The organism is Pseudoalteromonas sp. 19-MNA-CIBAN-0066 (assembly GCF_040308705.1).
Taxonomy (GTDB): Bacteria; Pseudomonadota; Gammaproteobacteria; order Enterobacterales; family Alteromonadaceae; genus Pseudoalteromonas; species Pseudoalteromonas nigrifaciens.
In genome coordinates this window covers 1-41,951 of the sequence record NZ_JBEONZ010000029.1, presented here as the reverse complement: position 1 = coordinate 41,951, position 41,951 = coordinate 1, and the positions used below count along the sequence as shown (strand labels likewise).

Below are 41,951 nucleotides of genomic sequence, written 5' to 3'. Positions count from 1 at the left end.
CCATTACCATCTACATCAAGGGTATCAAAATCACTTGCTGCAAAAGCGGCTGATGACGATGCTAGAGCGATAAGTGCGAGTGCTTTATTTAACTGTTTCATAATTTAATCCTTTACTATGTTATTCAATGCTTTATCAAAAAATTAGATATACTAAGGTTTATACTTTCCTTGTTATTCTTTTTCATAAGCTCCCTTGCTTACTTAGGTTGTCTTTGGCAACACAGAATTTTATCAACCTTGCATTTTGCTTATGCTTTAGAAAATTCTTCTTTTGATAACTCACCGTTTTGGTCAGTATCAAGCTCTGAGAAAATACTCATTAACTCTGCATCAACAGCAGCTTCGCTTTGACTAATTGCGCCATTACCATCTACATCAAGGGTATCAAAATCACTTGCTGCAAAAGCGGCTGATGACGATGCTAGAGCGATAAGTGCTAACGTTTTATTTAATGTTTTCATAATCAATCTTCCTTCAAAGTTTATGTTAACTGCGATTAAGTGCTTCACTTTAAATCACGTTTAATGCAATACAGCTTAACTATTACAACTTCGATGCCAACATTTAAAACATCAATAACTTCAATTAGTTAAAGGTAACATGCACTTAAAGGTGATAATTAACTGTCTATTTTTGTTGCCTTTTTGCAACACACTTTAAGCCCAAACAATAAGTTCGAACAAATTCAATGCCTTACAAAAAGCAAAAAATGCCACAGATTATAAATACACACTGTAAGGAGACTGTTTAGCTGAGGTATTCAACTCGGTTACAGCTGAATAATTTTTGAAATGAAAATAACCAATAATTTTTATTTTTATAAATAATTGGTTATTATCGATTATTTTATTTTTATCAATGCAGGTATGCGTTATTTAAAATTAAATTTAATAAATCGCTATTTTGTTGCAAAATAGCGAAATGTACAGTTACTCGGTTTCTGATTGGAGTATTGAAGGGTCAATAAAGTGATCCCCCATAAAGCTTTTCATTTCTTCTTCGCTGGCTAATAGCTTTATTCCACAGTAAGCACCTTGAACGTGTTCTTTCACGCTACAAATTTCTCCCTGAAAGTCTTTAACTTGCTTATTACTGCTATCGAGGATGATTGAGCATTGCATCCCTTTAATGTTTTCGGCCTGGGCTTTGTCTTTAAGATCAAACTTTACGCCCGTTAGCGAAATATCTTTAATTACCCCGTCGAGTATCCTGTCATCACTAAGTTTTAGCTTGGCCGATAATAAGGTAGGTATACGAGTTTGCGAGCGTAAATCGAATAACTGCACTTGCTTTGGGTAATTAATAAAAAGTAAGCGTGCGGGATGAGATGCAACTGACATTATTTGCTGACGAAAAGCGATAACCTGCCCACCACTTCCCTCTATTAGTGCTCTTACTACCACCATTACCCCATCGTGCAGGTAGTCGCTTGCTGTAGGCAGGCGCTTTGAGCTCGGATAGTTTAAAATAATAAATCGATTTTCGAGCAAACCTATAAACTCTGTTTTTACACGCTTGCTGGCTGTTGGTGTTAAAATTTCAAGATCAACCATGGCACCAGACATTATTTGGTGTAACTTTTCTAGGTTAGTTGTTGGCATATCCTTTTCCCTAATACTCTTTATAAACTAACAATTAAATTATCCGCGCCAAAATGTAGGCGTAAACAGCACTAATAAAGTAAATATTTCTAAACGGCCAAATACCATAGCAATAGTAAGCAACCATTTAGCACCATCACTAATAGACCCATAGTGCGATGCAACATCTCCTAAGCCCGGGCCAAGGTTATTTAAACACGCTGCAGTAGCAGAAAATGCTGTAATGTTATCCATACCGGTTCCCATCAGCGCTAGCATAATAATTATAAACACCAATGCGTACGCTGAGAAAAACCCCCATACAGCTTCTACTACTTTGTCTGGCAACGCTTTGCTGCCTAACTTGATAGAATATATAGCCCGAGGATGCACTAGCCTATTAAGCTCTCGCACGCCTTGTAAGTATAGTAAGAATACGCGCACCACTTTCATACCGCCACCGGTAGAGCCCGCACAGCCACCTATAAAGCTCGAAAATATAAGCAGTATTGGTAAAAATAATGGCCAAGCCGAAAAGTTATCGGTGGCAAATCCTGCCGTACTGCTAATTGAAACAGCATGAAATAGCGCTTGGTCGAGTGTTTCATCGCCATTGGCATACACTTCATGAGACGAAAGCACGGTAAAGCAAATCACCACCAGCGCTAACTGAATACATAAAAACACTTTAAACTCAGGGTCGCGAATATAAACACTGATATTTCTACTTGCTACCGCAGCGTAATGCAGTGAAAAGTTAATGGCTGCAATAATTAAAAAGAACACACAAATAAAGTTAATTACTGGGCTATCAAAATGCCCCATAGAGGCATCATAAGTAGAAAACCCACCAATGGCGACCGTTGAGAACGCATGGCTTATTGCGTCAAACCAATCCATACCTGCAATCCAATATGCCAAGGTACACGCAAGCGTAATTGACACATATATATACCAAAGGTGCTTTGCGGTGTCGGCAATTCGCGGGGTCATTTTAGAGTCTTTTACTGGCCCTGGTATTTCGGCGCGATATAGCTGCATACCACCAACCCCTAGCATAGGTAAAATAGCAACCGCCAATACAATGATCCCCATACCGCCAAACCACTGTAGTTGTTGGCGATAAAATAATACCGATTTAGGCAAGTACTCTATACCGGTTAGTACCGTTGCTCCGGTGGTGGTTAACCCCGAAAACGCTTCAAATACCGCATCAGCCAGTGATAGGTTTGGCTCTTGTAAAAATATCAGCGGTAAGGATGCAAACGCGCCAAGTACCAACCAAAACAACACAACAATTAAAAACCCTTCCCGCGCTTTTAAATCGCCATCTTCGTGGCGGTTAGGGTAATAAGCCATTAAGCCAATAGTGACACTAAAAATAAAAGCCAAAACAAAAGGAACACCACCACCGTCTTTATAAATTAAAGACACGATTGCCGGAGGCACCATGGTAATACTAAACAGTGCAACAAGTTGCCCAAGGATTTTTATAATGGTACGAAATTGCATTTAGCGTATCGCTTTTATTATTAGTAAGTTTAACGAGTAAGATATTGTCTTACTCTTTAATGGTTAACTCAACCGCGCCGTGGCTTAAATCAAAAATATCTTGAATTGCTTGCGTCGCTTGGCGGCTATCAATAGTAATAACCCATTCAATATTAGCAGTAAATTGCTTATCGATGTTAAGCACTTGATACTTCGTTTTTAATAGTTGCTCAATAACGCCTTGCATACTGTATTCACTACTACCAATTAGCTCAATACTTGGCACTTTATTTATCGTTGATAAGTTAGCTAATGCATTATTTAATGTGCCCCCATAAGCACGTACTAAACCGCCTGTACCTAGCTTTATACCACCAAAATAACGCGTAACCACAGCGGTAACTTCACCAAGCCCTGAGCCCATAAGCACATTTAACATGGGTTTACCGGCGGTGCCATTTGGCTCACCATCATCTGAAAACCCATACACATGGCTTCCTCCTGGTTTACCCGCTACGTAAGCCCAGCAATTATGCCGTGCATCGGCATACTTAGTTTCAATACTTTTTATAAACGCTTTAGCTGAACTTAAATCTGGGGTATGTGCAATATGCACAATAAAGGTGCTTTTTTTAATCTCTTCTTGATGAAAAACATCTGCTGCTGGGTATTTATATTCTGACATTCGTTGATGAACCAAGTTATAAACCAAAAAATGGGGCCAACAGGCCCCTCTTTATAATACAGCTAGTCTAACGCGTGATTAATCTAGCGCTAAATTTCGTGTCATATTCTCAAGGCTATCTTCGTGTACTATGATGTTATCTTCAATACGAATACCACCATAAGGCTTAAACGACTCTACCTTTTGCCAATTAATAAACTGTTTATTATCGGTTTGTGCTAAATCGCCTAGCAAAGAGTCGATAAAGTATAGCCCAGGCTCAATAGTAAACACTTGGTTTTTTTCAATTATGCGAGTACAACGCAAAAATGGATGTCCCTCTGGAGCTGCTTGTTGTGCGCCCATTTCATCAGCCATAAAACCACCCATGTCGTGCACTTGTAAACCTAGGTGATGCCCTAAACCATGTGGGAAGAAGGTAGAGGTAATTTTACGTTCAACTATTTCCTCAGCCGGTAGCTTAACAATATCAAAGTCGCTAAGTATTTGTGCAACTCTATTGTGACACTCAACATGTAAATCACCATAAAGCATGCCGGGTTTTAACCCCGTACCTAACTCTATTTGCGCTGCAGTCATTGCTTGCACTAGCTCTGCAAATTCGCCTTGTTTTTTAAAGTCATACGTACGGGTAATATCTGCCGCATAGCCATTAAAATTAGCGCCTGCATCTATTAAAAATGAGTTGTGTTGCTGCGGTGCTTTTGCCTCAAAGTGCGTGTAGTGCAAAATGGCGCAGTTTTCGTTTAGCGCCACAATGTTGCCATAAGGCATTTCGTTTTCACTTTGGCGAGTTGCCATTAAGTAAGCTTGCTGAATATCAAACTCACTGCCACCATTAAAAAAGGTATCGCGGGCAGCTTTGTGGCCATCTACTGCAATACGGTTGGCGTTGCGTAAACATTCAAGCTCATATTGGGTTTTATAAGCGCGGTGGTAATGAAAGTAATTTAGTACCGGCTCAGGATTCATAACACTAAAGCCTAGTGCTTGTGCTACTTCTAAGTATTCGCCCACATAAGCGTAGTTAGCTTTGTCGTAGGGCAATAGCTTTTCAACCTGATCGGGCTGTAATAACAATTCAATGTCAAAATACTCAGCCCAAAAATCGCGCGGCTCATCTGGCACTTTATGCCAAAAATCAACCGGACGATAAAAAATAAGTTTAGGCTTGTCGCTACCATTTACCACAATCCAGCAATGTGGATTGTCTAGTACTGGTAACCAAGCTTTAAAGTGTGGATTAACTTTAAATGGATAATACATATCATCTAAAAACTGACGCTTAGCTTGGCCCGAGTGAATAACTAATCCCTCTAACCCTTCACGTTCACAAATTGTACGAGTACGTTGTTGCAGTGTTGCAATATGTTCGGCGTATAAAACGGCTAATTTATCCATAATAAACCCATCTGTTGTATTTAACTTGCTTTGAGTCTACCACACACACAATCCATACCCAAAGCGCTCAAAATAAGGGGAACATCTAACCTTATTAGCATCCCCCTACCTTTATTAATTATCCGCCCATTTTCATTTCGAGTAGCGGCGCCAGTATATTTCCCTCGCGGTGTAAACGCGTATGATAAACCTGCCTGTAGGCAAATACGTTTTTAACATAATCGCGAGTTTCTCTATACGGGATCAATTCAATCCATAGCTCTGCTGGAATAGCTTCATCTGGTAACCAGCGTTTAATACGATGATACCCTGCGTTATATGAAGCCGTTGCCAATATTTCATTGCCGTGGTTTTTCTTTTTTAAATACTGCAAATAGCGCGTACCTAATCTTATATTTGTTTGTGGTTGATATAAGCGGCGGCTCGACACACTGCCTTTATTTACGTAATCGGCAGTACTGGGCAATAACTGCATTAACCCTCGCGCATTTGCTGATGAACGTGCATCGGGGGCAAATGAGCTTTCACGGCGCGCAATGGCAATACTCCACGCCACGTCTATTTTACTGCGCTTACTGTAGCGCTCAAATACATCTTGAAACGCAAACGGAAAACGCTGCTCTACGTTATCCCACGCTTTTATTTTTGCCAGTGTAAAAATAGTGCTGTCATGCCAACCCAGCTCTGTGGAGAGTATTGAAGCAGCTAACTTTTCTTCGTCACTCGAAGTGTTTGTTAGGTAATTCCATTCGCGACGTGCCGAGGTAAAGCGCTTAAGCTCATAAAAAGCTTTCGCACGCTTGTAGCCCGGGGCATTTTTTACTTTATTAACAAGCGCCTGATCAACAACTAAAGGTTGGTTATTTAAATCAACCGGTAACCCTAATCGTGCCGCGGCTAAAAAACCATAATAATCGCGATTAGCTGCTACTGTTTTCCAAATAGCGTCTGCTTTTTGTTGCTCACCACGTTTTGCGTAGCTGTACGCTAACCAGTATTGCTGGCCAAGACTTAAGTTATCTTTACCAGTAAAAAAGGCTGCAATACCCTCCCAGTCTTGGGTTTTAAGCATATTACCGAGTTGCCACTGAATTAGTTTGCTGTCTTGGCGATCTTTTGGCACTTTGTTTAGCCAAAAGCTTGCTTGTTTATGTCCGCTGGAAGCAAGCGACAGTGCAAAGGTATAATACACATCTGCTTTAGCTGCATCGCTGTAAGTAAATATTTGCTCTAGCTTTTCCCATGCTTTTAAAGCAAGCTCTTTATCGCGCCAAATTAAACGCTTTACACCATAAAGAGCAATTTGCCCTTCTTTAACCGACTTATTTTTGTATCTGTATAATCCGGCTGCAGCACTTGGATCGCGGCGTACTTTTAAGTATAAATCAGCTAAGTAACCTTCATTACTGGGTAGTAATGTTTTTAAATAAGGTAATAGGCTTTGAGTACCGCCTTCTGCCGCCATAGTCACCCGCTGCCAAACAGCCTCTTTACTCATATAGCCTTTTTTACGCCATAACGAAAAAAGCCCATCGCACGCTTTAGGTTGCGACTTGCCTACCGTCCATAAATCAGTTACTTGGTTAAATATCGCTTTTTCTGGCGCACCTAAATCAAGTTGATAATCTAAATATGTACAAGTCAGTTCAGTATCAGAAGTTTTACGGTAATTGCGAATATACGCTGCTTTTTTATTATGCTTTTCTAAATAGCTTAACCATGCTTTACGCACTGGCCACTCTAGCGGCGTATGCTGATAAATAGTGAGGTAATCCTCTATTTCTGCTTGGTGTTTTATATCGGGATGTCGTTGCCAATATACTTTTTCAACATAAGGCTTTAATGGATGATCAAGATTACTTATAGCCATTTTAAAGTCTTGGTAATCACCATAGCGAACTTTTTTTTCAGCGTCTAAAAATGCATCGTTATCGATGTTTGCCTCAACGCAGTGAAGAGGGAAAATAAAAACCGCTGCCATAGCATTTAATAAATATTTTTTCATAATGCCTTCATAATAAAATTAAAATAATAAGCAAAAACTTTTGTTCCACCATAGCACCAAACAAGCTATATTTTAACCAACTGTTTTGTAACCAAGTTAAATTTTTCGTTGCATTTTTAATTCAAAGCAAGCACACTGATTAAATCGCAACTCATCGTACCAGTCTTAGTTCGTCAACTAGGGAGAATAATAATGTTATATAAAAGCGATTCCTTTGAAGTTAGCTTCATAAAGGAAAACATCGCCGAGTTTAAGTTTTGTGCTACAGCTTCTGTAAACACACTATCTCAGCAAACCCTTTCAGATTGCGCAACAGCATTAAAACAATTAGCTGCAAATACTGATATAAAAGGCATGATTTTTACCAGTGATAAAGAACACTTTATTATTGGTGCCGACGTATTCGAATTTTTACCTATATTTACTAGATCTGAAGCAGAACTAGTAACTTGGATAAAAGAAGCCACTGACGTTTTTGACGCTATCGAAGACTTACCATTCCCAACTCTAAGCGCTGTAAATGGCTTAGCACTTGGCGGTGGCTGTGAGTGGGTACTTGCTACCGATTATCGTGTAGCAAGCGAAACTGCACAAATGGGTCTTCCAGAAGTAACCCTTGGCATAATGCCTGGTTTTGGTGGCACAGTACGCTTACCGCGCATTATTGGTGCCGATAACGCCATGATGTGGATTACCTCAGGTTCTACTAACCGCGCAGCAGATGCCCTTAAAGTAGGTGCTTTTGACGCAGTAGTTAGTGCTGACAAACTTATAGAGTCAAGTGTATCAACACTTGAATTAGCAATTGCTGGCAAGCTCGATTGGCAAGCAAAACGCAATGTAAAGCTACAACCACTTAAATTAAACCGTGTTGAGCAAGGCATGAGCTTTGCAATGGCTGAAGGCATGGTAATGGCTAAAACTAAAGGCCACTATCCTGCACCTGTAATGGCTGTAAAAACCATTAAAGCAGCTGCTAACTGTACTCGTGATGAAGCAATGGCAATCGAAAATGCTAACTTTGCTAAATTAGCAGGCACGCCAGAAGTTGCCGCGCAAATTGGTATATTTCTAGCCGACCAGTACATTAAAGGTAAATCACGTAAACTTGCTAAACAAAGCGATGTAGAAATTAAACAAGCTGCAGTATTAGGTGCTGGCATTATGGGCGGCGGTATTGCATACCAGTCTGCTTATAAAGGTACACCTATTATAATGAAAGACATCCAACAGGATGCACTTGACTTAGGTATGGGCGAAGCCTCTAAGTTACTTGGCCAAAAAGTTAAACGTGGCCATATGTCGATGGAAAAAATGCTTGGTACGCTAAGCAAAATTAAACCGACCCTTAATGATTCTGATCTACAAAGTGCCGATATTATTGTTGAAGCCGTAGTAGAGAACCCTAAAGTTAAGCAAGCAGTACTTGCAGAGCTTGAGAAAACCATGCCAGAGGGCACGGTACTTACCTCAAACACTTCAACTATTTGTATTGATTTACTTGCAGAAGCGTTAGATAAACCAGAAAACTTCTGTGGTATGCACTTTTTTAACCCAGTACCGAAAATGCCGTTAGTAGAAATTATCCGTGGTGCAAAAACCTCTGATAAAACCATTAACGCCGTAGTTGATTACGCGCTTAAATTAGGCAAGTCTCCTATTGTTGTTAACGATTGCCCTGGCTTTTTTGTAAACCGTGTTTTATTCCCTTACTTTGCAGGTTTTAGCAAATTAGTAGTTGAAGGTGCTAACTTTGCAAAAGTAGATAAAGTAATGGAAAACGTATTTGGCTGGCCTATGGGTCCGGCTTACTTACTTGATGTTGTAGGTATTGATACCGCTTTTCATTGTACTGGCGTAATGGCCGATGGTTTCCCTGAGCGCATGGCGCGTGCAGATAAAGACCCAGTGACTATTTTTGCTAACGAAAAGCGTTTTGGCCAAAAGAACAAAGCTGGTTTTTATAAGTACGAAACAGATCGTCGCGGTCGTCTTAAAAAATCGCATGACGAAACTGCAATTGAGCTGCTTAAGCCAATTACTGAAGCAGAAAAAGCATTCGATAAACAAGAAATCATTGACCGTTGTATGATCCCAATGCTTAACGAAGTACTACTTTGTTTACAAGAAGGCATTGTTGCATCACCACAAGAAGCTGATATGGCACTTGTTTACGGTGTTGGTTTCCCTCCGTTTAGAGGCGGCGCGTTCCGTTACTTAGATCAAACCGGTTTAGCTAACTTTGTGGCAACTGCCGACAAATATGCTCACTTAGGTGCGATTTATCAAGTATCAGAGCAAACTCGTCAATGGGCCGAAGAAGGTCGTGTTTTCTATAAGGTGGAAGGTTAATATCATGAATAATCCAGTAATTGTAGATTGTATCCGCACACCTATGGGTCGTTCTAAAGGTGGCGTATTCAAAAATAAACGTGCCGAAGACTTAAGCGCACATTTAATGAAAGGCTTACTCGATCGCAACCCAGCAGTTGATCCAGCATCAATTGACGATATTTATTGGGGTTGTGTACAGCAAACATTGGAGCAAGGCTTTAACGTTGCTCGTAACGCTGCATTACTTGCCGGTATTCCACATAGCGTACCAGCAGTAACAGTTAACCGTTTATGTGGCTCGTCAATGCAAGCATTGCATGACGCAGCACGCGCAATAATGACTGGCGCTGGCGACACTTACCTAATTGGTGGTGTTGAGCACATGGGCCACGTACCTATGACTCACGGTAACGACTTTCACCCAGGTTTAGCAACAAGCATTGCGCAAGCTGCTGGCTCTATGGGCTTAACAGCTGAATACCTAGCAACACTGCATGGCATTAGCCGTGAGCAGCAAGATGAATTTGCGTACCGCTCACATCAACGTGCTCAAGCTGCAACTGTTGAGGGACGTTTTCGCCGCGAAATTTTAGCAATGGAAGGTCACGCAGCAGATGGTTCTCTTATCTTAGTTGAAGACGACGAAGTAATTCGTCCAGAAACAACGGTAGAAGGCCTATCAAAGCTGCGCCCAGTGTTTAATCCTGCATCGGGTACGGTAACAGCCGGAACTTCTTCTGCACTTTCTGACGGCGCATCTGCAATGTTAGTAATGAGCGAAGCAAAAGCAAAAGAACTTGGCTTACCAATTCGCGCACGCATTAAAGCAATGGCAGTAGCGGGTTGCGATCCATCAATCATGGGTTACGGCCCAGTACCAGCAAGCAAAAAAGCACTTGCACAAGCAGGTATTACAATTGATGACTTAGGCGTAGTTGAGCTTAACGAAGCCTTTGCAGCACAATCATTACCTGTAATGAAAGATTTAGGGTTAATGGATGTAGTTGACGAAAAAGTGAATTTAAACGGCGGCGCAATCGCACTTGGTCACCCTCTGGGTTGTTCGGGTTCGCGTATTAGCACCTCGCTTATTCACTTAATGGAAGATAAAAATGTACGATACGGTTTAGCAACTATGTGTATTGGTTTAGGCCAAGGCATTGCAACTGTATTTGAACGTGTTCAAGACTAATTAGTTTAAACATGTAAAACCATCTTGGTGATTAAAAAGGCGAACTGATTTTATGCAGTTCGCCTTTTTTTATTGGTTTATTTTTAGTTGTTTTATATGGTTAGATTAAAAAATCTGGAATACTGTGATCGGGTGTATTATTTGTTATTGCCACGCTCTATTGATTAAGTCCTTTAATTAAATAAGATGTGTAACTTAGATATGAGTAAAATAGTTAAATAACGCTTTAAATTGCGCTAAACTCTACAACTTATAAAATGTAAAACCCTAATGTGCAGCAATCGCTTTAACTAAACAGGCAAATTTATTATGAGCTTTAATAACCCCGATCACCAATTAGATGCCATAGGCCTTCGCTGCCCAGAGCCAGTGATGATGGTACGCGCTGCTATTCGTAAAATGAATGATGGTGAAACGTTATTAATAACCGCTGATGACCCATCAACAACTCGCGACATTCCGAGCTTTTGTACGTTTATGGATCACACGCTGGTGGCTAAAGATGCAGAAGCAGCACCGTATAGATATGTAGTTAAGAAAGGGCTTTAAGAATAAGTACTAGGTCTAATCAAAATTATTTGTACCATATTTATTTAATAACCTATAAGTTTCATTTAAATCTGTTTTGACTTCTACATTTTCAGCTAAATTAAACAACAAGGTTTGGTTTAACTTAGCTAGCAGAAGTGAGGTGAAGAAGTAGAGCATTTCTTTACTAGCTTTCTTTCTTATGTCACTACTTTCATCTTCGGCTAACTGCATGTATGAATCAAAGCCAGAATGTGAATAGCCACATAAATATGAATATTGTATTTTAATACATTTAGGCAATGTCGTTTCTTCTAGTCTTCTATTTATGGGTTTAGCCTGCCAGCCTTTTGCTATGACATTCTTTATATAAACTTTATCCTTACCTAACTCTAACCCTTTACATTCTATCATTCTCTTTAGACTTTCAATTTCATCCACTTCTTCTTTGCTAATTTTTTTTCTTAATCTGTCACTAGTAATTTTATCATGATTTAGTTTTTGCCTGCTTTTCAAACCAGAGTATTTATAAACCAAAAACCTAAACTTTAGCTCTCTTAAATCTTCTTTCCCTTCAAACCAAAATAATGACGTTAGAGTTGTGTATATTTCAATTACACTTCTCAGCAGCACCTTTGCTGAGGCATGGTCAATTTGAGTGCTATTCTCTATAGCTTCAAATGATGTTCCATTTAGAATTACTGAAATACTCTGACAATGATTAAGTAACTTTTTTATAGAAAGGTATTGTAGCTTCCCCTCCTCCGAGTCTTGGTAATATGAGTTGAATGTCTCTTGGAATAAGAAAACAGCCTCGTTAAGAACTCTTTGAAACTCACTTCGTGTTGCATACTCAAGTTGCATAATAAACTACCTTCTTGATCCTAGGCTCAATCCTAGAGCCTAAAACCTATTACCTAAAACCTTTATTTTTTAGTTATCGTCACTTGTGGCTTGTCGTAATTACTGTAATCAATACTTACTATGTAGGTGCCTTTTATTGCTGGTGTGTAACTAAAGTAGTTATAAATAGTATTACAGTCGGCAACTGCAGGTTGGCCTAATGTTAGTTTTTGCCCTGCTGGCTGAGTATCGCTGTAGCCACAGTTGTAACCTTCACTAAAGTCGGCATCGGCAATTTTAAATTCGTATACTTTACCAGGCGTTGAAAATTTAACTTCTGCTTGATACAGCGATCGCGCTACTTGGGTAAATTGGTACTGTGGCTCTGCATCCCATAAGGTAAAGTCGCCCCTTAAATACACGGTACGATCTAATTTTTGTTGTGGCAATACATCATCAAGCGTTATTTGCGTAGAACAAGCAGTTAAAAAACTAACAAGTGCTAAGGTTAAAATACGTTTTATTGGGCTTTTCATTCGAGATCCTTACTTTATATATGCAGGTTAATAATACACCAAAATTAAAACTAAAAAGCCAGCAAAACGCTGGCTTTTTACATTATCGAATAATGTTATTTTTGTAGTACAGAAATGTCTGCAATACCTAAAAACAATCCGCTTAACTGACTTAAAAGCGCCAGACGATTTTGCTTAACTGCTTCGTCGTCGGCCATAACCATCACGTTATCAAAAAAGCTATCAACACTTTGACGAATACCAGCCAATTGGCTTAATGCTTCTTGGTAATTACCACTGGCGTAAAGTGGTGCAAGTTCAGTAGCAAATTTTGCTACTTGTGCCGCAAGTACTTTTTCAGCGTCGTCGGTTAGTAAACTTTCATCTACATTACCTTCGCTGGTAATGTCATTTTTAGCAAGTATATTACTTACGCGCTTATTAGCGGCTGCAAGCGCTTCTGCTGCGTCTAATGTGCGAAAATGGCTTACGGCTTTAACACGGCGATCAAAATCAACAGGTTTAGTCGGACGACGTGCAAGCACAGCTTGAATCACATCTACTTCTATTCCTTCGTCTTGATACCAAGCACGGAAACGCGCTAGCATAAACTCAAACACATCGGTTGATACATTAAGATTAGTTAGCTTATCGCCAAACAAGGTTTGCGATTTAGCAACTAGGTCTAAAATATCAAGCGGTAGCTCTTTTTCTACCATGATGCGCAATGCGCCAATAGCAGCACGGCGTAAAGCAAATGGGTCTTTGTCGCCTTTTGGCGCTTGGCCTATGCCAAAGATACCCACTAAGGTATCAAACTTATCGGCAATCGCTACTGCGCAACTAATTAAGTTGGTAGGTAAGCTGTCGCCTGCAAAGCGTGGCATATATTGCTCATTCTGCGCTAGTGCTACATCTTCAGCTTCGCCGTCAAAACGTGCGTAATGCATTCCCATAACACCTTGGATGTCGGTAAATTCCATCACCATTTCGGTCATTAAGTCAGTTTTACTCAATAAACCAGCACGTTGTGCTAGCTCTTTATCTGCACCAAGTTGCTGGGCAATATAACCGGCAAGCTCGCTAATACGCGCAGACTTGTCTTTAAGTGTACCTAACTGTTTTTGGAACAATACGCTATCGAGAGATTCTAAACGGCTTTCTAGTGTTTTCTTTTTATCGCTTTCAAAAAAGAATTGCGCATCGGCTAATCGAGGACGCACTACTTTTTCGTTACCCGAAATCACTACGCTAGGATCTTTACTTTCTATGTTAGACACAAACAAAAACTTATTTAAAAGTTTGCCGTTTTGATCTAAAAGCGGAAAGTATTTTTGATCGTCTTTCATCGTGTAAATAAGCGCTTCGGCCGGTACTGCCAAAAACTCTTCTTCAAATGTAGCCGTTAATGTTACTGGCCATTCTACCAGTGATGTTACTTCTTCAAGTAAATCTTCATCCATGGCTACAACCGCATTTATTGCTTTTGCTGCAGCTTCTATTTGCGCTCGAATTTGCGCTTTACGCTGCTCGTAATCGGCAATAACGTAGGCTGATTTTAAAACATCAAAAATATCATCAGCATGGTTAATGGTAATTTTTTCAGGATGATGAAAGCGATGTCCTTGAAGCTGGTTACTTACCTGCTTACCCAGCACTTCACCTGTTACTAACTCATCACCCAATAAAATAGTTACCGTATGCACTGGACGAATAAATTGTGTTTTATTCGCGCCCCAACGCATTGGCTTAGGAATAGGTAATTTAGCCAGCGCTTTATTAATAACGTCAACCATCAGCGTTTTAGTTTCTTGCCCTGCTACTTTAGCAAGGTGCAGCAACCACGCGCCTTTGTCGGTTTCAAGTGTTTGCGCATCTTTTACTTCAATACCACAACCACGTGCCCAACCCATTGCAGCTTTAGTAGGATTGCCATCTGCATCAAACGCTGCCTTAATTGCTGGGCCGCGTTTTTCTACTTCTTTATCTTGTTGTTTTGCATCAAGCGCTATTACGCGAAGGCCTAAACGACGTGGTGATGCATACCAGCTTACGCCTTGATGCGCTAATTCTAATGTCTCTAGTTCTGCAGTTAAGTTTGCAGCAAATGCTTCTGCTAATTTACGCAGCGCTTTTGGTGGCAACTCTTCGGTGCCAATTTCTACTAATAAGTTTTGTGCTGACATGCCTACTTATCCTTACACAGCGGGAAACCAAGCGCTTCACGTTTATCATAATAACTTTGTGCACACGCTTTTGATAAAGCACGAACGCGTAGTATGTAACGTTGGCGTTCGGTTACCGAAATTGCGTGGCGCGCGTCTAATAAGTTAAATGCATGCGATGCCTTCATTACTTGCTCATAAGCCGGTAACGGTAAGTTTGCTTCAATTAACTTTTGGCTCTCTGCTTCACATTTATCAAACTGAGCAAATAGATCTTCTACGTTGGCGTGCTCAAAGTTATAAGTAGATTGTTCTACTTCATTTTGATGAAACACATCGCCGTAAGTTACTCGCCCAAGCGGGCCATCAGCCCAAACTAGGTCGTAAATACTGTCTACGCCCTGAATATACATGGCTAAACGCTCTAGGCCGTAAGTGATTTCGCCAGTTACCGGTGAGCACTCAATGCCGCCCACTTGTTGAAAGTAGGTAAACTGGGTTACTTCCATGCCGTTTAACCAAATTTCCCAACCTAGGCCCCACGCACCTAAGGTAGGTGATTCCCAATTGTCTTCAACAAAGCGCACTTCGTCTGTTAAGGTATCTATGCCTACGGCCGCTAAAGAGCCTAAATAAAGCTCTTGAATATTATCTGGCGAAGGCTTTAGCACAACCTGAAACTGGTAATAATGCTGTAAGCGGTTTGGGTTTTCGCCGTAACGGCCATCGGTAGGTCGTCGACACGGTTGTACGTATGCACTCGACATTGGCTCTGGGCCAATCGATTTTAAAAATGTTTGCGGGTGGAATGTCCCAGCGCCCACTTCCATATCAAGTGGTTGAATAATAACGCAGCCTTGCTGCGCCCAATAATCCTGTAAAGCCAGGATCAAACCTTGAAAGGTTTTAACGTCATATTTTTGCATATTTGGCTTTTTACTATCTGAGAAGTAGCGTGAAAATTACCCTCAGTATACCTTGTGCACACGCAGGTTTTAAGCAGTTTGTGCAATTGAAAAAATAAAAAAGGAGCCATTGGCTCCTTTTTTGTGAGTAGTATTACTAATTATACGTCTAGGTTAACTACGCGTAGCGCGTTCTGTTCTATAAACTCGCGACGAGGTTCTACTTGGTCACCCATTAGCGTTGCAAATAACTGATCGGCAGCTACTGCATCTTCAACGGTTACTTGTAGCATACGACGTGCATCGGGATCCATTGTAGTTTCCCACAGCTGACTTGGGTTCATTTCGCCCAACCCTTTATAGCGCTGTATATAGAGGCCACGCTTAGATTCAGCAATTAGCCATTCTAAAGCATCCACAAAGTTATCAACAGGTTGTGTTTTCTCACCGCGTTGAATATAAGCGCCTTCGGTAATGATATTTGCAATGTTTACACCAGTAACAGCAATGCGCTGATAATCGCGTGAAGCTATAAAATCATAATGAAGTACGTGCGCTTTATCTACACCGTGCTGACGAATTTTCACTACTGGGTAGTATAAATTGCGCTCAGTATCGTGCTCTGTTGCAGCTTGGAAAATAGTAGCATCTTCATCACGATCAATTAAGTCATCAACTAATTCTTTAGTCCATGCTATTACTTTAGCTTCATCTGAAAGATCTTCTTTTTTCAGTTCACTTTGGTAAATAAGACGGTTCATTACAGTATTAGGAAACTTACGTTTTAGACGCTCAATTACCTTAACGGTATTTTGATAATCGTGAACAATTTTTTCTAGTGCTTCGCCTTCAATACCGCTTGCATCTGTACTGGTGTACAAAGTTGCATTATTTAAAGCAAGTGTTGTTAGGTATTCAACTAGTGCTGGATCATCTTTAATATAACGCTCTTGCTTACCTTTTTTCACTTTATAAAGTGGTGGTTGTGCAATATAAATATATCCGCGCTCAACAATTTCAGGCATTTGGCGATAAAAGAACGTAAGTAATAAGGTACGAATGTGCGAACCATCCACGTCAGCATCCGTCATGATAATGATACGGTGATAGCGCAGTTTTTCAGGATTATATTCATCACGACCAATACCACAACCTAATGCCGTAATGAGTGTTGCTACTTCTTGTGATGAAAGCATTTTATCAAAACGTGCTTTTTCAACGTTTAATATTTTACCTTTAAGCGGAAGAATAGCTTGGTTTTTACGGTTACGTCCCTGCTTGGCTGATCCGCCAGCAGAGTCTCCTTCCACTATGTATAGTTCTGATTGTGCTGGATCTTTTTCTTGGCAATCGGCTAACTTACCAGGTAAACCGGCTAAGTCCATTGCACCTTTACGACGTGTCATTTCACGTGCTTTACGTGCAGCTTCACGCGCACGTGACGCATCTATTATCTTACCTACAACAATTTTCGCATCTGTTGGGTGTTCTAATAAAAATTCAGTGAATTTTTCAGCCATAGCTTGTTCAACCGCAGACTTAACTTCGCTCGAAACTAGCTTGTCTTTAGTTTGTGATGAAAACTTAGGATCTGGTACTTTAACACTTACAACAGCAGTTAAGCCTTCACGAGCGTCATCACCCGTTGCATTACTGGTTGTTTTAGCTTTTTTGTTAAAGCCTTCTTTTTCCATATAGTTGTTAAGTGTACGTGTTAGCGCAGATCTAAAACCGGCTAAGTGAGTACCACCATCGCGTTGTGGGATGTTATTTGTAAAACAGTATATGTTTTCTTGATAAGCATCATTCCACTGCATTGACACTTCAACAACAATACCATCTTCTTCACGCGTATGTGTAAAGTGAAATACACCTTTATGTATAGGTGTTTTATTACGGTTTAAATACTCTACAAACGCTCTGATACCGCCTTCGTATTTAAAGTGATCACTTTTATTCTCTTCACGCTCATCATTTAAAATAATGCTTACGCCAGAGTTTAAAAATGAAAGCTCGCGTAAGCGCTTAGCTAAAATGTCGTAATGAAAATCTAAGTTAGTAAATGTTTGATCACTTGGCCAAAAACGTAACTCTGTACCAGTTGTGTCTGCGTCGCCAATTACGGCTAATGGCGCATCTGGTACACCATGAGAGTATGTTTGCTCATGAAGTTTACCTTCGCGGCGAATTGTTAATTTAAGCTTTTCTGATAATGCGTTAACAACCGATACACCAACACCGTGTAAGCCACCTGAAACTTTATAAGAGTTATCATCAAACTTACCACCGGCATGCAGTACCGTCATGATTACTTCGGCTGCAGATACACCTTCTTCTTCATGAATTGAAGTTGGGATACCACGGCCGTTATCTCGTACAGATACCGAACCATCTAAGTGAATCGTTACAAAAATATCATCACAATGACCTGCTAAGGCTTCATCTATAGAGTTATCGACGACCTCAAACACCATATGGTGTAAGCCCGTGCCATCATCGGTGTCCCCTATATACATTCCAGGACGCTTTCTTACTGCGTCTAATCCTTTAAGTACTTTTATACTCGACGAGTCATAATTCTCAGACATGGTTAATCCCACTTATCTTGTTATTAGGTTGCCATGTTTCACGTGGAACATTTGCAGTTCTCGTTGCATGGGTTCCACCACAGCAGAAATACTTTCAGACAAAATTGAAGATATAAAAATTTGAGAACTGCAGTGAGCTAATAGTTGCCCCACTTTCTCTTTTGTATCTTCGCTTAACTCTGAAGGTAAATCATCTATTAGCAATATAGATTGCTTATCTGTCTCTGACTCAATTAAACTATTTTGCGTTACTTTTAACGCATAAAGTAATAGCTTTAATTGTCCACGAGAGAAAATATTCTCAACGCTGCTGCCAGCGACACTAAAACTAAAATCAGCCTTATGAGGCCCTTTACTAGTAAAACCTTGGCGAGCATCTCGCTCAAAGTTTAACTCTAATGCATCGCTAAGAGATTCGCTCTCTTTCCAGCCGGCATTAAAGCTTATTTCTAAATCGCGTATTAGCGTTAATTCTGCACACATTTTATCAAAAAACTGCTGCTTAAACCTACTTATATACGCCATTCTTAATTTATTTATTTGCTCAGCCAGTCTAACAAATTCTTTGTCCCAAAACTTAATTTGGTCAAAATAATTCTTTGGCTTACTTTTTAGTAGCGCATTTCGTTGTTTTAACACTTTATTGAACGATTGCCATAAAAAGAAAAACTCATGTTCCACGTGGAACAAACCTAAATCTAAAAACTTTCTGCGCTCTTTAGGCCCACCAAAAAATAACGAGTAACTCTCTGGAGTAATTATTTGTACCGGCATAAGCTGTGCAAGTTCTGATATTTTTCGGCTCGCCTTACCTTGAATTTTTAAATTCGTTTCGCCCGCTTGGTTTTTACTAATACCAATAGGAATAGATAAGTCGTGTATAGCTTTGCGGCCATGGATTACAAACTGCTCTTGCTGATGCGCAATAATACTTTTATGCTTTGATGTTCTAAAAGATTTGCCGTGTGAAAGGTAATAAATAGCTTCTAAAAGGCTGGTTTTTCCGCTGCCGTTTTCACCATAAATTATATTAACGCCGTTAACTGGTTCTAGCGTCAGCGCCTCAATATTACGAAAATATTTGAGGCTCAAATGACTTAAGCTCATTGGGTACTTATAGTCTTATAAACGCATAGGCATAACTACGTACATTGCTTCTTCATCGCCTGCACCTTCAATTAGTGCGCTGCTGTTTGAATCGGCCAATGTAAACAGTACATCTTCTGTTTTTAATGTGTTTAATACATCAAGTACATAAGAAACGTTAAAGCCTATTTCTAGGTCGGCGCCTTCGTAACCAACCTCTACTACTTCCTCAGCTTGTTCTTGCTCAGGGTTATTAGCAGTGATTTTTAACAAACCATTGGATAAGTTTAAACGCACACCTCTAAACTTTTCGTTAGATAAAATAGAGACTCGCTGAAACGCACTACGTAACCATTCGCGATTAGCAGTAATGACTTTATCGCCACCACGAGGTAACACACGACGGTAATCAGGAAAGCGTCCATCAACTAACTTACTAGTAAAGGTAAACTCTATATCGATAATACGAATATGATTAGCACCAAACTGAATAGTGACTAGTTCTTCGTCGGCTACCATAAGGCGCATAATTTCTTGCACCCCTTTACGAGGTATAATTAGCTGACGCTGCGTATTAAGCGATTGCTTTAATTGCTTTTGTGCAATAGCTAAGCGATGTCCATCAGTGGCCACTGTTTTAATGTCAGTATTGTCTACTTCAAACGACATACCATTTAAATAGTAACGTACGTCTTGATTCGCCATCGAAAAATGCGTGCTTTCTAGTAATTTTCGCAGCTCTAAACGCGTTAGTTGAAACTCAACTTCGCCATCCCACTGTTCTAAATTAGGAAAGTCTTCGGCGGCTAAGGTCGTTAACGAAAAACGACTTTTACCGCTGGTTAGTAATAACTGATGCTCTTGTAAGCTTAACGTTAGGTCTGAACCATCTGGTAGGCTTTTACAAATATCGAGTAATTTTTTAGCCGGTAATGTTAACTTAGTATCGGCAATATCATCACCTACAAACACGCTTGCAACGAGTTCAATTTCAAGGTCGGTACCTGTCATTGAAAGTTGCCCGTTTTCTACTGCTAACAATACGTTAGATAAAATTGGCAATGTATGCTTACGCTCAATAGCGCCCGATACTTGCACTAATGGCTTTAAAAACTGTTGTCTTGATATTGTTATTTGCATAATAAAGTCAGCCTTAAGATGACAATGTTCTTATTAAATTTTGGTAATCTTCTTTAATTTCGTGGCTTTCATCACGTAGTGATTTAACCTTACGACACGCATGCAATACAGTTGTATGATCGCGGCCACCAAAGGCGTCTCCAATCTCAGGTAAACTGTGATTGGTTAACTCTTTAGATAATGCCATAGCAACTTGTCGAGGCCTTGCTATAGAGCGACTACGGCGTTTAGACAGCAGATCAGAAATACGAATTCTGTAATACTCTGCCACAGTGCGCTGTATGTTATCTATGGTAACTAGCTTATCTTGTAAGGCAAGTAAATCGCGTAGCGCTTCTTTTACAAAGTCGATAGATATAGGACGACCGGTAAAGTTAGCATTGGCAATAACACGATTAAGCGCACCTTCTAGTTCGCGTACATTAGATCGTAATTTTTTAGCAATAAAAAAGGCGACTTCGTGCGGTAAATTAATTTTACTCTGCTGCGCTTTTTTCATCAATATAGCAACGCGTGTTTCAAGCTCAGGAGGCTCAATTGCAATAGTTAAACCCCAACCAAAACGCGATTTAAGTCTGTCTTCAACGCCTTCTATCTCTTTTGGATAACGGTCAGAGGTTAAAATTATTTGCTGATTGCCTTCTAATAACGCATTAAAGGTATGAAAAAACTCTTCTTGTGAGCGCTCTTTGTTAGCAAAAAATTGAATGTCATCAATCATTAGCGCATCAACACTACGATAGTAACGCTTAAATTCTTCAATCGCGTTATTTTGCAGTGCTTTTACCATATCTTGTACAAAGCGCTCTGAATGCATATAAACTATTTTTGCATCTGGCTTATTAGCCAAAATACCATTACCTACAGCATGCAATAAATGCGTTTTACCTAAACCTGTACCACCGTATATAAATACAGGGTTAAAAGCGGCACCTGGATTATCTGCAACTTGTGTTGCTGCTGCTTTTGCTAACTGGTTTGATTTACCTTCAACAAAACTGTCAAAGGTATAATTTTCTTTTATATTCGATTTATATTCAGATTTTGGCGCTGGCTCTACAACAGGTTTTGGTTGTCGTGATTGTTGTTTGGCTTGTGTAGTTGGCGCCGATTGCGTTCCAGCAACAGATACAGGCTGTGCATTTAATAAAGGCTTACTGCCTACATCAAAACGTAGCTCTGGAGCTTCAACACCACAAATCTCTACTAATAATTCATTAATTCTATTTAGGTATTTTTCTCTTACCCAATCTAGTACAAAGCGATTAGGTGCATAAATCGTCAAGGTATCTTCGGTACTTTCTGCTTGTAGTGGTCGCACCCACATACTGAACTGCTGCGAAGGCAATTCATCTTGCAATACATATAAACAACTTTGCCAAACCGACAGATACACAGTCAAACTCCCAGAGATATAATTTTTATTCCCGCACATCATTAATGATTAAAAATCACCTCTGTAATGCGTTTAAATGGCCCAATAAGCGACCCAAGACCGGCTATTATGAAGACACTTTATCCACAAGTAAAAGACTGATTTTTATAAAATTGTTGATATCACGGTATAAAACACTTAACACAATGATTTAATACAAGTTTAATTTTAAAGCCTGAGCATAGATCATAACAAAATTAGCTCTGGATCGCGAAACAAATCTGCGATCTAATTTAGTTTTCCCCTGCTTTTATTCACTTTTTATACAGGGGCTGTGGAAAACTTCTTATTAATGATGATCCTAATAGATCACTCTTTATGATCTACATTAAATAGCTGGTATACTCTAAGGGTAGTGCGTAATTATGATTGACTTTAATGCACTTCATCTATAATATCTCGCGCTCGCAATGGCACCTGTGCCAGGATCGCGACCTGCATAGGATGTTTTAACTTTAACCGATCGGAAGAGATTGTTATGAAAAGAACTTTTCAACCAAGCGTTTTAAAACGCAAACGTGCTCACGGTTTCCGTGCTCGCATGGCAACTGTAAATGGCCGTAAAGTATTAGCTCGTCGCCGCGCTAAAGGCCGTAAAGTTCTTTCTGCTTAATTTATAAGTGGAAGACTTTAACTTTGGCAGGGAGTTACGTCTGTTAACTCCCTCGCATTACTCTCGCATATTTAATGAACCCGCCCGGGCTGCAACTCCTTTCTTTACTCTTTTAGCTAAACCTAATGACCAAGATCAACCTCGGTTAGGACTTACTGTTGCTAAAAAACGAGTTAAAAAGGCATGTCAACGTAACCGTATTAAACGTTTAGCTCGCGAATGCTTTCGTTTAAATAAACACAACATCGACAATATAGATATTGTGCTTATGGTTAAAAGTGGTATTGATGAGCAGTCTAATGAAGAATTAACCAAACAACTGACCAAGTTGTGGCGTAAAATTAATGAGCGCTGCAAACCGGGTGCGCCCAAACCACCACCTTTTAAAAAGCGCCCTAATAAATCAGTTAAATCAAATAAACAGACCTAATAGCAATAGAATTACAGGGTTAATTAAGGTATCTTTAGCTCACCTTTTAATCATGCATTTGAAATCTCATATTGAGTCTTTAAATACATGGTATCTATTTACTAAACTTACGTAGGAGCATATATATCATGAGGTTACTTAAACCACTTGTTGCTTTGCCAACGTATTGTTTAGTTTTATTTATCCGCGGTTATCAAAAGTGGATTAGCCCGCTATTAGGTCCGCATTGTCGTTTTAATCCAACGTGCTCTAGTTACGCTATTCAAGCAATTAATTTGCATGGATCAGTAAAAGGCAGTTGGTTAGCAGTTAAACGCATATTAAAATGCCATCCTTTACATTCAGGTGGGAACGACCCCGTTCCTGAAAAATTAACCCATATTAACCACCAACACGAGAAATAAGAGCTGTTATGGAATCGCAACGCACGTTTTTATTCATTGGCCTGATGCTGGTGTCGTTTTTATTATTTCAAGAATGGAATACTGATTACAACACGCCAAAAGCCGATCCGAGTGCCACCACACAAACATTAAACCCAACATCATCAGAATCAGAAGATTATGTACCAACTTCATCTGACTCTGCGTTACCTGCCTCAGCAACTTTAGCAAAACGCTCTGTAATTGAAATTACAACAGATGTTTTCAAAGTTAAAATTGATACCCGAGGCGGTGATATTGTTGAAACTTACTTACTTCAATATGAAGAAACTAAAGGCAGTGAAACACCTTATATGCTGCTTGGTGAGTTTGATGGTAAACAATACTTTTCACAAAGTGGTTTAATTGGCTTAAATGGTCCTGATGCTTCTGCACAAGGTCGCCCAACTTACCACGTAGAGCAAAAGTCATACACTTTAACGGGTGATGAGCTTAGAGTGCCGCTACAGTTTACTGATAGTAATGGTGTTAACTTTACAAAAACCTATGTATTCAAAAAAGGTCAATATGATGTTGCTTTAGAATACACAATTAACAACACCACTAGCACGCCACTTCAAGTACAGCTTTACACACAAGTTAAGCGCACTGTACAAGACAAAGGCAGCATGGTTGATCAAAACTATTTAGGTGCAGCATACGGTACTGATGATGACCCGTACGAAAAGTACAGTTTTTCAGATATGGCTGACAAAAACCTAAATAAAATTACACTTGGTGGCTATGTTGCGTTTATTCAACATTACTTTGTAAGTGCTTGGGTTCCAATGCAGGATCAGTCAAATACACTTTATAGTTTAATTACTAAGAGTAATGCTGCCATCATTGGTGTTAAAGACGAAGCGGTTAATATTCAAGCTGGTAGTGAGCAAACACTTACTGCGACTTATTATATGGGCCCTAAAGAGTCTGATGTACTTGAAGCTATTCACCCAGATTTAGATTTAACCGTAGATTACGGTTGGTTATGGTTTATCTCACAACCTTTATTTGTATTGTTAAAGTGGTTACACAGTATTTTAGGTAACTGGGGTGTGGCTATTATTGCCATTACTATTATCGTTAAGTCGTTAATGTACCCACTGACTAAAGCGCAATATACTTCAATGGCTAAAATGCGTGCCCTTCAGCCTAAAATGGCAGCGCTTAAAGAAAAATTTGGTGACGACCGTCAAAAATTCGGCCAAGCCACAATGGAAATGTACAAAAAAGAAAAAGTGAACCCTATGGGTGGCTGTTTCCCTATTTTGCTACAAATGCCTATTTTCTTAGCCTTGTTCTACGTGTTCTTAGAATCAACAGAACTTCGCCACGCTGAATTTATTTTTTGGCTAACTGACCTTTCTGCGAAAGACCCATACTACGTGTTACCAATCTTATTTGGCGCCAGTATGTTTATTACGCAAAAATTACAGCCTATGACGGTTACCGATCCAATGCAGCAAAAAATGATGACCTTTATGCCGGTTATCTTCTCTGTGTTCTTCTTATGGTTCCCATCTGGTTTAGTTCTTTACTGGTTAGTGTCTAACCTTATTTCTATTGTCCAGATGCTCATCATCTACCGCGGCATGGAAAAGAAAGGTATTAAAGTAAGAGGCTAATTAAGCTCCTACTTATATAAAGGCGACTTCGGTCGCCTTTTTTATTACCTGTTTTTCACCACAGCTATTCGCTACAAATAAATCCATAGGTTACAATACCGCCATAAAGTTACTCATTGTTGGCAAATTAATAGCATGATCAATCAAGACACAATTGCAGCACAAGCAACAGCCCCCGGACGTGGTGGTGTTGGTATTATTCGCGTTTCAGGCAGCCTTGCTAAAAGTGTTGCCGAAAAAGTAGTAGGTAAAATACCTAAAGTTCGCTACGCCGATTATGTGCCATTTAAAAGCCTTGCTGGCGAGCAACTTGATCAAGGTATTGCCATTTACTTTGCCGGCCCTAACTCATTCACTGGTGAAGATGTACTTGAACTACAAGGCCACGGCGGTCCTGTAGTACTGGATATGTTACTTAAAGAAATTAGTAAAATAGAGGGCGTTCGTTTAGCAAAGCCTGGGGAGTTTTCTGAACGTGCATTTATGAATGACAAGCTTGATTTAACACAAGCAGAAGCCATCGCCGATTTAATTAATGCAACCTCAGAGCAAGCCGCTAAAAGTGCCCTACAGTCTCTCCAAGGTGAATTTTCTAAGCACATAGAAACACTTGTAGAAAAAGTAATTCACTTGCGTATGTACGTAGAAGCCGCAATTGATTTTCCCGATGAAGAAATCGATTTTTTATCTGACGGTAAAGTTTCTGGCGATTTAGATGCCATTATTGCCCAGCTCAATACGGTAACCGATCAAGCTAAGCAAGGCAGCATAATGCGCGAAGGTATGCGGGTTGTTATTGCCGGTCGCCCTAATGCGGGTAAATCAAGCTTATTAAATGCCCTTGCTGGGCGCGAAGCCGCTATTGTAACCGAAATTGCCGGCACTACACGTGACGTACTACGTGAACATATACATATAGATGGCATGCCACTGCATATTATAGACACAGCAGGTCTGCGTGAAAGCCCTGATTTAGTAGAACAAATAGGTATTGAGCGCGCATGGGATGAAATAAACCAAGCCGACCGAGTGCTGTTTATGCTTGATGGAACCGACACTATTGATACTGATCCCCATAAAATTTGGCCAGAATTTATGGCTAAATTACCCGTTGGATTAGGGGTTACAGTGATTAGAAATAAAGCCGATTTATCGGGCGATGTTGTTGGTATGGAGCAAAATCAGCAATACCCGGTCATCAGTTTAAGTGCTAAAAATGCCGATGGTATTGAGCTGGTTCGCGAGCATTTAAAAGCCTGTATTGGTTTTGATGGTGCAACAGAAGGCGGCTTTATGGCACGTCGTCGCCACCTTGATGCGCTTGAGCATGCAGCGTACCACTTAGATACAGGTAAAGCTCAGTTAGAAATGCATATAGCGGGCGAAATACTCGCCGAAGAATTGCGTTTAACCCAGCAATATCTAAACGAAATTACCGGTGAATTCACCTCAGATGACCTACTTGGAAAAATATTTAGCTCGTTTTGTATTGGTAAATAAGTTGCCAAATATATTTTAAAGAGCCCTAGAGGCTCTTTTTTATTGTCAAAATCCCCTGCTTTCACTACCTATTTCCTCCCTAAAAACAGCTTTATTGCGCTAATATTAATGCCTGATAAGAGCTGGCCAGTCTTTATTTGTTAGAGTAATGTCGTTTTAACTAAAAATAATGCCACTTTAATAGCTATAAAATGGCTAATTTATAGCATTAATGCAGTCTGTTTTTTACAAAACAGACTGCTATTTTAACTGCAGTGGATCAATTTTACGGTGGCTATTATGGTAATACTTCCTATTAAAATAGCCTTAATTAAGCTTAAGAACTGCAATATATGTTTATAATTCATTCAATATAGGAGCCTACTTTAGGCTTTTATTGACTCTAAATTACGCATATTTATAAAATTGAGTAGAGCAACACAACACCAAGTAAGCGTGAATTATATTTTTGGTCGGCCAAGTTAGCTAAAATTAATGATGATCTGCGCTGAAAAAATAAATAATCTCAGATCAGTTATCCACAATTAGCCTTTATTACCTTTTATAGAGACTTAAATTTCCGTATTTAACTAAGTAAATATCCTAGATCCGCCATTAAAACTAACTATTTACTGTTAATTGACTCATTTAATAAAAAGATCAGCTTTATTTGATCTCATTTAAATTTATTTTATGATCTAAATAGCACTTATCAACAGGCATTCTATCCACATTATGATCAGGGTATATATTATTGCTTAATAAGCTCTATTTAAGCATTTTCATATTCTTTAAATCAATAACTTAGCGATCAATCATAAATAAAAAAGTGGCTTTAAACAGAGCTTTCCCCACTGTTATCAACAACTTGATCAGAAGATTACATTTAAAGATTATTTGTTAAACCCTATTTAATCAACAACTTGAGTCGTTATAAATAACCAAGGCTAAAATTACAGCTAAAATAGTTATACAAAAAAGCACTCTTAACTTTACTGTTATACAAACTCAGTTATTATGAGCGGCAATTAAAAGCTATGTGATCACAAAAATTAATGAGTGCAGTAAATATTATTATTGGCAGCCAAATGGGATCCGCTGAATATGTTGCAGAACAATTAGCTGATCAACTTAATGCTCAAAGTATTAGTACGCAACTACATGAACAGCCTGTATTTAACGATATAGATCAGCAAAATACTATTTGGTTAATATGTACATCCACTTATGGTGCAGGGGATTACCCTGAAAATCTGATTAGCTTTATTGACGATTTAACACAAGCTGATGATTTATCTAATATAAAATACTCAGTCATTGGTTTAGGCGATACCAGTTACGATACTTATAACCTTGCTGGGCGCAATATAGATGAGTTATTAGCACAAAAAGGTGCACTTAGAGTAGCCGAACGCTTAGAGCTTAATATTCTTGATGAAGCGCTACCAGAGGATACTGCACTGGCCTGGCTTGACTCTTGGCTAGCTAAAACAGGCTTAAATTAATAGATCAAGCTAAAAAACCAAATTAAAGTTACCCACAATTTACTAATAATTTAATAGTTTTTGTGGATAAACACTGATTAAACTGCGTTTATAGCTATGCTTATCCATTGGATAAGATCCGGTTGATATTGCCCTGTGCATAAAGTGCCTTTTTGATCAGAGCTTATTCGCTAGATGATCCGATCATGTTCACAACTTTAGATCTGATCTAATCGCATGTTTTAAATAAAGATCTAAACCTTATCAACAGAAAAGTGCTTCAGTAGTAGTAATAGTAATAAAAGATCTCTTTAAAAGATCCTTTATATTATTAGAGATCACACACTTAGATCTTGACCGCTGTTAATCATTTATCTTCTGCTAAATTCTAGGTAGAATACGCTCCCTTTTGAAGTTTACTGGTTTGATTTAAGTAGGATCCCATTAATGATTTTTCACGAAAATTTTGACGTTATCGTAGTAGGTGGTGGACATGCTGGCACTGAAGCCGCATTGGCAGCCGCACGTATGGGGATGAATACCCTGCTGCTAACTCACAATATGGATACCCTTGGTCAAATGTCATGTAACCCAGCAATTGGTGGCATTGGCAAAGGTCACTTAGTTAAAGAAATTGACGCTCTAGGTGGTGCAATGGCACAGGCCATTGACAAAGGCGGGATCCAATTTCGCACACTTAATTCTTCAAAAGGCCCAGCCGTTCGTGCAACCCGAGCACAGGCTGATCGCGCTTTGTACAAAGCGGCAATTCAAACAACATTGCAAAACCAAGATAACTTAAAGATTTTTCAACAATCGTGTGATGATCTTATTGTTGAAAACGATCGTGTTACTGGTGTGGTTACCCAAATGGGTTTACGTTTTAGTGCTCCAAGTGTTGTGCTAACCGTAGGTACTTTTTTAGGTGGCCAAATACATATAGGTTTAGAAAACTTTAAAGGTGGTCGTGCAGGCGATCCTCCTTCAATTGCATTGGCTGATCGTTTACGTGAATTACCTTTTAGAGTGGATCGTTTAAAAACCGGTACTCCACCACGTATTGATGCCCGTACTGTTGATTTTAGTAAAATGCAAGAACAAGCAGGTGATACGCCTATACCGGTATTTTCATTTATGGGTAAACCAAGTGATCACCCACAACAAATACCGTGTTACATCACCTTTACTAATGAAAAGACCCATGATGTTATTCGTAAAAACTTACATCGCTCGCCAATGTATGGTGGTGTTATTGAAGGCATAGGCCCGCGCTACTGCCCTTCTATTGAAGATAAAATTGTTCGTTTTGCTGATAAAGACAAACATCAAATTTTTGTTGAGCCAGAAGGTTTAACATCATATGAGTTATACCCAAATGGTATTTCGACCAGTTTACCGTTTGATGTGCAAATTGAAATTGTGCAATCTATTACTGGCTTTGAAAACGCTCATATTTGTCGTCCTGGTTATGCTATTGAATATGACTTTTTTGATCCGCGCGATTTAAAACGTTCATTAGAAACTAAATTTATTGATGGCTTATTTTTTGCGGGCCAAATAAATGGTACTACCGGTTATGAAGAAGCGGGTGCTCAAGGTTTAATTGCAGGTATGAATGCTGCTTTAAAAGTTCAGGGTAAAGAGTCTTGGACTCCACGTCGTGACGAAGCTTATGTGGGTGTACTTATTGACGACTTAACTACTTTGGGAACGAAAGAACCTTATCGTATGTTTACTAGCCGTGCTGAATACCGTTTATTATTACGTGAAGATAATGCCGATATTCGTTTAACTGAAAAAGGCCGCGAATTAGGCTTAGTGAATGACGAACGTTGGCAGGCATATAACGAAAAAATGGAAGTGATCGCTAAAGAGAAACAGCGTATTAAAGATACCTGGATCCACAAAGATCATACTATGATAGATCAAGTTAATGCATTGCTAAAAACGCCATTAACGCGTGAAGCTAGTTTAGAGGAATTATTACGTCGTCCTGAAATTCGTTATAACGATCTAATGGCAATTGACGGCTTAGGATCTGAATTTACTAATCAAGCCGCGCTTGAACAAGTTGAGATCCATACAAAGTACGCAGGTTATATTGTGCGCCAGCAAGATGAGATCAATAAACAGTTACGCCATGAGCAAACAATTTTACCAAAAGAGTTTGATTATAAAACCGTATCGGGTTTATCAAATGAGGTTGTTGCTAAGCTGATTGATGCTCGTCCAGACACTATTGGTCAAGCTTCGCGTATTTCTGGTATCACCCCAGCGGCGATTTCGTTATTATTGGTGTATCTGAAGAAGCAAGGCTTGTTACGCAAATCTGCATAACGGCGAGGGTACCTAGTGTTACAGCAACAATTAACTACATTGTTAGCGCAAACTAATATTGCGCTAACCGAAAAACAACAGCAACAGCTGGTTCGTTACGTTGAGTTATTAACTAAGTGGAACAAAGCTTATAATTTAACCTCAGTACGCTTACCTGAAGAAATGATGGTTAAGCACATAATGGACAGCTTAGTTGTTGCACCTCATTTACCCGGTCATCATTATATTGATGTAGGAACTGGCCCTGGCTTACCTGGTATTGTATTAGCAATTGCATTACCTAACACTCATTTTGTGTTACTTGATAGTTTAGGTAAACGTGTGCGTTTTTTAATGCATGTTAAACATGAGCTAGGACTTGATAACGTCACTCCGGTGCAGTCAAGAGTTGAAGAATATCAGCCAAGTGTTAAATTAGATGGTGTACTCAGTCGCGCATTTGCTTCATTGCAAGATATGGTTGACTGGTGTGGACACTTAATTGATCATTCAGGAAAATTTATTGCCCTTAAAGGTGTGTTCCCTAGCGAAGAGCTAGAGTCATTACCGACTGGCGTTAAGTTTGAGCAAAAAATTGCATTAGAAGTACCTAATTTAGATGCACAACGACATTTAATTATTCTTTCTAAAGACTAGGGATCAGAGACACTGTGGCAAAAGTCATCGCATTAGCAAATCAAAAAGGTGGTGTAGGTAAAACTACAACCGCTGTTAACCTCGCTGCATCTATGGCTGCAACAAAACGAAAAGTGTTGTTAATTGATCTCGATCCGCAAGGTAATGCCACTATGGGTAGTGGCGTAGATAAGTATGGCGACGTGCCAACTATTTACGATTTGCTGATAGAAAACAAGCCAATTGAAGAGGTTATAATTAAAGAAACCTCTGGTGAATATCATATGATTGCTGCAAATGGTGATGTAACCGCTGCAGAAGTAAAATTAATGGAATTATTTGCCCGCGAAGTACGTTTGCGTAATGCGCTGGAAAAAATTCAAGACCAATATGAATTCATTTTTATCGACTGCCCTCCTTCTTTAAATATGTTAACAGTAAATGCCATGGCTGCAGCCGACTCTATTTTAGTCCCTATGCAATGTGAATATTATGCGTTAGAAGGTTTAACCGCATTAATGGACACCATTACGCAACTTGCCAAGTTAGTTAATCCTAAGCTACAAATTGAAGGCATACTTCGTACTATGTACGATCCGCGTAATCGATTAGCTAATGATGTATCAGAACAATTAAAACAACATTTTGGCGATAAAGTTTACCGCACAGTGATCCCGCGTAATGTTCGCTTAGCCGAGGCACCAAGTTTTGGTGCACCAGCGATGTATTATGACCGGGCATCAAGTGGTGCTAAAGCATATTTAGCACTGGCTGGTGAAATGTTACGCAGAAAAGAAAAAACAACGCCAGTTGTCGCCTAACTTTGAGGTAAAAAAATAATATGTCTGCTAAAAAAAGAGGTTTAGGCCGAGGACTCGATGCGCTGTTAAGTTCATCAAAACCTGCACCAACAAGTAGCAATGAGCAAAATTCGTCAAATACAACTGACATTATGCACAATGTAACGCAATCTCAACAAAGCGAATTACAAAAATTACCGATCGAATTTTTACACTCGGGTAAATATCAACCGCGTAAAGATATGTCGGAAGAAGCATTAGAAGAGTTAGCTAGTTCAATTCGTGCGCAAGGCATTATTCAGCCAATTGTAGTGCGCCCTATTGCTCAAAATAGCTATGAAATTATTGCCGGTGAACGTCGTTGGCGTGCAGCACAAATAGCTAAGCTTGATACTGTACCTTGTATTATTAAAGATGTACCCGATGAAGCTGCGGTTGCTATTGCTTTAATAGAAAATATTCAGCGTGAAGATTTAAATGCCATGGAAGAAGCGGTTGCTTTAAACCGTTTACTAAATGAGTTTGAATTAACCCATCAACAAGTAGCCGATGCCGTTGGTAAATCTCGTACTACAGTGACTAATTTATTGCGTTTAAATAATTTAAATAATGACGTAAAAACATTGTTAGAACACGGCGATATTGAAATGGGCCACGCTCGTTGTTTATTAGCGCTTGAGGGAGATACGCAATCTGATGCGGCGCGTTTAGCTGTGGCTAAAGCACTTACAGTGCGAGAAACCGAAAAGCTTGTACGTTCAATTTTAGAGCCTGTAGCCGCTAAAGAAGCAACAGAAAAAGATCCAGATGTTAAACAGTTAGAGCAACAACTCGCTGAAAACATAGGTGCCAAAGTAGAAATAAACTATAACAAAAAAGGCAAAGGTAAGTTGGTTATTTCTTACACAAACCTTGATGAATTAGATGGCATTTTAAACCGTATCAACCAAGACTATTCCCAGCATTAATAAATAACATGTCTAAAATGAGACAATTGTCGTTATTTTACACCACAATACAGCTACTCAAGTTGCAAAACTGGCAGGATTAAGTATAATTTCGCCAGTTTTCATACCCTGACAATTAGAACGCCATTAAGGTTAACTAAACGTGACGAATAAGTTAGCAAGACCGTATAGGCTTGCCGCATTGAAATTAATTCTTCTGCAGGGAGTAGTAGCGTTAGTTACTACAATAATTATTTTTTTAGGTTGGGGAATAAATGCCGGGCTATCAGCATTTGCTGGAGGCACCGTAGCAGTACTCCCCCACTTAGTATTTGCCCTCTACGCATTCAGATATATGGGTGCGAGTAAAGCAAATCAAGCGTATGCCTCGTTAAAACGCGGCAACGGACTAAAATTTATGCTAACAATCATATTGTTCGCGCTAATACTAAAGCTTTACCCGGTAGTGTTACTGCCTTTTTTTAGTGCTTATGTGTTGGTGTTGTTTACTGGATTGTTTGCACCCGTTTTTTTTAAACATTAACTTTGGGATATAACATGGCTGCAGAAGAAGTTACTCTATCTAGCCATATTCAGCACCACTTGACCAATGCGAAGATGTGTTCGACCGATGCCGGTTTAGCCTTCAATAAAGCATGTGCGGATAGTGGATTCTGGACATGGCATGTGGATACCCTCGCATGGTCTATCGGATTAGGTCTAATATTTTTATGGATCTTCCGTAGTGCCGCAAAAAAATCAACACTTGGTGTACCAGGAAAATTTCAGTGTTTTATTGAAATTATCGTTGAGTTCGTTGGCGACAACGTACGCGATACCTTCCACGGTAAAAGTAAGCTTATTGCGCCATTAGCCCTAACGATATTCGTTTGGGTGTTCTTAATGAACTTAATGGACTTAATCCCGGTTGACTTTTTACCATCATTTGCAGGTTTCGTTGGTGAAACAGCATTCGGTATGGACTCACACGACGTGTACATGAAAATTGTACCGACTACCGATATTAATATGACCTCTGCACTTGCGCTGGGTGTATTTATTTTAATGGTTGGTTTTGCAATAAAAATCAAAGGCATTGGCGGCTTTATTAAAGAACTAACGCTTCACCCGTTTAGCTCTAATAACGTGTTTGTGCAAATTTTATTGATTCCTTTCAACTTGTTACTTGAGCTTATCGCATTGGTTTCTAAGCCATTTTCGTTAGCACTACGTTTATTTGGTAACTTGTATGCAGGTGAATTGATTTTCATCTTGATTGGCGCAATTGGTTTTATGCAGTTACCACTGCACTTTGTATGGGCAGTATTCCATATCTTAGTTATTACACTGCAAGCATTCTTATTTATGATGCTGACCATTGTTTACCTAAGCATGGCAAGTTCAGATAATCACTAATTTATAATCTTTACCTTTAATATTTAACTTTAATTACAATTGAAACTTTGGAGAAAAAAATGGAACTAGTATTAGGTCTTAAGTACATCGCAGTAGCTTTACTAATTGGCTTCGGTGCAATCGGTACAGCAGTTGGTTTTGGTAACATGGGCGGTAAATTCCTTGAAGCATGTGCGCGTCAACCTGAGCTTGCACCTTCGCTACAAGTTAAAATGTTTATCCTTGCTGGTCTAATCGATGCTGTAGCAATGATTGGTGTTGGTATCGCTATGGTATTGTTGTTCGTACTTTAATTTTATTTTTTGAACAGCTTACTATTTAAGGAGGAGCGGTTGTGAATTTAAACGCCACTCTTATCGGTGAATTGATTGCGTTTACGGTGTTCGTACTTTTTTGTATGAAGTTCGTATGGCCACCACTAAACGGTGCAATTGAAGCTCGCCAGAAAAAAATCGAAGATGGTTTAGCTGCCTCTGATAGAGCCGAAAAAGACTTAGAACTAGCGCAAAAGAAAGCTGCAGAACAGCTTAAAGATGCCAAAGTTCAAGCGGCTGATATCATAGACCAAGCTAAAAAGCGTGCTGTGCTAATTGTTGACGAAGAGACAGTTCGTGGTCAACAAGAGCGTGAAAAAATCATTGCTCAAGGGCACTCTGAAATTGAATCAGAGCGTAACCGTGTGACAGAAGAGCTACGTAAGCAAGTAGCAACTCTGGCAGTGGTTGGCGCACAGAGAATTTTAGAGCGTGAAATTAATCAAGCTGCACATAGTGACATCGTTGAAAAACTTGTCGCTGAGCTGTAACTAGGAGGGTATGAGCATGTCTGAATTGACTACTATCGCTCGCCCATACGCTAAAGCGGCTTTTGAACTTGCCGTTGAAAAAGGCACTATTGAAAGTTGGAACGAGATGTTATTTTTTGCTGGCCACGTTGCTAGCAATGAAAAAGCATCTGCGCTTCTAGCGGGTATGCCTACTGCTACTACACAAGCTGAATTATTTATTCAAATTTGTGCTGAGCAGCTCAACGAACAAGGTCAGAACCTAGTTAAGGTGATGGCTGAAAATGGACGTTTGATCGCACTACCAGCAGTTGCACAGTTATTTGCTAAATTTAAAGCAGAATACGACAAAGAAATCGACGTTGATGTGATTTCGGCAACCCCTCTTGTTGCAGCGCAACAAGAGTCATTGGTAGCGGCACTTGAAAAACGTTTCGCACGCAAAGTTAAGCTGAATTGTAGTGAAGACGCAGCAGTAGTTGGAGGCCTTATTATTAAGGCGGGTGACACTGTAATCGACGGCTCTATTCGCGGTAAATTAAACCGCTTAGCCACAACACTACAATCGTAATTGGGAAAAAGAGCATGCAACTTAATTCCACTGAAATTTCAGATCTGATCAAACAACGTATTGAGCAGTTCGAAGTTGTAAGTGAAGCTCGTAACGAAGGTACTATTGTATCTGTTACAGACGGTATCATCCGCATCCACGGTCTAGCTGACTGTATGCAAGGTGAGATGATTGAGCTTCCAGGCAACCGTTATGCTATCGCACTAAACCTTGAGCGCGACTCAATTGGTGCAGTAGTAATGGGTCCGTACGCGGATCTTACTGAAGGCGTAAAAGTATATACAACTGGTCGTATTTTAGAAGTGCCTGTTGGTCCTGGTCTACTTGGTCGTGTTGTTAACACACTAGGTGCTCCGATCGATGGTAAAGGCGCGCTAGATAATGACGGGTTTGAACCTGTAGAAAAAATTGCACCAGGTGTAATCGAGCGTAAATCTGTAGATGAGCCAGTACAAACTGGTTATAAATCTATCGATGCGATGATTCCAGTTGGTCGTGGTCAACGTGAACTTATCATTGGTGACCGCCAAACAGGTAAAACTGCACTAGCAATCGATGCAATCATCAATCAAAAAGGCACAGGCGTTAAGTGTGTGTACGTTGCGATTGGTCAAAAAGCATCTACTATTGCTAACGTAGTTCGCAAATTAGAAGAGCACGGTGCATTAGCAAATACTATCGTAGTTGTTGCATCTGCTTCTGAATCAGCGGCACTTCAGTACTTAGCACCGTTCGCGGGCTGTACTATGGGTGAATACTTCCGTGACCGCGGTGAAAACGCTTTAATCGTATATGATGATTTGTCTAAGCAAGCAGTTGCTTATCGTCAAATTTCATTACTACTTAAGCGCCCACCAGGTCGTGAAGCATACCCAGGTGACGTATTCTATCTTCACTCTCGTCTTTTAGAACGTGCTTCGCGTGTAAACGCTGAATACGTTGAAAAGTTCACTAATGGTGAAGTGAAAGGTACAACTGGTTCATTGACGGCATTGCCAATCATTGAAACTCAAGGCGGCGACGTTTCTGCGTTCGTACCGACTAACGTTATCTCTATCACCGATGGTCAAATTTTCTTAGAAACTGACCTATTCAACTCAGGTATCCGTCCGGCAGTAAACGCTGGTATTTCGGTATCGCGTGTTGGTGGTGCTGCACAAACTAAAATCGTTAAGAAACTAGGTGGCGGTATTCGTCTAGCCCTAGCTCAGTACCGTGAATTAGCTGCGTTCTCGCAGTTCGCGTCTGACCTTGATGATGCAACTCGTGCTCAACTTGAGCATGGTGAGCGTGTAACAGAGCTAATGAAGCAGAAACAGTACGCGCCGATGTCTGTTGCTGAAATGTCTTTGTCGTTATTTGCTGCTGAAAAAGGTTTCCTTCAAGATATCGAGATCGCTAAGATCATGGATTTTGAAGCGGCTTTACTTTCGTATGCAAATAGCACATACGCAGAGCTTGTGGCTCAAATCAATGAAACTGGTAACTACAACGCCGAGATCGAAGCGCAACTTAAAGAACTTCTAACGAAGTTCAAGTCTACGCAAACTTGGTAATATAGTTATTAATGGTGCGCTTTAGGAAACTAAAGCACACCTTGATTCGGAGAGAGAGTCATGGCCAGCGGAAAAGAGATTAAAAGCAAGATCGGTAGTATTAAAAATACTCAAAAGATCACTAGCGCAATGGAAATGGTTGCTGCGTCTAAAATGAAAAGGGCGCAAGAACGCGTTGCTACAAGCCGTCCATACGCTGCAAAATTACGCACAGTGATTGGTCGTGTTGCTCAGGCAAATCTTGATTTTACCCACCCTTTTTTAGAAGAGCGTGAAGTAAAACGAGTTGGTTATATTGTTATCTCTACAGACCGTGGTCTGTGTGGCGGTTTAAACTCAAATGAGTTTAAAAAAGTTGCACTAGATATTAAAGCATGGAAAGAAAAAGGTGTAAGCGCAGAGTTTGCAACTTTAGGCAGTAAAGCTGCTGGTTTCTTCCAACGCTTTGGTGGTCAAGTCCTTGCTAAAAAAGCAGGCTTAGGAGATAAACCTTCAATTCAGGATATAATTGGTCCTGTAAAAGTAATGCTTGATGCATTCTCTGAAGGTAAAATTGACCGTTTATTCTTGGTATACAACAAGTTTGTAAATACCATGAAGCAAGAGCCAACAGTAGATCAGTTACTCCCTTTGCCAAAAGCTGAAGAAGAAGTATCTGCCCACACATGGGATTACTTGTATGAGCCAAACCCAGACGCTATTTTAGAAGCGTTGTTAGTACGGTTTGTTGAGTCTCAAGTATACCAAGGTGTAGTTGAAAATGCTGCATCTGAGCAGGCTGCCCGCATGGTTGCAATGAAAGCTGCAACAGACAATGCCGGCGACCTTATGGATGAGTTACAGCTTATTTATAACAAAGCTCGCCAAGCAGCAATCACACAAGAAATTAGTGAGATTTGTTCTGGTTCAGCAGCAGTTTAATGCTTCAGGCAAAGATTAACGAGAGGAATAGACATGAGTTTAGGTAAGGTCGTCCAAATTATCGGTGCCGTTGTGGATATTGAATTTCCACAAAACAACGTGCCAGCCGTATATGACGCGCTAAGAGTAACAGATGGCGATTTAACTGGGTTGACTCTAGAAGTTCAACAACAGTTAGGTGGCGGTGTGGTACGTACTATCGCTATGGGTACTACAGACGGTTTGCGTCGTGGTGCTTCGGTAATGAATACAGGTGAGTCGATTCAAGTTCCAGTTGGTAAAGCAACACTTGGTCGTATCATGAACGTACTTGGTGAGCCAATCGATGAAGCTGGCCCAATCGGCGAAGAAGACCGTATGTCTATTCACCGTGCAGCGCCTACTTACGAAGAGCAATCAAGTTCAGTTGAGCTTTTAGAAACTGGTATCAAGGTTATCGACCTTGTATGTCCATTCGCTAAAGGTGGTAAAGTTGGTTTATTCGGTGGTGCCGGTGTTGGTAAAACCGTAAACATGATGGAACTTATCCGTAACATCGCAATCGAGCACAGCGGCTACTCAGTATTCGCCGGTGTTGGTGAGCGTACACGTGAAGGTAACGATTTCTACCATGAGATGAACGATTCAAACGTACTTGATAAAGTATCGCTTGTATACGGTCAGATGAACGAGCCTCCAGGTAACCGTTTACGCGTAGCGTTAACAGGTCTTACTATGGCTGAAAAGTTCCGTGACGAAGGTCGCGATGTACTTTTCTTCGTAGATAACATCTACCGTTACACACTTGCTGGTACAGAAGTATCTGCACTTCTTGGTCGTATGCCATCAGCGGTAGGCTACCAGCCTACACTTGCTGAAGAAATGGGTGTATTACAAGAGCGTATTGCTTCTACTAAGACGGGTTCAATCACTTCAATCCAAGCGGTATACGTACCTGCGGATGATTTAACGGATCCATCTCCAGCAACTACCTTTGCTCACTTAGACGCAACTGTAGTACTTTCGCGTGATATCGCGTCACTTGGTATCTACCCAGCGGTAGACCCACTTGATTCATCTTCACGTCAACTTGACCCACAAGTAATTGGTCAAGAGCACTACGATACAGCACGTGGCGTTCAAACAGTTCTTCAGCGTTATAAAGAACTTAAAGACATCATTGCAATCCTAGGTATGGACGAGCTTTCTGACGAAGATAAGCAACTTGTATCTCGTGCACGTAAAATCCAACGTTTCCTATCTCAGCCATTCTTCGTGGCAGAGGTGTTTACAGGCGCGTCTGGTAAATACGTATCACTAAAAGATACAATTTCTGGCTTTAAAGGCATCTTAAACGGTGAATTTGATGACATGCCAGAGCAAGCGTTCTACATGGTTGGCTCTATCGAAGAAGCTCAAGAAAAAGCCAAAAGCATGTAACTTAGGAGGGGAGTATGGCAGCTATGACTGTACATCTTGATGTAGTAAGCGCAGAGCAGAGTTTGTTCTCTGGCCGTGTTGAATCGATTCAAGTTACTGGTAGTGAAGGTGAGTTAGGCGTTAATGCTGGTCACGCTCCACTACTTACTGCCCTTAAACCTGGTATGGTACGTTTAGTTAAGCAATTTGGTGAAGAAGAGTTCATCTACATTGCTGGCGGTACATTAGAAGTACAACCTAATCTAGTGACTGTTCTTGCTGATACAGCTGTTCGTGGTGAAGACCTTGACGAGCAAGCTGCAGAAGCTGCTAAACGTGACGCTGAAGCTCAAATGGCGAAAGGTGCATCTGCTGAACTTGATTATAATCAAGCCGCAGTGCAACTAGCTGAAGCAATTGCTCAGCTACGCATTATTCAGCAATTACGTAAAAAGTAAGCCTATCTGGTTTTTAAAAGCCCACATAACGTGGGCTTTTTTGTGCCTGTAATATAAATCAGCAATGTTATAAAAATTATAAATTTACTTTTTGTGCTCACTATTTATCCCTTGTTACTTATATCCATCACTAATCCCCGTTACAATAACGCCATTGAAGTGTCTGAGTGTTTCAGCCAAGATTCAGTAGTCAGTAATTAAGCTACTGAGTATTTGCACATGATGTGATTTACATAATCTACTGTGCACCAGTACGCGCTTATTTAGCTAAAACAACGAAAAAAGGAAATTGTTTTAATGTCTCTAACAACGGTTATTCTTGCAGCGGGTAAAGGTACTCGCATGCGCTCAGCGCTACCTAAAGTTCTTCATAAAGTGGCTGGCAAACCTATGGTGCAGCACGTTATTGATAACGCAAAAGCACTAGGTGCAACTACTACTAACTTAGTTTACGGTCATGGTGGCGAACTATTACAACAACAACTGGCCAACAACAACGTAAATTGGGTACTCCAAGCTGAGCAGTTAGGTACGGGTCATGCAGTAGCGCAAGCCAACTCTCATGTTAATGACGATGATACAGTGCTGATTTTATACGGTGACGTGCCTTTAACTAAGCAATCAACGCTTGAACGTTTATTAGCTGCGACACCTAAACATGGTTTAGCGGTATTAACCGTAAATTTAGCCAATCCAGATGGTTACGGACGTATGCTACGTGTTGATGGCAAGTTAGTGGGTATTGTTGAGCAAAAAGATGCCAGCCCAGAGCAATTACTTATTAGCGAAGTAAATACCGGTATTATGGCCGTTAATGGTCGATTGCTAAAAAGCTGGTTAGGCAACTTATCTAACAATAATGCACAAGGCGAATATTACCTAACCGACATAGTGGCAATGGCGCATAGCGAAGGTGTCGAAATTACATCAGCTCAGCCAGATCACCCAATGGAAGTAGAAGGCGCTAATAATCGTATACAACTAGCTGGCCTTGAACGTGCGTACCAAGCATGGCAAGCACAAGAATTAATGCTTAATGGGGCAACACTTGCCGATCCTGCCCGTATAGATGTTCGCGGAACAGTCACCACCGGTGAAGATGTACTAATAGATATAAACGTGATTTTTGAAGGCAAAGTGACTATAGGTCATAACGTTGAAATTGGACCAAACTGTGTGCTCAAAAACTGCAGCATTGGCGATAACGTTATAATAAAAGCTAATACACTCATAGAAGATGCAACAGTTGCTGCTAAATGTACGCTTGGTCCCTATGCCCGCCTTCGCCCAGGTGCAATTATGGAAGAAGACTCACATGTTGGTAACTTCGTCGAAATGAAAAAAACCCGTTTAGGTAAAGGCTCTAAAGCTAATCACTTAAGTTACCTAGGTGATGCTGAAATTGGCGAAAAGGTTAATATTGGCGCGGGTACTATTACCTGTAACTATGACGGCGTTAATAAAGCAAAAACCATTATTGGCAACAATGCCTTTATTGGTTCTAACTCATCGCTTGTTGCACCCGTAAATATTGGTGCAATGGCAACAATTGGTGCAGGCTCTGTTATTACGAATACAGTAGCAGATGAGCAACTAGCTATTTCTCGAGGCAAACAGCGTAATTTAGATGGCTGGAAACGCCCAGTTAAAAAATAACGACTTATATTTAGTTAAAAAGTATAAGTAGATAGAAGCGAGTTATTAACTCGCTTTTTTATTGTCTGAACGATATGAGCCCCCTACTCTACATCAGATATTTAACTGAGTATTTTGCTAAACCTTAAAAGGTGCAAAGTACCGGCTCTTAATTTATTTAGAGCTACTCAGTAAAGTACTATAACTAAGCCGCATTTAATTATTTAAACATAACATTTAAACTAAACAACCTACCTTCTACCTAGCGTAACTATAACTTCCCTATTACTGCCATTTATTTGGTGCTTTTTTAAGCTTAAACTTCATTGCAAGCCTTTGTTTGTATGCCTTTTATACAATATTCATTTAATTGTCATAAAGCGGAAATAAAGTGTTGACCCTCACTCGTTTATCCCTATAATGCGACCCCACTGAGAAGGGATATGGCGACGCGCAGCGGACAACGCATAGCGAGGCAGCAACTACTCAGAGAGTTAAATAAAACTTCGGTTTTAAATCTTCCAAAAAGAAAGTTTAAAACTAAGTGTTGACTCGAAAAATAAAG

The 41,951-nt window shown here is 40.0% G+C and carries 37 protein-coding genes and 1 pseudogene; 23 read left to right on the top strand and 15 right to left on the bottom strand.

The window, feature by feature from the left end:
- The 7 genes and pseudogenes from AAEZ18_RS14555 to AAEZ18_RS14525 all read right to left on the bottom strand — a co-directional run.
- A pseudogene (locus AAEZ18_RS14555) lies at positions 1 to 101 on the bottom strand (calmodulin); the annotation flags it as partial.
- A 149-nt stretch (positions 102 to 250) separates the two neighbouring features.
- Positions 251 to 463 (bottom strand): EF-hand domain-containing protein, encoded by a 213-nt coding sequence (locus tag AAEZ18_RS14550; protein WP_058372236.1) that lies wholly within the window; start codon positions 461 to 463, stop codon positions 251 to 253.
- A 468-nt stretch (positions 464 to 931) separates the two neighbouring features.
- Entirely contained in the window at positions 932 to 1,603 is a 672-nt protein-coding gene (locus tag AAEZ18_RS14545) for a flagellar brake domain-containing protein (RefSeq protein ID WP_089367525.1), read from the bottom strand.
- 39 nt (positions 1,604 to 1,642) lie between these two features.
- A complete protein-coding gene (locus AAEZ18_RS14540; RefSeq protein ID WP_011326747.1) occupies positions 1,643 to 3,094 on the bottom strand; it encodes a TrkH family potassium uptake protein in 1,452 nt (483 codons plus the stop codon).
- Between the two features lie 49 nt (positions 3,095 to 3,143).
- The gene (locus AAEZ18_RS14535) at positions 3,144 to 3,758 is read right to left on the bottom strand and encodes a YigZ family protein (RefSeq protein WP_208834939.1); all 615 of its coding nucleotides are present in this window, start codon (positions 3,756 to 3,758) and stop codon (positions 3,144 to 3,146) included.
- Between the two features lie 78 nt (positions 3,759 to 3,836).
- Positions 3,837 to 5,159: a Xaa-Pro dipeptidase gene (pepQ, locus tag AAEZ18_RS14530; protein WP_011326745.1), complete on the bottom strand. Its 1,323-nt coding sequence runs from the start codon at positions 5,157 to 5,159 to the stop codon at positions 3,837 to 3,839.
- Between the two features lie 118 nt (positions 5,160 to 5,277).
- Positions 5,278 to 7,164, bottom strand: a complete 1,887-nt coding sequence (locus AAEZ18_RS14525) for a transglycosylase SLT domain-containing protein (RefSeq protein WP_182678445.1) — start codon at positions 7,162 to 7,164, stop codon at positions 5,278 to 5,280.
- Between the two features lie 192 nt (positions 7,165 to 7,356).
- On the opposite strand from AAEZ18_RS14525, the gene fadB reads away from it, so the two are divergent.
- The 3 genes from fadB (at position 7,357) to tusA (ending at position 11,239) form a co-directional block, all read left to right on the top strand.
- A complete protein-coding gene (gene fadB, locus AAEZ18_RS14520; RefSeq protein ID WP_011326743.1) occupies positions 7,357 to 9,516 on the top strand; it encodes a fatty acid oxidation complex subunit alpha FadB in 2,160 nt (719 codons plus the stop codon).
- Between the two features lie 4 nt (positions 9,517 to 9,520).
- Positions 9,521 to 10,690, top strand: coding sequence for an acetyl-CoA C-acyltransferase FadA (gene fadA / locus AAEZ18_RS14515; RefSeq protein WP_011326742.1), 1,170 nt, complete (start codon positions 9,521 to 9,523; stop codon positions 10,688 to 10,690).
- A 309-nt stretch (positions 10,691 to 10,999) separates the two neighbouring features.
- Positions 11,000 to 11,239, top strand: coding sequence for a sulfurtransferase TusA (gene tusA, locus AAEZ18_RS14510; protein ID WP_086996459.1), 240 nt, complete (start codon positions 11,000 to 11,002; stop codon positions 11,237 to 11,239).
- Positions 11,240 to 11,254: 15 nt separating this feature from the next.
- Here tusA and AAEZ18_RS14505 read toward each other — a convergent pair whose 3' ends face one another.
- From AAEZ18_RS14505 to dnaA, 8 genes are all read right to left on the bottom strand, one after another.
- Positions 11,255 to 12,082, bottom strand: coding sequence for a DUF5677 domain-containing protein (locus tag AAEZ18_RS14505; protein ID WP_350595006.1), 828 nt, complete (start codon positions 12,080 to 12,082; stop codon positions 11,255 to 11,257).
- Between the two features lie 62 nt (positions 12,083 to 12,144).
- Positions 12,145 to 12,597: an early set domain-containing protein gene (locus AAEZ18_RS14500; protein ID WP_011326739.1), complete on the bottom strand. Its 453-nt coding sequence runs from the start codon at positions 12,595 to 12,597 to the stop codon at positions 12,145 to 12,147.
- A 95-nt stretch (positions 12,598 to 12,692) separates the two neighbouring features.
- Positions 12,693 to 14,762: a glycine--tRNA ligase subunit beta gene (gene glyS / locus AAEZ18_RS14495; protein WP_182678447.1), complete on the bottom strand. Its 2,070-nt coding sequence runs from the start codon at positions 14,760 to 14,762 to the stop codon at positions 12,693 to 12,695.
- Positions 14,763 to 14,764: 2 nt separating this feature from the next.
- Complete coding sequence (gene glyQ, locus AAEZ18_RS14490; protein WP_011326737.1) at positions 14,765 to 15,667, bottom strand: glycine--tRNA ligase subunit alpha; 903 nt, start codon at positions 15,665 to 15,667, stop codon at positions 14,765 to 14,767.
- A gap of 140 nt (positions 15,668 to 15,807) precedes the next feature.
- The gene (gyrB, locus tag AAEZ18_RS14485) at positions 15,808 to 18,234 is read right to left on the bottom strand and encodes a DNA topoisomerase (ATP-hydrolyzing) subunit B (RefSeq protein WP_011326736.1); all 2,427 of its coding nucleotides are present in this window, start codon (positions 18,232 to 18,234) and stop codon (positions 15,808 to 15,810) included.
- Between the two features lie 12 nt (positions 18,235 to 18,246).
- A complete protein-coding gene (gene recF / locus AAEZ18_RS14480; protein ID WP_182678449.1) occupies positions 18,247 to 19,341 on the bottom strand; it encodes a DNA replication/repair protein RecF in 1,095 nt (364 codons plus the stop codon).
- Between the two features lie 15 nt (positions 19,342 to 19,356).
- A complete protein-coding gene (gene dnaN, locus AAEZ18_RS14475) occupies positions 19,357 to 20,460 on the bottom strand; it encodes a DNA polymerase III subunit beta (RefSeq protein ID WP_011326734.1) in 1,104 nt (367 codons plus the stop codon).
- Positions 20,461 to 20,473: 13 nt separating this feature from the next.
- The gene (gene dnaA / locus AAEZ18_RS14470) at positions 20,474 to 21,856 is read right to left on the bottom strand and encodes a chromosomal replication initiator protein DnaA (RefSeq protein WP_041454303.1); all 1,383 of its coding nucleotides are present in this window, start codon (positions 21,854 to 21,856) and stop codon (positions 20,474 to 20,476) included.
- Between the two features lie 517 nt (positions 21,857 to 22,373).
- Here dnaA and rpmH point away from each other — a divergent pair.
- The 20 genes from rpmH (at position 22,374) to glmU (ending at position 41,407) form a co-directional block, all read left to right on the top strand.
- Positions 22,374 to 22,508 carry a 50S ribosomal protein L34 gene (gene rpmH / locus AAEZ18_RS14465; protein ID WP_004335215.1) on the top strand — a complete coding sequence of 45 codons (135 nt, stop codon included), beginning with the start codon at positions 22,374 to 22,376 and terminating at the stop codon, positions 22,506 to 22,508.
- Between the two features lie 7 nt (positions 22,509 to 22,515).
- Entirely contained in the window at positions 22,516 to 22,938 is a 423-nt protein-coding gene (gene rnpA, locus AAEZ18_RS14460; RefSeq protein ID WP_011329643.1) for a ribonuclease P protein component, read from the top strand.
- A 128-nt stretch (positions 22,939 to 23,066) separates the two neighbouring features.
- Positions 23,067 to 23,342, top strand: coding sequence for a membrane protein insertion efficiency factor YidD (gene yidD / locus AAEZ18_RS14455; RefSeq protein WP_011329641.1), 276 nt, complete (start codon positions 23,067 to 23,069; stop codon positions 23,340 to 23,342).
- A gap of 8 nt (positions 23,343 to 23,350) precedes the next feature.
- Positions 23,351 to 24,985, top strand: a complete 1,635-nt coding sequence (yidC, locus tag AAEZ18_RS14450) for a membrane protein insertase YidC (RefSeq protein ID WP_011329640.1) — start codon at positions 23,351 to 23,353, stop codon at positions 24,983 to 24,985.
- Positions 24,986 to 25,120: 135 nt separating this feature from the next.
- A complete protein-coding gene (gene mnmE, locus AAEZ18_RS14445; RefSeq protein WP_086996465.1) occupies positions 25,121 to 26,485 on the top strand; it encodes a tRNA uridine-5-carboxymethylaminomethyl(34) synthesis GTPase MnmE in 1,365 nt (454 codons plus the stop codon).
- Between the two features lie 1,034 nt (positions 26,486 to 27,519).
- Positions 27,520 to 27,969, top strand: a complete 450-nt coding sequence (gene mioC, locus AAEZ18_RS14440) for an FMN-binding protein MioC (protein ID WP_089368916.1) — start codon at positions 27,520 to 27,522, stop codon at positions 27,967 to 27,969.
- A 426-nt stretch (positions 27,970 to 28,395) separates the two neighbouring features.
- A complete protein-coding gene (gene mnmG / locus AAEZ18_RS14435; protein WP_011329637.1) occupies positions 28,396 to 30,285 on the top strand; it encodes a tRNA uridine-5-carboxymethylaminomethyl(34) synthesis enzyme MnmG in 1,890 nt (629 codons plus the stop codon).
- 15 nt (positions 30,286 to 30,300) lie between these two features.
- A complete protein-coding gene (rsmG, locus tag AAEZ18_RS14430; RefSeq protein WP_011329636.1) occupies positions 30,301 to 30,921 on the top strand; it encodes a 16S rRNA (guanine(527)-N(7))-methyltransferase RsmG in 621 nt (206 codons plus the stop codon).
- Positions 30,922 to 30,935: 14 nt separating this feature from the next.
- Positions 30,936 to 31,721, top strand: a complete 786-nt coding sequence (locus AAEZ18_RS14425) for a ParA family protein (RefSeq protein ID WP_011329635.1) — start codon at positions 30,936 to 30,938, stop codon at positions 31,719 to 31,721.
- 20 nt (positions 31,722 to 31,741) lie between these two features.
- Positions 31,742 to 32,668, top strand: coding sequence for a ParB/RepB/Spo0J family partition protein (locus AAEZ18_RS14420; protein ID WP_086996472.1), 927 nt, complete (start codon positions 31,742 to 31,744; stop codon positions 32,666 to 32,668).
- A gap of 142 nt (positions 32,669 to 32,810) precedes the next feature.
- Complete coding sequence (locus tag AAEZ18_RS14415; protein ID WP_350595002.1) at positions 32,811 to 33,191, top strand: ATP synthase subunit I; 381 nt, start codon at positions 32,811 to 32,813, stop codon at positions 33,189 to 33,191.
- A gap of 14 nt (positions 33,192 to 33,205) precedes the next feature.
- A complete protein-coding gene (gene atpB / locus AAEZ18_RS14410; protein ID WP_011329632.1) occupies positions 33,206 to 34,063 on the top strand; it encodes a F0F1 ATP synthase subunit A in 858 nt (285 codons plus the stop codon).
- A gap of 59 nt (positions 34,064 to 34,122) precedes the next feature.
- Complete coding sequence (gene atpE, locus AAEZ18_RS14405) at positions 34,123 to 34,356, top strand: F0F1 ATP synthase subunit C (protein ID WP_011329631.1); 234 nt, start codon at positions 34,123 to 34,125, stop codon at positions 34,354 to 34,356.
- A gap of 41 nt (positions 34,357 to 34,397) precedes the next feature.
- Positions 34,398 to 34,868 carry a F0F1 ATP synthase subunit B gene (atpF, locus tag AAEZ18_RS14400; RefSeq protein WP_011329630.1) on the top strand — a complete coding sequence of 157 codons (471 nt, stop codon included), beginning with the start codon at positions 34,398 to 34,400 and terminating at the stop codon, positions 34,866 to 34,868.
- A gap of 16 nt (positions 34,869 to 34,884) precedes the next feature.
- On the top strand, positions 34,885 to 35,418 hold the full coding sequence (gene atpH / locus AAEZ18_RS14395) for a F0F1 ATP synthase subunit delta (protein WP_011329629.1): 534 nt from the start codon (positions 34,885 to 34,887) through the stop codon (positions 35,416 to 35,418).
- Between the two features lie 14 nt (positions 35,419 to 35,432).
- Positions 35,433 to 36,974 carry a F0F1 ATP synthase subunit alpha gene (atpA, locus tag AAEZ18_RS14390; RefSeq protein WP_011329628.1) on the top strand — a complete coding sequence of 514 codons (1,542 nt, stop codon included), beginning with the start codon at positions 35,433 to 35,435 and terminating at the stop codon, positions 36,972 to 36,974.
- 60 nt (positions 36,975 to 37,034) lie between these two features.
- Positions 37,035 to 37,895 carry a F0F1 ATP synthase subunit gamma gene (atpG, locus tag AAEZ18_RS14385; protein WP_011329627.1) on the top strand — a complete coding sequence of 287 codons (861 nt, stop codon included), beginning with the start codon at positions 37,035 to 37,037 and terminating at the stop codon, positions 37,893 to 37,895.
- 33 nt (positions 37,896 to 37,928) lie between these two features.
- Complete coding sequence (gene atpD, locus AAEZ18_RS14380; RefSeq protein WP_011329626.1) at positions 37,929 to 39,314, top strand: F0F1 ATP synthase subunit beta; 1,386 nt, start codon at positions 37,929 to 37,931, stop codon at positions 39,312 to 39,314.
- Positions 39,315 to 39,328: 14 nt separating this feature from the next.
- The gene (locus AAEZ18_RS14375; RefSeq protein ID WP_011329625.1) at positions 39,329 to 39,751 is read left to right on the top strand and encodes a F0F1 ATP synthase subunit epsilon; all 423 of its coding nucleotides are present in this window, start codon (positions 39,329 to 39,331) and stop codon (positions 39,749 to 39,751) included.
- Between the two features lie 297 nt (positions 39,752 to 40,048).
- A complete protein-coding gene (gene glmU, locus AAEZ18_RS14370; RefSeq protein ID WP_350595000.1) occupies positions 40,049 to 41,407 on the top strand; it encodes a bifunctional UDP-N-acetylglucosamine diphosphorylase/glucosamine-1-phosphate N-acetyltransferase GlmU in 1,359 nt (452 codons plus the stop codon).
- Positions 41,408 to 41,951: the final 544 nt, after the last annotated feature.

Excerpts from the sequence above, each read along its gene's own strand:
- AAEZ18_RS14535 (WP_208834939.1), bottom strand. The coding sequence starts at position 3,758 with ATGTCAGAATATAAATACCCAGCAGCAGATGTTTTTCATCAAGAAGAG.
- atpD (WP_011329626.1), top strand. The coding sequence starts at position 37,929 with ATGAGTTTAGGTAAGGTCGTCCAAATTATCGGTGCCGTTGTGGATATT.
- atpG (WP_011329627.1), top strand. The coding sequence starts at position 37,035 with ATGGCCAGCGGAAAAGAGATTAAAAGCAAGATCGGTAGTATTAAAAAT.
- AAEZ18_RS14375 (WP_011329625.1), top strand. The coding sequence starts at position 39,329 with ATGGCAGCTATGACTGTACATCTTGATGTAGTAAGCGCAGAGCAGAGT.
- pepQ (WP_011326745.1), bottom strand. The coding sequence starts at position 5,159 with ATGGATAAATTAGCCGTTTTATACGCCGAACATATTGCAACACTGCAA.
- yidC (WP_011329640.1), top strand. The coding sequence starts at position 23,351 with ATGGAATCGCAACGCACGTTTTTATTCATTGGCCTGATGCTGGTGTCG.
- glyS (WP_182678447.1), bottom strand. The coding sequence starts at position 14,762 with ATGTCAGCACAAAACTTATTAGTAGAAATTGGCACCGAAGAGTTGCCA.
- AAEZ18_RS14540 (WP_011326747.1), bottom strand. The coding sequence starts at position 3,094 with ATGCAATTTCGTACCATTATAAAAATCCTTGGGCAACTTGTTGCACTG.
- AAEZ18_RS14550 (WP_058372236.1), bottom strand. The coding sequence starts at position 463 with ATGAAAACATTAAATAAAACGTTAGCACTTATCGCTCTAGCATCGTCA.
- fadB (WP_011326743.1), top strand. The coding sequence starts at position 7,357 with ATGTTATATAAAAGCGATTCCTTTGAAGTTAGCTTCATAAAGGAAAAC.
- tusA (WP_086996459.1), top strand. The coding sequence starts at position 11,000 with ATGAGCTTTAATAACCCCGATCACCAATTAGATGCCATAGGCCTTCGC.
- fadA (WP_011326742.1), top strand. The coding sequence starts at position 9,521 with ATGAATAATCCAGTAATTGTAGATTGTATCCGCACACCTATGGGTCGT.
- mnmG (WP_011329637.1), top strand. The coding sequence starts at position 28,396 with ATGATTTTTCACGAAAATTTTGACGTTATCGTAGTAGGTGGTGGACAT.
- recF (WP_182678449.1), bottom strand. The coding sequence starts at position 19,341 with ATGAGCTTAAGTCATTTGAGCCTCAAATATTTTCGTAATATTGAGGCG.
- AAEZ18_RS14545 (WP_089367525.1), bottom strand. The coding sequence starts at position 1,603 with ATGCCAACAACTAACCTAGAAAAGTTACACCAAATAATGTCTGGTGCC.
- AAEZ18_RS14420 (WP_086996472.1), top strand. The coding sequence starts at position 31,742 with ATGTCTGCTAAAAAAAGAGGTTTAGGCCGAGGACTCGATGCGCTGTTA.
- gyrB (WP_011326736.1), bottom strand. The coding sequence starts at position 18,234 with ATGTCTGAGAATTATGACTCGTCGAGTATAAAAGTACTTAAAGGATTA.
- AAEZ18_RS14500 (WP_011326739.1), bottom strand. The coding sequence starts at position 12,597 with ATGAAAAGCCCAATAAAACGTATTTTAACCTTAGCACTTGTTAGTTTT.
- glyQ (WP_011326737.1), bottom strand. The coding sequence starts at position 15,667 with ATGCAAAAATATGACGTTAAAACCTTTCAAGGTTTGATCCTGGCTTTA.
- atpA (WP_011329628.1), top strand. The coding sequence starts at position 35,433 with ATGCAACTTAATTCCACTGAAATTTCAGATCTGATCAAACAACGTATT.
- yidD (WP_011329641.1), top strand. The coding sequence starts at position 23,067 with ATGAGGTTACTTAAACCACTTGTTGCTTTGCCAACGTATTGTTTAGTT.
- glmU (WP_350595000.1), top strand. The coding sequence starts at position 40,049 with ATGTCTCTAACAACGGTTATTCTTGCAGCGGGTAAAGGTACTCGCATG.
- atpB (WP_011329632.1), top strand. The coding sequence starts at position 33,206 with ATGGCTGCAGAAGAAGTTACTCTATCTAGCCATATTCAGCACCACTTG.
- AAEZ18_RS14505 (WP_350595006.1), bottom strand. The coding sequence starts at position 12,082 with ATGCAACTTGAGTATGCAACACGAAGTGAGTTTCAAAGAGTTCTTAAC.
- atpH (WP_011329629.1), top strand. The coding sequence starts at position 34,885 with ATGTCTGAATTGACTACTATCGCTCGCCCATACGCTAAAGCGGCTTTT.
- mnmE (WP_086996465.1), top strand. The coding sequence starts at position 25,121 with ATGATCAATCAAGACACAATTGCAGCACAAGCAACAGCCCCCGGACGT.
- dnaN (WP_011326734.1), bottom strand. The coding sequence starts at position 20,460 with ATGCAAATAACAATATCAAGACAACAGTTTTTAAAGCCATTAGTGCAA.
- rpmH (WP_004335215.1), top strand. The coding sequence starts at position 22,374 with ATGAAAAGAACTTTTCAACCAAGCGTTTTAAAACGCAAACGTGCTCAC.
- mioC (WP_089368916.1), top strand. The coding sequence starts at position 27,520 with ATGAGTGCAGTAAATATTATTATTGGCAGCCAAATGGGATCCGCTGAA.
- atpE (WP_011329631.1), top strand. The coding sequence starts at position 34,123 with ATGGAACTAGTATTAGGTCTTAAGTACATCGCAGTAGCTTTACTAATT.
- AAEZ18_RS14525 (WP_182678445.1), bottom strand. The coding sequence starts at position 7,164 with ATGAAAAAATATTTATTAAATGCTATGGCAGCGGTTTTTATTTTCCCT.